Genomic DNA, 57,671 nt, shown 5'->3' on the forward strand with positions numbered 1-57,671 from the left:
ACGGCGTGCCTATTGAAGAATGAACCGGCGAGTTGATTTATACTGCGAGGTTAAGCGGGAGACGCGGAGCCGCAGCGAAAGCGAGTCTTAAGAGGGCGGAAGTAGTATGGATCAGACCCGAAACCACAGTGATCTATGCATGTCCAGGTTGAAGCTCAGGTAAAAATGAGTGGAGGACCGAACCGGTGAGTGTTGAAAAACTTTCGGATGAGGTGTGCATAGGGGTGAAATGCCAATCGAACGTGGAGATAGCTGGTTCTCCCCGAAATAGCTTTAGGGCTAGCCTTAAGCGAATAACCATAAAGACGGTAGAGCACTGATCGGGCAAGGGGGCGTAAAGCCTACCGACCCCAGTCAAACTACGAATGGCTTCTATGGGCAGCTTAGGAGTCAGCGTGCGAGTGATAAGACCCGTACGCAAGAGGGAAACAGCCCAGACCGCCGGCTAAGGTCCCAAATGCTGTGCTAAGTGGAAAAGGATGTAGGACTTCGAAAACAACCAGGATGTTGGCTCAGAAGCAGCCACCATTAAAAGAGTGCGTAATAGCTCACTGGTCGAGAGGCTCTGCGCCGAAAATATCCGGGGCTCAAGCACAGAACCGAAGCCGCGGCAAAGTACTAAGGTACTTTGGGTAGGGGAGCGTTCTTACTTGGAAGAAGGCAGACCGGAAGGACTGCTGGACGAGTAAGAAGTGAGAATGCCGGTATGAGTAGCGAAACGACAGGTGAGAATCCTGTCCACCGAAAGCCTAAGGGATCCTGGGCAACGCTCGTCGCCCCAGGGTAAGTCGGGACCTAAGCCGAGGCGTAAAGCATAGGCGATGGACAACCGGTGAAAATTCCGGTACCGGGTCAGTTTGTTTGAGGATGGAGTGACGCAGGAAGGAAGCTGAGCGCGCGACTGGTTGGGCGCGTCGAAGGCGGTAGGCTAGTACGGAGGCAAATCCCCGTACTATAAGGCCGAGAACCGATAGATAGGAGAGACTACGGTCAATCTGAATTCAGCCGCACTACACTGCCAAGAAAAGCTTCTAACGAGAACTGATCCGCCCGTACCAAAACCGACACAGGTAGGCGGGGAGAGAATCCTAAGGTGCGCGGGAAAACCCTCGTTAAGGAACTCGGCAAAATGCATCCGTAACTTCGGGAAAAGGATGGCCGGAGGTTGTGAAGTTACTAGCTAATGGAGCGACAGCCGGCGGCAGAAAAGAGGCCCAAGCGACTGTTTACCACAAACACAGGTGCCTGCGAAAGCGCAAGCTGAAGTATAGGTGCTGACGCCTGCCCGGTGCAGGAAGGTTAAGGAGAGTTGTTATCCCTAGAGGAGAAGCAGCGAACTGAAGCCCCTGTAAACGGCGGCCGTAACTATAACGGTCCTAAGGTAGCGAAATTCCTTGTCGGGTAAGTTCCGACCCGCACGAAAGGCGTAACGATTTGGGCACTGTCTCAACGAGGGACCCGGTGAAATTGAAATACCTGTGAAGATGCAGGTTACCCGCGACTGGACAGAAAGACCCCATGGAGCTTTACTGCAGCTTGGCATTGGTCTTTGGCATATAACGTACAGGATAGCCGGGAGACTGGGAAAATATCTCGCTAGAGGTATTGGAGTCACCGTTGGGATACCGGCCTTTATATGCTAAGGATCTAACCGAAACATTAACAGTGTTCGGGACAGTACCAGGCGGGCAGTTTGACTGGGGCGGTCGCCTCCGAAAGAGCAACGGAGGCGTCCAAAGGTTCCCTCAGCGCGGACAGAAATCGCGCGCAGAGCATAAAGGCAGAAGGGAGCTTGACTGCGAGACTGACGGGTCGAGCAGGTACGAAAGTAGGGCTTAGTGATCCGGTGGAAAGAGAGTGGAATTGCCATCGCTCAACGGATAAAAGCTACCCTGGGGATAACAGGCTAATCTCTCCCAAGAGTCCATATCGACGGGGAGGTTTGGCACCTCGATGTCGGCTCATCACATCCTGGGGCTGAAGCAGGTCCCAAGGGTTGGGCTGTTCGCCCATTAAAGTGGTACGTGAGCTGGGTTCAGAACGTCGTGAGACAGTTCGGTCCATATCCATCGCGGGCGCAAGATACATGAGGGAGGCTGCTCCTAGTACGAGAGGACCGGAGTGGACGAACCAACGGTGTACCGGTTGTCCTGCCAAGGGCACGGCCGGGTAGCTGCGTTCGGAAGGGATAAACGCTGAAAGCATCTAAGCGTGAAGCCCGTCCCGAGATGAAGTATCTCATCTTATTAAGAGAGTAAGACCCCTTGCAGAAGACGAGGTAGATAGGCTGGGCGTAGAAGTGCGGCAACGCATGCAGCTGACCAGTACTAATCGGTCGAGGGCTTGATTTATTGATGGAAAGTGCGCAGCACTTTCCATGATTACAGGTTATTTCGCAACTAATTTGCTAAAGAGTTTCTTCTGTCTAGTTTTGAGTGAGCAAAAGTTTACTCAAGTATGCGGTGATGATGCCCGGACGGTACCACCTGTTCCCATTCCGAACACAGCAGTTAAGCGTCCGCAGGCCGAGGGTACTTCGTTGGAGACGACGTGGGAGAGTAGGTAGTTGCCGCAAAGATAAGCTCGTGAGAAATTACGGGCTTTTTTGTTTTGTCGTCAGCGGTTTTTCCTTTCAATTGTAGTTTTCCTTTGAAAAACAGGGAAATATGACCTCTTGCAATATTGAGCACACAGGACTATAATAGCAGTCAACTTAGGCAGTGTTTATTTTTGACGGTCTAGGTGTCGGCTTTTATATAGACCTTGAAGGGAGGCCTTCTCTATGATTTTGGATCGTTTGGAATATCTGCCGCTCGGCAGCTTCCAATACAAACTCCTCGGGGTTACGGGGCTTGGCTGGCTGTTCGATGCGATGGATACGGGGCTCATCGCATTTGTTTTGCCCGTGCTCGCGCGAGAATGGTCGCTTTCGCCCGCACAGACCGGATGGATCGGGTCAATTGGACTCATCGGTATGGCGCTTGGTGCCGTGCTTGCAGGGACAATTGCGGATCGTATTGGTCGTAAACAGGTGTTTACGCTCACGGTTTTGCTGTATAGTATTTCGACGGGGCTTTGTGCAGTCGCATGGAATTATGAATCGCTGCTTGTTTTTCGCTTTCTTGTCGGATTTGGGCTCGGCGGGGAGCTGCCGGTCGCGGCAACGCTCATGAGCGAATATGCGCCGGCACATCTGCGCGGTCGTTTCATTGTACTATTGGAGAGCTTTTGGGCGCTCGGATGGCTCGCGGCGGCGTGTATCGCGTATTTGCTGATTCCGGTTTACGGTTGGCAGGCGGCGTTTGTCATTGGCACATTGCCCGCGCTGTACGTATTCGTTCTGCGTCTGCATATGCCGGAGTCAGTTCGCTATCTGCTCTCGAAAGGCCGCGTGGATGAGGCAAAAGAGATCATTCGCGCGATTGAGCGTCAGCTGAAGCTGCCGGAAAAACCCTTCCTCGATCAGCTTGCGCCGCAGACGGTGCAGGCAGAGACAGTCGAGACGCCCGGATTCCCGGCGCTCTGGGCGAAGGGGATGCGGCAGCGGACGATCATGCTGTGGTGCGCGTGGTTCGGCATTGTGTTCAGCTACTACGGCATCTTTATGTGGCTGCCGTCCATCGTCTATGCACAGGGGTTCGAGATTGTCAAGACGTTTGAATATGTTCTCGTGATGACGCTCGCGCAGTTGCCCGGCTACTATGCGGCGGCATGGCTGGTCGATGTCATCGGACGCCGCTATACGCTCGGTCTTTTCCTCTTGATGAGCGGCGTGTGCAGTTTCTTCTTCGGCAACGCGGGCAGCGTCGCGACGCTCCTCATGTGGGGCGCGGCGATGAGTTTCTTCAATCTCGGCGCGTGGGGCGTTATTTATACCTATACGCCGGAGCAATATCCGACGTCGATGCGTGCGCTCGGCAGCGGCTGGGCGGCCGGATTCGGCCGCATCGGCGGCATGATTGCGCCGATGCTTGTCGGCGTCATGATCGCTCAGTCGTTTCCGCTGCAGAATATCTTTTTAATGTTTGCGTCGGTTTTTGTGCTGATTTCCGCCACGGTTGTCCTGCTTGGCAAGGAGAGCAAGCAGCGGACGCTTGAGGAGTTGGAGCATTCGCTCGGTTAATTATCTTGCCTGCCGGCTCTATCCTGCCGCATGAAAAAACTAGCGAAAAATTTCCGTCTGTGCTACAATAGAGCGAATCAACTCTATTGCAGTACAGATTTTTTTTGAGGTGACATTTTGCGAAAGAATTTGAAGCGCTTTCTTGCGGCGTCTCTTTTTGCGTTTTCTTTGAACTTTGCTGCGCCGAGCGTCCATGCGATGCCTCCGATTCTTCCCTATGAGGAGGTGACGGAGGGGATGCACGGAACGGCGTATACGGTGCTCGATACGTCGGGCGAGATTCGTACTTTTCCGATTGAGATCATCGGGCGCATGGAGAGCGGCAAGGGCTCTCAGCGTATGATCATGGCGCGGACGAGCGGTACGTTTATCGAGCATGTCGGCGGCGTGCTCCAAGGGATGAGCGGCAGCCCAATCTATGTGGACGGCCGTCTCATCGGCGCGCTCGCTGCGGGGATCAAAGATCTCAGCCCCTATACGTTTTTTATTACGCCGATCGAAGATATGACCCCGCTGTGGGATATGCCCGACACGAAAAATAAGACGCGTATCCAGACGGTCGATATTGTAAAGGCCGTTGAGGAACGTAAAAAGGCGGAGGAAAAAGAAAAACTGCGCGCACGGGAAAAGGCCTTCGACAAGATGACGCGCGCGGAGCGCGAGGCCGAATGGCGCGATATGATCGCCGCGCTCACGGGTGAGAAGACAGAAGATAAAAGCGGCGCCGCGGCGGAACCGGAGACCTCCGAGGAAAGCGATGAGTCTGCCGAGGCGCAGGAAAAAACCGAAGCCGAGGAGAAGGCATATTTCTTTACGCGCGGATTCAATGAGGCCGGGCTGCGCTATCTGCAGGGGCAGCTCCCGGCGGGAACGACGTTCATTCCGCTCGGAGCCCCCGGGGGGAACGGCCGGCTCCATACGCGCTATGATGCGACACTCGAGGGCGGACAGCCCATCGGCGTTGCGGTTGTTTACGGCGATTTCAGCATCGGCGCGACGGGCACGGTGACCGCCGTTGACGGGAAGAAAATTGTGGCGTTCGGCCACTCCTTTATGCACAAGGGCAATGTCAATTACTTCATGACGGATGCGGATGTCATCGGTACGATCGCGGGGCAGAGCAACGGCGTTAAGATCGCCAATATCGGCAGTGTGATCGGGCGTATCAGTCAAGACCGCGAGACGGGCGTCGCGGGGGTGCTCGGCACATTTCCGACGGCGGTGCCCGTGCGCATCCATGTCAAGGACAATGCGCTTGGCACCGAAGAAACATTTGGCGCGCAAATCGCCTATGACGAGGATTTTCTGCCCGCGCTCTCGAGCAGTATCGCCTATGCGGCGATGAGCAAGGTCTCGGATTCCCTCGGAGCCAGCACGGCGCGCATTCGGTTTGCGATCCGTACCAATGCCTATGAGGATGGAAAATTTGAGCGGCGCAATATGTATTACAGTGCGGCGGATGTGGGACAGATCGCCGTTACCGAACTGATGCAGGCCGTGGCTACAATCGTCACAAACACGGAAAAAGAATCCGATCTCGTGGATGTGGATGTGGACGTCGAACTCAGCGGCGACCGTCAGACGGCGCTGCTTGTCTCGGCGACACCGGATAAGACAACCGTGCACCCGGGGGACACCGTGACGTTCAAGACGAAGATTCGTCCGTATCGGAAGGCGGAGGAGACCCTTTCCATTCCGTATCAAGTGCCGAAGGATCAAGTGCCCGGCACGCTGAACCTCGATATCCGCGGCGGCGGGTTCGTGCCCGTTTCGCCGCTGATGCTGCTCGCACAGGCGGGACTCGAGGTCCCCAATGATGAGGAACGCTTCAAGACGACGGAAGAGAAGCTCCGCGATCTCGCGGAGGCGGGGCAGAACAACGAGATCATCATTGCGCCGGGCGCATCCCCCGCGCCGACATCCGAAAAGGAACTCAAGAAGCGCATCAAGGAAGCGGCCAAGGCTTCGGCGCGTGCCGCGAAGAAAGAACAGGACAAGGGCGGCGTGAAACTTCTCGCAGATGAGAAGAAACGGGAGAAGAAGGAGAGATTCTTTGCGCCGTATGTCATTGAGAACGTCATACATGCAAGTCTCAAGGTAGAGGAATAGCCGCATAGGAGGACGACGGCGAATGGAACAATTGGTCATTCATGGAGGGAGACCCCTGCGCGGACGCGTCAAGATCGGCGGCGCGAAGAATGCCGTACTGCCCATCATCGCAGCGGCGCTGCTCGGCAGCCGCGGCGTTACGGTACTTGACGATGTGCCCGCCCTTGAAGACGTCTATACCATCTCCGCGGTGCTGCGCTCGCTCGGCGTATCCGCGGATTATGCGGCGGGCGAACATCGGCTGAAGATTGACGCCACGCGGATCGCGACCACAGTCGCGCCTTATGAGCTCGTCCGCAAGATGCGCGCGTCCTTCCTTATCATGGGCCCTTTGCTTGCCCGAGAGGGGCGGGCGGAGATATCGCTCCCCGGCGGCTGCGCGATCGGGACCCGTCCCATCGACCTGCATCTCAAGGGCTTTGAGGCGCTCGGCGCCGAGATCGATATCACGCAGGGCGCGATCCATGCGAGCGCGCCGAACGGGCTGAAGGGCGCCAGCATCTATTTCGACTTCCCGAGCGTCGGGGCAACGGAGAACGTCATGATGGCGGCCTCCTGTGCGGAGGGGCAGACGATTCTCGAAAATCCCGCGATGGAGCCGGAGATCGTCGATCTCGCAAACTATCTGAATGTGATGGGGGCGCAGATCCGCGGCGCGGGGACGAACCGTATCAAGATCGACGGCGTCCCCGGGCTCTCTGCGGCCGATTATACGATCATTCCCGACCGGATCGAGGCGGGGACATATATGGTCGCGGCGGCGATGACGCACGGCGACGTCTACATTGAGAATGCCATCAGCGAGCATTTGAAGCCCGTCGTTGCGAAACTCCAAGAGGCGGGCGCCGTGATTGAGGAAAGCATTGAGGGCATCCGCGTCCGGGCGGAGCGGCCCATACAGGCGATCGATCTCAAGACCATGCCGTACCCGGGGTTCCCGACGGATATGCAGGCGCAGTTTATGGCGATGCTTGCCGTCGCCGAGGGCACGAGCGTTGTCACCGAGACGGTTTTTGAGAACCGGTTCATGCATGTCGATGAGCTGGCGCGCATGGGCGCGCAGATCCGTGTGGACGGACGGACCGCGACCGTCGAAGGCGGCAATGCGCTGCGCGGCGCCGCGGTGCGCGCGACCGATCTCCGCGCGGGGGCCGCGATGGTCCTCGCGGGGCTCGTTGCAGAAGGAGAGACGCGTGTCGGTTATATCCATCATATCGACCGCGGCTACGACGATCTCGTTGCGAAACTCGTTGCGCTCGGCGCCGATATCGAACGGCGCGACGCTGAATGGACGGAATAAGAAAAAGTTCTTGCATCAATACAATTTATGCGATAAAATTAAGTGACAATGACCGATTGAGGAGGAATAAGTCATGAAACACATCAAGACGGTCAATAAGCCGACGCTGCAGTCCACGCTCTACACGGGCGGCTGCGGCGAATGCCAGGCATCGTGTCAGTCCGCCTGCAAGACTTCCTGCACCGTAGGCAACCAGCCCTGCGCGAAGTAAGCTGTCGGCATCAGGCCCTTCTCTCCTCTGAGAAGGGTTTTTTCTATGTCGGGGCAGATGAGCAATAAAGGAGAAATAATGAAGGTCCGGACGCATAAGTTCAAACAGAACGGTATGCACATCCTTATCGATATCAACAGCGGCGCGGTCCACGTCATCGACGAGATGATCTACGACATCATGGACGACTTCAACGGGACGAACGACGATGCGGTTGTCGCGCGCCTTGCGGGGTGTTATCCCGCGCCGGAGCTGCGCGAGGCTCTCGGGGAGCTGCACGAACTCATGGACGCGGGCGCGCTTTTTGCGCCCGACATCGACGTGCCGCCGACCTTCAAGTCGCACGGCCTTGTAAAATCCCTCTGCCTCATGGTTGCGCAGGACTGCAATCTGCGCTGCAAGTACTGCTTCGGCGACGGCGGCTGCTACGGCGGACATCGCGCGATCATGCCGCCCGAGGTCGGGCGCGCGGCGGTGGATTTCATCATTAACGGCTGCGGTCCCCGCAAACACTGCGAGATCGATTTCTTCGGCGGGGAGCCGCTGATGAATCTGCGCACCGTCAAGGAAGTAACGGAATATGTGCGGAAACGTGAGCGGGAGACGGGCAAGGAGTTCAAACTGACGCTCACGACGAACGGCATGCTGCTTTCGGACAAAAATATCGCCTGGCTGAACGACAACAATATCTCCGTTGTGCTCTCCTCGGACGGACGGCGCGAGGTACACGATGCGATGCGCCCCGACTCTGCGGGCCGGGGGACGTACGACATCGTGATGCGGAACTTCCGGAGGCTCGTCGAGGCGCGCGGCGGCAGCGACTATTACCTGCGCGGCACCTATACGCGCGAGAACCTTGATTTCACAAAAGATGTGCTCGCGCTGAACGAGGCGGGGTTCGATATCCTCTCGATGGAGCCCGTCGTCCTCAAAGACAGCCCGCTCGGATTTACCGAAGAGGATTTGCCCCGCATCTACGAGGAGTATGACCGCCTCACGGAGACGTATCTGAACCGTGTGCGCGCGGGGAAGGGATTCTTCTTCTTCCACTTCAACATGGACCTCAACCACGGCCCCTGCGTGGCGAAACGGCTTGCGGGCTGCGGTGCGGGGCACGAGTACTACGCCGTCGCGGAGAACGGCGATCTCTATCCCTGCCATCAGTTCGTCGGGCGCGAGGGCTACCGCCTCGGCTCCGTCTTTACGGGCGTCGAGAGCATGGAGCTGCCGACGTATTTCCGCAACTCCCACGTGCTCAACAAGCCGCTCTGCCGCGACTGCTGGGCGCGGTTCTACTGCAGCGGCGGGTGTCACGCGAACGCCGACCTCTTTCACGGCGACATTCGACATCCGTACGAAATCGGCTGCGAGATACAGAAGAAGCGGCTCGAATGCGCGATCCTCGTGCAGGCGGTGCTTGCGCTGGAGAAAGAAGAAGCGGAAGCGGAATCGCCGCGCATGGCATTGCCATAGGCGCGCATCGAGATATGAACTTTTAGGGGCTCGGCGCGCCGCGGGGCCGAACTTTCAAAAAATCCCTTGACAAGATTTTTATCTTCGCCTATAATTCCATATGTTGCCGACCTGTCGGCATCGATAGGGGTATCGCCAAGTTGGTAAGGCACGGGATTCTGAATCCCGCATGCGTTGGTTCGAGTCCAGCTACCCCTGCCATTTGTCAAGTAGGAACCGCAGTCGAACGGCTGCGGTTTTTTGTCGTTTCTCAATACGCCGCTATGGTGTATAATAAGCGGGAAGAGATGTTATATCCGCCGTTTGGCAAAACGCGGAGATTATTATTTTAAATAGACGCGGCACTGCGCGCTCGGCGCGCAGCGTATCGGGCGGGAGGTTCATATGGGAGTGATTCGGGCACTGTGCATCAGCGGGAAGGACGGCACGCAGAAATATACGCCGGTTCGCGTGTTCTTCGTGACGGAGCACGGCATCGACGGCGACGCGTACGCGGGCGATCCGCATCGGCAGGTGCATCTTTTAGGAAGCGGTGAGATCGACGACATTTGCGCGCGCGGGACGGAGGGCGACGGGGGCGCATTCGGCTGGAATCTCGTCGCGGAAGGCTTCCGGTTCCAAGAACTGCCGCCCGGGACGCGGCTGCGTGTGGGACAAGTGTTCCTCGAGATCATGCAAATTGACGGCGGATCCGCCGTGGCGCGCGCGGGCGGTTTTGCCCGCGTGCTTCACGGCGGCTGGGTGACGGTCGGGGACGAACTCGAGATTACGACGGAGCGGATCCCGCTCGACGCGGCGGTTCTCACGGAGAGCGATCAAGAGGGACGCGGCGGATACGAGGATGAAAAGGGCGCCGCGATCCGAGAACTGCTCGCGGAGGAAGGATATACTGTCGCGGGACACGGCGTTCTGCCCGATGCGCGGGAAGAGATCATGCGCGAGATCTCCCTCTGGGCGGATCGCGGCGTGGGTCTCGTCTTGACAACGGGCGGTACGGGGGGCTCTGCGCGCGATGTGACCGCCGAGGAAACAGCGTGCGAGGTGCCGGGCGTTTCCGAGGCGATGCGGGCGCTTTCCATGTCCACACGTGCCGCGGCGGGGATCAAAAAGCGCACCCTTATTGTCAATCTGCCGGGCAGTGAGGAAAAGGTGCGCGAACGCCTCGGATTTATCCTGCCGGAACTGCGGCGCTGCATTGATATCCTGCGCGACGATACGGGAGAATAACGCACAGCAGGAAACCGCCGCAGTACGTTTTCGGACGTGCCGCGGCGGTTTTCTTTTTCCCCTCTTTTATGATATGATACCAATGAAATAATATGTATGGGGGAGCAAAGAAGCGTATGAAAAACATTCGGTCTATGGTGCGGGGGCGCATCGCTTTTGTCGCATTCGGCATGTTTCTCATTCTCCTGATCCTAACGGGGCGCTATGCCTATCTGCAGGTTGTGCAGGGGGACGCGCTCGCACAGCGCATGCGGGACCAGAGCGGCTATGAGTTCCGCATCCAGTCCCTGCGCGGCGCGATCCTCGACCGCAACGGCAAGGAACTTGCCGTCAGCAGTATGACGAAATCTCTCTTCATCGACCCCAACCACGTCTATGACGCGCATAGGCCGGAGGAGATTGCCGCCGACATCGCCCCCCTCGTCGGCCTCAAGGAGCAGGATATCCTCGACGATATCGCCGTCGGGGGCGGATTCGTGTGGGTGAAGCGGCGGCTGGAACACGACGAGTACGAAGCGGTGCGCGCCGTCATCCGTGAAAAAGGCTACAGCGACTGCCTCGGCTTTCAGAACGAAGCGAAGCGCTACTATCCGAACGACGCGCTCGCCGCGAATGTGCTTGGCTTTGTCGGCATCGACGACAAGGGGCTCGACGGCATCGAGCAGGCGCTCGACCCGCTGCTCAAAGGGGAGGTGCGCGAGGAGCGGCTCACTGTCGACGGACAGCGGCGGCCGATCTTCGACTCCATCTTTTTCAGCCGCCGTACCTACCGGGGCGACTACTGCAAGACGGCCGTGCTGACGATTGACAGCACGATTCAGTTCATTGTGGAGCAGGAGCTCGACCGCGCGATGGCGGAGAACAATCCCGCCTCCATCACGGCGATCGTCATGGATCCCAAGACGGGCGAAGTCCTCGCCATGGCGTCGCGCCCCTCCTACAACCCCAATAAGTTTTGGGACTATCCGTCCGAGAACTGGAAAAACCGCGCCGTCTCCTTCATCTACGAGCCGGGCTCGACGTTCAAGGCAATCGTTGCGGGGGCGGCGCTCCAAGAGGGCATCGTCACACCGAACCAGGTGTTCATGGATCCCGGCTACGTCATGGTTTCGGGGCGCCGGATCCAGAACTGGAACAACGAGAGCTACGGTGCGGTCACCTTTACCGATATCGTAAAGAACTCGCTCAACACGGGCTTTGCACAGGTCGGCCTCGCGCTCGGCGCGGAAAAACTCATGCACTACACGCGGCTTTTCGGCTTCGGTGAAATGACGGGCATTGATCTGCCGGGGGAGGAAGAGGGGCTCCTCTTCAAGGCGGAGGACATGCGCGACTCGGATATTGCGACGACCGCCATCGGCCAGAGCATCGCCGTGACGCCGCTTCAGCTCGTTACGGCGATGTCCGCCATCGCCAACGGAGGAACGCTCATGCACCCCTATATCGTGCGTGCCGTCCGCAATCCGGACGGTTCCGTCTACGAAGAACGCGCGCCCCGCGAGATTCGGACGACCCTTCAGTGCACGGTTGACCGTACGCTCATCGGGCTCCTCGAGCAGGTTGTCTCCGCGGGCGGCGGGGCTAAGGCGGCGGTTAAGGGCTATCGCATTGCGGGCAAGACCGGTACGGCGCAGAAGATCCGTCTCGATTCTTCGGGCTATATGGAGGGGCGTTATATCGCGTCGTTCTGCGGCTTTGCCCCCGTCGAGGATCCCATCTTTACCGTGCTCGTCATGATCGATGATCCGCGGGGGGGAAACTTCTACGGCGGGCAGATCGCGGCGCCCGTCGCCTCGCGTATCTTTACTCAGCTCCTGCGCTACGCGCATGTCGAGCCGTCGAGCAACCCCTTTACCGAAGCGGCGGAGGAATCGTCCGCACGTAGCGCCGCCGATGAGAAACGACTCGAGAGTGCCGCGGCGCCGCCCGAGGGCAAAGCGATCGTTCCGGACTTTACGGGCCTTTCTATCCGCGAGGCCGCGCGTCTCGCACAGCAGCGAGGCCTCTCCTTTGAGAGCGAGGGCACCGGTGCGGCCGTGCGCCAGTCGCTCGGCGTGAACGACATCGTAGATCAAGGAGCGCGCATTAAAGTCTACTTCGAACCGACGTAACATATACGATCGGGGACCGGATCGTTCGTTTTTCGGCCGGCCGGCTCGGTTTTATTTTTCATAGGTATTGACAGCGCGTAAAAATCAGTATATGATATAAACATACTTTTTAGATATGTTTAGTTTAATGCAAAATGGGGAATAAAGGAGAATGCATCATGGCAAACGTTTACGGGAGCGTTACGGAACTGATCGGACGGACGCCGCTGCTTGCGGCAAAATCGTTCAGCGCGGCGCATGGACTCAAGGCGAATTTACTCGTCAAGTTGGAGTATTTTAACCCGGCGGGCTCGGTCAAAGACCGCATCGCCATTGCCATGATCGAGCAGGCGGAGAAGGCCGGCAAGATCGCCCCCGGCGCGACCCTCATCGAACCGACGAGCGGCAACACGGGCATCGGCATCGCCTCCGTCGCGGCGGCACGCGGCTATCGTGCCGTCCTCACCATGCCGGAGACGATGAGCATCGAGCGGCGCAACCTCCTCAAGGCATACGGCGCCGAGATCGTCCTGACGGACGGATCACAGGGAATGAAAGGAGCCATTGCAAAGGCCGAGGAACTCCACCGTACGACGCCAAACTCCTTCATCCCCTCGCAGTTTGAAAATCCCGCCAACCCGGCCGTACACGAACGTACGACGGGCCCGGAGATCTGGGCGGACACGGACGGCGCCGTCGATGCGTTCATTGCGGGCGTCGGTACGGGCGGAACCGTTTCGGGTGTCGGCCGCTACCTCAAGAGTCAAAAGCCCTCCGTCTACGTCGTTGCCGTCGAGCCTGTGGATTCGCCCGTCCTCACGGGCGGAAAACCCGGTCCGCACAAGATCCAGGGCATTGGGGCAGGATTTGTGCCGCATACGCTCGATACGAACGTCTACAACGAAGTCATCCGCGTGTCGAACGAGGATGCCTTTACCTACGGGAAAGAGTTCGCCCGACGCGAGGGTGTCCTCATCGGCATTTCCTCGGGTGCGGCGCTTGCCGCGGCCGTCGCCCTCGCCAAGCGTCCCGCGTATGAGAGCAAAAACATCGTCGTCCTCCTCCCCGACGGCGGCGACCGCTACCTCTCGACGGACCTGTTTCAGGACAAATAGCATCGACGGAATAAAATAAGGAAAATAAAAAAACACCCGTGATGCGGGTGTTTTTCTATGCCGGATCAGCATCCGCAGCATTTGCCGCGGAGCCCTTCACACCGTATGTCCTGCGCGGTGCCGTTTTCACAGTAGGCGCCGGCATTCCCATAAGAATATGATTGGTTTTGCTTCTCTGGCAGTTCGCAGGCGCCGTTCTCACAGCTCGCTGCAATCGCCTGTGCTCCAACTCCGAGGATGAATGCCGCGGTGAGTGCGGATAACAATTTCTTCATGAGTGCCCCTCCTTTATCGGTCCATTCTTTTGACTTTATTTTATCACGGCTGTCAAGAAGAAATGTGATAAAGCAGGAGATGCTCTTATAAAAAACGCCTGCGAAATAAATAATTAAAAGCTATTGGAACATATAAGATATATAACGTATAAGATAAAAATTCATTTTGGATAAATGAAGGTAGGAGCGCTTATTTTCGTGAGCCTATATCTTATTACCATTATATATCTTCCGATATAGTTGATAGAGACTATCTATTTATATTAGCCGACGGGTCTGCTGTGAGAATTATGAACATGGTTCATAATTTTTGTTTATGAAAATCGTAAAAACCACTTGATTTTTTAAATACCTTGCGGTATGATACGGGTGAATTAAGAATACAAGATATTCATATTGATTGATATACAGGGAGAATCCATCATGCGAAATCAAGATATTGCAGTCGTCTATTCCTCGCGTACGGGGAACACAAAAAAGGTCGCGGAGCATCTCGCGGAGGCGCTCGGGGCGACCTACCACAGCGTAAAGGATACGGTGGGGATTTCGGACACCGCCGATCTCTGCATCGGCGTATGGATTGACCGCGGCACCGCGGATGCGGCGGCGCGCAAATATATCGAGACGCTGCGCGGACGCAGGGTATTCCTCTACGGCACGCTCGGTGCGGAGCCGGATTCGGAACACGGTGCGAAGTGCATCGAGAATATCAAGGCGCTGTTCGATCCATCGAATGAGATTCTCGGCGCAGTCCTTGTGCAGGGCGCGATCGATCCGATGATCATCGAGATGTTCAAGAGTATGCCGAAGGACAATGTGCACGCCTATACGGAGGAGAACGCGGCCCGCTGGGCGGCGGCGTCGTCTCATCCGGATGCGGCGGATTTTGACAGGGTCATTCATGCGGCAAAGGAGGCGCTCGCATGAACAGTATAGAGACGAAGCTGAGCGCGCTCTCCGCAGAGGCGCGCGGCTGGCTGCTCGGGACAAAGTCGGAGAACCCGCTCGGCCGTGCCTTTACAAAAAAGCGCGTGGTGCACCCGGGTGCGGGCGGCAAGCGCATGATTATGGATAAAGCGGAGCAGGCGCAGGTGTGGAAAGACCTCATGGCGCAGACGCCCGACCCTGCGGATGAGCGCGCGGCGTATATCCACATCCCGTTCTGCGATAAGAAATGCAGCTACTGCGGGTTCTTCCAGAACTATACGAAGGAAGAGGCGGCACACCGGTATGTCGATGTTCTCCTAGAGGAGCTGGACGCGGCGGCTGAGACGCCCTATGTGCAGGGCGCGCCGTTTCAAGCGGTGTTCTTCGGTGGCGGGACGCCGACCGCGCTCTCCGATGCAGATCTTACTCGTCTTGTGCGCGCGGTGCGGGCGCGCCTGCCGCTCACGAGCGACTGCGAAATCACGCTCGAGGGGCGCATCCATGACCTGACGGAGAGCAAGGTCGAGGCGGCGATGAAGGCTGGTATCAACCGTTTTTCCCTTGGCGTACAGTCTTTTGATACGCGCGTGCGGCAGTCGATTGGGCGCATTGACGACCATGACACGGTTGTTGCAACGCTGCGCCGCATGGTCGAGCGGCAGGGTGCGGTCGTCATTGCCGACCTCATCTATGGGCTGCCGTATCAGTCGATGGAGGTCTGGGAGAACGATGTGCGCGCGCAGTTCGAGATCGGCATCGCCGGCGGCGACCTCTATCAGCTGAACGTATTCCCCGCGAGTGAGCTTGCGGCACGCATCAAGTCGGGCGACCTCCCGATGCTCCCGACGACAGAGGAACAGTCCGAATACTTCGCACGCGGCGTTGAGATCCTCAATGCGAACCCGACGGTGCGCCGTATCGATACCACCCATTGGGCGACGGATCACCGCGAGCGCAGCATTTATAACACGCTTGCAAAGCGCGGCAACGACGTCCTCGCATTCGGATCGGGCGCGGGCGGCTTCATCGGCCAAATGATGTGGCGCAACCACGGCGGTCTCGCTCCCTATGAGAAGATGGCCGAAGAGGGAAGGAAGCCCTTTCAGTTTATGGGGGAGCAGGCCGATGAGCACCGCATGCACAGTGAGATCGGCGATCAGATTGAGCACCGATATTTCTACGCACCGTATTTTGAGAAGAAATATGGCGTCGATCTTCTCGCGGAGATGGCGCCGATCTTTGCCGCATGGGCGGAGAACGGTCTTGTCACGCGGACAGAGACGGGATTCCGGCTGACGCTCGCGGGCGAATTCTGGCATGACAACCTCATTCAGGGCTTCCTCGAAGCGTACGCGCTCACGCAGGAGGATGAGGTGAAGCTCCGCAAGGAGAACGTCGCCCTGCAGGATATGATCCCGAAGGACGTCCGCGCCATGCTTGAGGCGATGTTCCCCGACGGCATGCCCCCGCAGATGGCGGCGGCGCTGCAGGGAAAACCGTCGCCGGAGCTGGAGAACCACCCGCATATGCAGATGCTGAAGAATCTCATCGAAAAGAGCAGGGAAAAGGAGCGCGCCGCCGCGGCCGACGGCCCGGATATCAACACCGTTATGCACACGCCCGCGCGCGATATAGGAAAAGCTGTGTAGTGTATTTTATATAGAAACAGCCCGCCGATATTTGTCTACTACAAATATCGGCGGGCTGTTGTTTTTCAAAAGTTGGCGGGAGATGAACGCGAAATGTTTAGAAATAAAAAAAGAGAATGAAAATATATTTCGTTTTTATTTTATCAATGCTATAATGGTGATATCGTTTATTTTAACTTTTAGAAAAGAGGTGCTCTTCTATGGGAAGACATTGTTCCGGCCGTCGCCGCGCGTTGCTGACGGCGGCTGTTCTAGGCGCGCTCACAGCGGCGCCCTTTCACGCGGCGCAGGCGGCCGAGGATGAGAGCATGCCCGTATACGAATTGGACGATGTTATTGTCACGGCTTCGCGCACGGAGCAAAACGTCAAGGACGCGCCCGCTGCGGTTGAGGTCGTCACGCGCGAGGATATCGACCGCCTCGGCGCGGAGACGCTTGCGCAGGCGCTCGCACTCACCGTCGGACTTGATGTGACGGAAAACGGCATGGTCGGGAACCAGGCAGCGCTGCGCGGTATGAGCACCAACCAGACGCTGATCCTCGTCGACGGGCGGCGCATACGCACGGAGGATACGAGCCAGACGGCGAATTACTATGAGCTGCAGCGCGTCAACATGGACGATGTGGAGCGCATTGAGATCGTCCGCGGTTCCGTCAGCTCCCTGTACGGCTCGGAAGCGCTGGGCGGCGTCATCAATATCATCCGCAAACATCCCGAGAAAAAACAGGTCGGCGTTTCCGCCGATTGGACGAGCCGGCAAAAGGACGGCGGCATATCCCTCGACTTCGGCAAGACGGGGAAATGGGCATGGCGCACGAGTTTCAAAGTGGCCGATATCCGTGAACGCGGCAGGGAGACCGTTTCCAATCAATATGGGAAAAAATACTATTTCAATATAGACGGGCGGATGGATATCGCGGCGCGTAAGCATATGGACTTCTTCTTCAGCTACATGAACGAAGATCTGGATCAGAAGTCCGAGGCCGTGACGCAGACGGGCGGCAACTATAGATCCAATCCGGGCACTGTGGACTATAGTCATAAACGGTATTCGACAGGGCTGCGCTATGCGGGGGAGGATCGCAGGGGCACGTACGAGATGCAGGTTTACTATATCCGCTTTGATAAAAAACAAGAGACTCATCTGCGATCGAACGGCGTGCTCTCGGACTTTGACGATATGGTCTTCCATTCCTATATTGCGGACGGTAAGCGCACCTGGAACCTCGGTGAGGATCACAAACTCACTTTCGGCGGCGAGTATCGGAAAGAAGAGAACGAGAGCACCCGTATCGACGTGGGCGGAGGACATACCGTCACGAGGAACGGCATTTCGAAAAACGAGTCGAAGGCGAACCTTAATTACGCCGCGCTGTATCTGCAGGACGAATGGCGTGCGAACAAACGCCTTTACGTCGTGCCGTCCGTGCGTTGGGACCACAATAATAAATTCGGCAGCGAGGTGACGGCGCAGCTTGGTACGACCTACCGTCTCAGCGACCGCAGCCGCGTCAAGATGAATGTCGGCTCGGCATACCGCGCGCCCACGGCAAGCGAACTCTATATGCACTGGGATCATGTGCCCGCAGTTGCGCGCATGGGGGCGAGGCTCGTACCGATGCAGGTTCATATCGACGGGAATCCGAACCTGAAGCCCGAGAAGGCGGTCAACTTTGACCTCAGCTTTGAAGCGGAAGGAAAACGCAACGCGGGGAAAATAACCTACTTCCACAATAAGGTGGACGACCTGATCAATCTAAATACCGTAAGCAGAGTGATTATGTCATTCACACCGCCGCCGCCGCATCCGATCGCAATCCGCAACGTCGGACATTATGAAAATGTCGATAAGGCGACGCTGCAGGGTATCGAGTTCGAGGGCAGGCAGCGGCTTGGGGATAAGTTTACGCTGCGGTCCACCTATACCTATCTCGATGCCAAGAACGATATGACGGGGGATCGGCTGACCGGACGAGCGCGGCACAAACTCTCGCTGCAGCTCATCTACGACGACTTTAAGCACGGGTGGAGCGGCGTCCTCTGGAACGATTGGCTGGGCGACTACTACTACGCGGAGGGGCGCGGAAACACGGCGGTGAAAAAGAATACCTCCGCGACGGTGCTCAACCTGGTCGTCAACAAAAAGATCAACGATCACTTGAGCGCCTACTTCGGCGTGAACAACCTGCTCAACGAGGAAAATACGACGCTCTATTACGACGGCCGCATTTGGCGCGGCGGGGTCAACATGACGTTCTAACGCGGCGTAAAGTACCCGAACGCGGCCGGGATGCCGTAAGTATCCGCGAGCTCTTCGCGGCGCACCCACAGGAGGGCGGACGGCTCGTCTCCCCCAGCGGCGCGGGGCGGCGCGTCGTCTGTGTCGGCGACGCAGATCTCCCAGCCCGTGAGGTTCCACTCGATGTGGGTGAAGACATGGCGGGCGGACGGGAGCGGGGCGATGGAGCGGACGGCGAATCCCTCCGCCGCAAGATATTCCAGCACTTTACGCTTGGACCATTTCCCTTCCGCATTCGGATATTCCCAAAGACCCGCGAGGAGTCCCCGCGCGGGTCTTTTTTGTATGGCGCAGCGATCGCCGCGCCGCAGGAGCAGGACGGTGCGGTGTTCCTTTCGCCGCGCTTTGAGCGCGCTTTTGACGGGATAGTCGAGCTGTGCGCCGCGGTCGTGCGCGAGGCAGAGACGGACGGCGGGGCAGGCTCGGCAGAGCGGCGTGCCGTTCGGCAGGCAGACGGTTGCGCCGAGATCCATGAACGCCTCGTTGAGGAGCCCCGCGTCCGTTCCTCCGGGATAGGAGGGGCGGAGCGCCTCCTCGAGCGCGCGTTTCGCCGCATCCTTGGCGATGTCGATGGGATTGGCCGTCACACGCGCGGCGACGCGGAGGAAGTTGCCGTCGACGGCGGGGCATGGACGGCCGTAGGCAAATGATGAAATCGCGCTTGCGGTATACCGTCCGATACCGGGCAGAGCGAGGAGCGCGTCAAAGTCGTCGGGGAGGTTTCCGCCGTGTTCTTTCACAATGACCTGCGCGGCGCGTTTGAGGTTGCGCGCGCGGCTGTAGTAGCCGAGGCCCTGCCACAGTTTCATCAGCGCGTCGTCATCGACGGCGGCGAGATCGCGTACCGTTGGCAGGGCATCGAGAAAGCGCAGGTAATAACCGCGGACAACGTTTGCCCGCGTCTGCTGGAGCATGATCTCAGAGATCCACACATGGTACGGCGTCGGTTCGTCGCGCCACGGCAGGTCGCGCGTGTCGGGCGCGGACTTTCGCCATGTCAGCAGTATATCGCAGAGGGAGGCGAAGACAGAGCCGCCCGCCCAAAGTTGTATGTTCATTCAAAACTCTCCTTTATTTTATTTTATCATATAGACCTGAAAAATATAGGCGAAAAAGAAAACAATAAAAATATAGTATCGCCGTCGAATCTATGATAAAATCAATTGCGTGAATTACGTTATGCATAGGCGCGAGAGATGATCATATAAGAGCGGAAGGGATGAACGGCCTTGATTAGGGAATTCAATTTCGCGGAGTTTTCACCATATGTGAGAAAACTCCATATGGATGATGAGCAGCGGTATACGGCGATGACGTTTGGCCCAGGTTCCTATATGGTGAATGCGAACTTTGAAGTCGGCGGGATAGAGTGTCATGTGCTGATCGGACGCTATTCTTCCTTGGGACATAGAATTACATTTGAGATTGGACTCAATCACGATACGAATCAAGTCACGACGTATCCATTTGATGATCTCATACGTAGCGATGAGACAAAGCTCAATCATTACGACCATGTCAACCGCAAGCAAATCATTGTCGGCAACGACGTGTGGATCGGCTGCGACGTGACCATCCTCGGCGGCGTCCGCATCGGCAACGGCGCTGTGATCGGGGCGGGAGCTGTTATCGCAAAGGATGTGCCGCCCTATGCCGTTATGGTCGGCAATCCGGCGCGCGTCGTCAAATACCGTTTTGACGAGGAGACCATTCGCGCGCTGCAAGCCATTAAGTGGTGGAACTGGCCGGAGGAAAAGATCAAGGAGAATCTGGCGCTGCTGAAAGATCCGGTGCGCTTTATCGCGGAATTTTCCGTGCCGTCCGAAAATGAACCGACGGATGAGACGGCCGATATGATGCGAGGGCTTCGGGCGGACGGATATAAGATCTATTATTTCGTGCCAGATTTCGCTTCGGGAGAAGCCGTTTGGCAGAATGTGATCCTATCCTATTTGCAGACCTATCATGCGCGGGATCGCGTGGGGCTGCTGCTTGCGCTCCAACAGTCGAAGGACTGCTCTATGCAGACGGCACAGATTGGTGAGGCCCTTGCGGCACGCGGGGGCGATGCGCCGCTTGTTTTTACGCATGAAACAGAGGGGGCCTTTTCGTTTCCCGCACTGCGCCAGGCGGATGTGTTCATTACGACGAAGGAAGACATTTCCTCTCAATGTGTGGACTATGCGGCTGACACGGGGACTGTCATTCGTTATGGAATGGACGATGCGGCGATACTCTTTGCCCGATGCCCCGGAGATATCCTAGGGACGGCGCTGCGAGATGAGGAAAGAGCGCATGGCGAGAGTTCTCGCTCCGCTCTCGTACAAATTCTCTCTACGCCTTCATTTACCGGTAAAGAGGAGCGTCTAGCGCGTGAGATCGCAGAATGTAAGACGTTTATTGGGAATTTGCTGCTGTCTGAAAAGATAGAGGACGCGATGCACCGCATCAGGAATATTGCAGAGGATATCTACTACTACAATCAGTTTTATACGGATGTGCAATTGGAGGGATATCTGCAGCAGATTCTTAGGCGGCTGCCTGAAGGAAAGCCTGCCTATGAAAAGAGCGCGCGAGCGCGTATTGTCTTTTATGATGCTTTTGGTATAGAGACGAGAGGTCTTGCGGCGATATATCTGCGCGCTCTCTCCAAGATGGACGCGGACATTCTTTACGTCACGAACGCTGAGGCACAGGGGCGTCTCAATATGCTCGAGAGCATATTGCTCGGCTGCGATGCGCAGATTTACTGGCTGAAGGCAGAGCCCCATACCGCGCGCTACCGTGATTTGTGCCGCGTGATGGCGGCGTTCCGCCCGACGATCGGTTTTCTCTATACGACGCCGTACGATGTCAGCGGTATCTTGGCATTCATGCGTTTTGAGGGGGCGATGAAACGCTATCAGATCAATCTGACGGATCATGCATTCTGGCTCGGGGTGAATGCTTTCGATGTATGTCTGGAGTTCCGTGATTTCGGCGCCGCTCTCTCGCGGGATCATCGCGGCATCGCACCGGAAAAGCTCCGCAAGCAGCCGTATTATCCCATTATCGACCGCGACGAGCCGTTTGCAGGCTATCCCTTCGAACGTGCGGAGAACGACTTTATCATATTTACAGGCGGGTTCCTGTATAAGAGCATCGATCCGGAGAAAACGTATTATCGGCTGGTCGGCTCCCTTCTTGCCGCGTTCCCGCAGGCGAAGCTGTGGTATGCGGGCTACGGCGACGATACAGATCTAAAGGAACTCATGGCGGCGTATCCGGGGCGCGTGTTCCACACGGCGGAGCGTAAAGATCTGTTTCAGCTGCTCCGGCATGTGGATATGTACCTCAATACGAGCCCGCAGATGGGCGGCTTGATGACGCAGTATGCGGCGCTTGCCGGGCGCCCGCCGTTCCTGCTTGATCCCTATGCGGGGAGTGCAGGACTGCTCTTTCATGAAGAGGACCTCGGCGTATTCTTCACGGATTTCGAGGAGTGCAGGGCGGCGCTGCACCGCTTTGTGGAGGATCCCTCATATCGAAAAGAGTTGGAGGAGCGGCTCAAGAAATATCAACTTATCATAACGGAGGATGAGTTCAATGAAAATCTCGAGGAGATTTTGACGCGGGGGATGTCGCGCTATCCGATTCGTTTCCCAAAGGTTGATATGCGTTTTCAGGAGGATTTGTACCTGTGGCGGTTTATTAAGGATCTTCCGGACTGACACGCGGGAAATATTCCCTGCTTTTCGGCGCTGCCCGGGCTAAAAAAATCATTGACAAACAGCGGCGGCGGCGCGATAATGAAAGAGTTTTCCCGCGGAGGCGTATCTGCGCGGCAGACAGAGAGGAGTCCGGCGTGATGAAGCATATTCTGTCTGTTTTTGTAGAGAATCAGACGGGCGTTCTCGTGCGTGTGGCGAGTATGTTCTCGCGGCGCGAGTTCAACATCGACAGCCTGTCGGTCGGCGTGACGGAGTCGCCGGCGTTCTCGCGCATCACGGTGGTGGTGCACGGGGATGAGAATCTCGTGGAGCAGATGATCAAGCAGCTCGAGAAAATGCCCGTGGTGCGCGCCGTTCAGCGGCTCGATGAAAAGGGCGCGGCGTGCCGCGGCATGACGATGATCAAGGTGCGCGCGGAGGATACGAATCGTCTCGACGTGCTGAAGATGGGCGAGCTGTTCCGCGCGCACGTCGTCGATGTGGACGCGGGGTCGATCATCTTTGAGATCACGGGCGGCGACGACAAGGTGACGGCGTTCCTCAAGGTGCTGCAGCCCTACGGCATCGTCGAGGTCATCCGCACGGGGCTGATTGCGCTCGAGCGCGGGGAACATACAATTTACGAACACTGTGAGGAGCGTGCGTACTATGGCAAAAACTTACTATGATCAGGACGTCGACTGGAGCGTACTCGAGGGAAAAACGGTTGCGGTCATCGGCTACGGCAGCCAGGGGCATGCGCATGCGCTGAACCTCAAGGACAGCGGCGTGAATGTCGTCGTCGGGCTCTATGCCGGTTCGAAGTCGGCGAAAATCGCCGCCGAGGACGGCCTGAAGGTACTCCCCGTGGCGGAGGCAGTCAAAGCTGCGGACGTCACGATGATCCTCATTCCGGATGAAAAGCAGGCGGCGCTCTACCGCAGCGAGATTGCGCCGCATCTGAAGTCCGGCAGCGCACTCGCGTTTGCGCACGGCTTCAATATCCATTTCAATCAGATTGTCCCGGCGGACGATATCGACGTGTTCATGGTCGCACCGAAGGGGCCGGGGCACCTCGTGCGCCGCACGTTCCGCGAGGGCGGCGGCGTGCCGGATGTGTTCGCGATTGGCCGGGATGCGACGGGGCGCTGCTTTGACCTCGCGCTCGCGTATGCGCGCGGCATCGGCGGCACGCGTGCGGGCGTCATCCAGACGACGTTCAAGGAGGAGACGGAGACCGATCTCTTCGGCGAGCAGGTCGTGCTCTGCGGCGGCGTGACGCATCTCATTCAGAAGGGCTTCGAGACGCTCTGCGAGGCGGGCTATCAGCCGGAGATCGCGTATTTCGAGTGCTTCCACGAGATGAAGCTCATCGTCGACCTCATGTATGAGGGCGGCATGGCAAAGATGCGCAAATCCATCTCCGATACGGCGGAGTACGGCGACTACACGCGCGGTCCGCGCATCATCACGGACGAGACGAAGGCGGAGATGAAGCGCGTGCTCGGCGAGATCCAGGACGGCACGTTCGCGCGTCAGTGGCTCACGGAGAACAACGCCGCCGGGCGTGCGAACTTCCTTGCGGAGCGCCGCATCCACGCGGAGCACCCGATCGAGACGGTCGGCAAGGAGCTGCGCGGCATGATGTCGTGGCTGAAGGACGGCGCCGATCTGCGCAAGGACTAAGGAATCCGCACCTCTCGGGGGATGCGATACGGGCAAATCAGAGGGGGAAGCCGCTGTGCGCGGCCTCCTCTTTTGTATTATTTTAGGAGGTTCATCCGTGGGCATGAATATGAGCGAAAAGATTCTTGCGCGCCATGCGGGGCTGGATCATGTGGAGGCGGGGCAGCTCGTTACGTGCCGGCTCGACATGGTGCTCGCGAACGATGTGACGGGACCGCCGTCCATCAAAGAGTTTGAAAAGACGGGCAGACCCGTCTTTGATCGGGAGAAAATCGCGCTGATTCCCGATCATTTCCAGCCCGCAAAGGATATCAAGTCCTCGGAGCTGGCGAAGATTATGCGCGACTTTGCGCGCAAGCACAACATCCTGCACTACTACGAGCAGGGGCGCGTCGGCATCGAGCATGTGCTCCTGCCGGAAAAGGGGATCGTGGGTCCCGGGATGCTCACGATCGGCGCAGATTCGCATACCTGCACCTACGGTGCGGTGAATGGGTTCTCGACGGGCGTCGGCACGACCGATCTCGCGGTCGGCATGGCGACGGGCGAGGCGTGGTTCAAGGTGCCCGAGGCGATCAATGTGCATCTGACGGGCGAAAAACCTGCGGATATCAGCGGCAAGGACGTGATTCTGACGCTCATCGGGATGATCGGTGTGGACGGCGCGCTCTATCGGAGCCTTGAGTTCACGGGCGAGGGGGTCGCCGATCTCACGATGACCGACCGCCTGACGATTGCGAATATGGCGATCGAGGCGGGGGCGAAGAACGGCATCTTCCCCTATGACGATGTGTGCAGGGACTATGTCGCGGGGCGCATGACGGCGGACTACATGCCTGCCGCGGCCGACCCCGACGCATCGTATGTGCAGACGGTGGAGATCGATCTCAGCGCGCTGCGCCCCGTGGTCGCGTTCCCGCATCTGCCGGAGAATACGCGGCGCGTGATGGATCTCACAGAGGAAGTTCCCATTGATCAGGTTGTCATCGGATCGTGCACGAACGGGCGGCTTGAGGATATGGAGATCGCGGCGGAGATTCTGAAGGGGCATACGGTGCATCCGAACGTCCGCTGCATCGTCATCCCCGGGTCACCGTGGGTTTATCAAGAGTCAATGCGGCGCGGCTATCTGGAAATCTTCATGGAGGCGGGCGCGGCGGTCTCAACGCCGACCTGCGGCCCCTGTCTGGGCGGCTACATGGGCATCCTCGCGGCGGGCGAGCGCTGCGTCTCGACGACGAACCGCAATTTCCGCGGGCGCATGGGGCATGTGGACAGCGAGGTCTATCTCGCGGGACCGCACGTCGCGGCGGCGAGCGCGATACTGGGGCGGATTGCCGCGCCCGAGGAGGTGAGATGATGTTTGAGGGAAAGGTCTGGCGCTACGGCGACAACATCGACACGGACGTCATCATCCCCGCGCGCTATCTCAACACGTTTGAACCGAAAGCGCTCGCGGCGCACTGCATGGAGGACATCGACACGACGTTTGCGAAAAACGTCGCGGCGGGGGACATCATGGTCGGCGGGCGGAACTTCGGCTGCGGCTCCTCGCGCGAGCACGCGCCGATTTCGATTGCGGCGTCGGGCGTTCCCGTCGTCATTGCGGCGAGTTTTGCACGCATCTTCTACCGCAACGGCATCAACATCGGACTGCCTCTGCTTGAGATCGGCGACGATGTGGAGAAGATCAGCGCGGGCGACCGTCTGCACGTCGATACGGCGACGGGCGAAATCCTGAATCTCACGACGGGCGACACGTTCCGGGCGCACCCTCTGCCGGGCTTTGTGCAGGAGATCGCGGCGGCGGGCGGGCTTCTCAACTATATCAAGGAGAACGGAGGATTCCGTCATGGCGTATAAAATTGCGGTCGTGCCGGGCGACGGCATCGGCGCCGAGATCACGGCGGCGGCGGTCAAGGTGCTGAAAGCCGTCGATGCGAAATACGCGCTCGGACTCACCTATGAGACGCGCGACGCGGGCGGCACGGCATACGACCGGTATGGGACGCCGCTCCCGGAGGAGACGCTCGCCGCATGTCAGGCGTCGGACGGTGTGCTCTTCGGCGCGGTCGGCGGTCCCAAATGGGACGACGTTTCACCGGAGCTGCGCCCCGAGCGTGCGATCCTCGGGCTGCGCAAGGGACTGGGGCTGTACGCGAACCTGCGCCCCGTGAAGGTGGCGGATGCCCTCGTCGAGCATTCGCCGCTCAGGCCGGAGCTTGTGTGCGGCGTCGATCTCGTGATCGTGCGCGAGCTGATCGGCGGCATCTACTTCGGGGAGAAATGCGAGTCGGAGCAGGTGGACGGCGCAGAGCGCGCGTGGGATATGGAGAATTACTCCGTCCCGGAGGTGGAGCGCATCGCGCGGCTCGCGTTCGAGACGGCGCGACTGCGGCGCGGTGCGGTCACGTCCGTGGACAAGGCGAATGTGCTCGCGACATCGCGTCTCTGGCGGCGCACGGTGACGGCACTCGCGGCGGAATACGGCGATGTGGAACTCTCTCATCTCTATGTGGACAACTGTGCGATGCAGCTCGCCGTGCGTCCGACGCAGTTCGACGTCATCGTGACGGGGAATCTCTTCGGCGATATTTTGTCGGACGAGGCGGCGGTCATCGGCGGATCGATCGGGCTCATGCCGTCGGCGTCCATCGGCACGGGGACGAGCCTCTTTGAACCGATCCACGGCAGCGCGCCTGACATCGCGGGGCGCGGCGTCGCCAACCCGCTCGGCACGATTCTCTCGGCGGCGATGCTCCTGCGCTACGCTCTGCATGAGGAGGCGGCTGCCGCAGCGATTGAGACCGCAGTCGACGCGGCGCTTGCGGACGGCCTGCGCACGGCGGATATATACAATGAGGGCAGGGGGCTCAAAAAAGTCGGCACGGAGGAAATGACAGGCGCGGTCTTATCGCATCTTTAGATATGACATAAATAAAAAGGGAATGTCCGCACGGGACATTCCCTTTTTATTTACGTACTTGGGGCGGGGACTTTCCTCTTGATATACCGCCGCCAAACGAATGCGGCAAGCGTCAGCAGAATCGCGCCCGCCGTCGGGAACAGGAAGTGCATCCCGAGATAGGTCGCGACAATGCCGCCGAGCAGCGGTCCCGTGAATCCGCCGACCTGCTGCGCGGCAAAGAGCATACCGAAGACGCTCCCCTTGAGATGGGCCGGCGTGTGCTGCGCGATGACGGCATTCAAGGACGGCTGCACGCCGGCGGCGCAAAGCCCGATGCCGAACTGCATAACGGCAAAGGGGACGAGCGTCTCGGGAATCCCCTGCAGCGTCAATAGCGTTCCCGCAAGCGTCATTGCCAGACACATGGAGACGAAATAGCTGCGCCGCGCGCCGAAGATGCCCCAAAGCGGCGCCGCAACCGCGCCCGCGATGCCGCCGAGCGAAAAGACGACGCCCGCGGCGAGGACGACGTTCCGGATATCTCCCGCGAGATATTTGATATAGGTCGTCAGAACCGGCTGAAGGATAAAGATGACCATTTGAGCCAGCGTGCTGACGATCATCATTGCGCGCAGGATGGGGATGTGCCAAAGGTGCCACGGGTTCGCTTCCTTGGCCGAGGCGGGCGTATCGTCCGCAGGAGCCGGTGGTTCCTTGATGATGAAGGTAAATGCGAGGAAGTTGATAAAGAGCGCGAGCGAACCGATGTAGAAGCTTGTGCGCATGCCGAACGCCTCCGCGAGTATGCCGCCGAGGAGCGGCCCTACAACGCCGCCCGCGGTCAGCGTTCCCTGCATGATGCCGAGGCAGAGCCCGAGGCGTTCGCGCGGCGCATAGAGCGTTATGATGGCGAGATCCATCGGCCATAGACCCGCGGCAAATCCCTGAAAGAGACGCACGAGGACGAGCTGTTCGGGCGTCTGCACAATGCCGCCGAGAAAGTAACTGACGGCGATGAGGAAACTCGCGCGCATCGCCATGAGGCGCTTGCCCTTGCGGTCGGCAATGCGCCCCCAGATCGGCGCCATCACCGCGGAGACAAGGAAGGTCACGGAGAATGTAATCCCCGCCCACAGATTGACGGACGCCTCGTCCACGCCGAGCTCGAGCGTCAGATACATGGGCAGGAACGGGATGAGCATCGTGTAGCTGGCGGACATGAAGAGAACATTGCAGGTGAGCAGCGCCAGCGCGGCTTTCCAGTTCATAGGAGGCACACCCTTTCCTAAAATAATGCTGCCGCTATTCTAGCACTTTTTACAGAAAAAGAAATAGGGGAAAGGACCTTTTTCCTATTTCTTGATTTTCCGTAGGCATTGTGCTATGATAACGAAAACGAACCAAATCCGGTCCTTAAAATGCAGATTCGTCTGCATTAAGAATTCTCTAAAAAGCGCCTGCCCGGAGGCGCCAAAGAATACTGCAACACCCCCTGCCGTGCACCGTTTGCGGCAGTTTTTTCGAAAGTAAGGAATGTCCATGAAACACATCGTCGTAGATTTGGAGATGAACCCGGTCGGCAAGGAATACAAAGAAATACGCAGGAAACTGAACGGCGAGATCATCGAGATCGGCGCTGTGCGTCTGAATGAAAAATTTGTGCAGGAGGATAAATTCCAGTGCTATGTCTGCCCCGAGTACGGGCCGGTGAAGAAACATATCACGGAGCTGACGGGCATCACGCAGGACAAGGTCAACGGCCAGCATGTGTTTGCCGAGAGTTTTCGGAACTTCGTGGACTGGATCGGCGCCTCGGAGACGAAGATCTATTCGTGGAGCATGTCGGATATCAAGCAGCTGCATAAGGAATGCCGGCTGAAGGTTCCGGACTTCGATGTGGACTGGCTTGACACGCGTTGGGTGGATCTCCAGCAGGCGTTTGACGACCGGCTGGGGCTGCACAACAGTCTCGCGCTGAAGCATGCGCTCGGCGCGATGGGACGGAGCTTCGAGGGCGCGCAGCACTCCGCGCTTGCCGACGCGATCAATACGAGCGCCGTACTCGCGCTCATGCAGGACGACGAGAAGTTCCGCGAGACCATGCGTCCCGTGCTCGAAATCCTCGCGCCGAGCGCGGCCCTCTCCGATTCGATCGGCGACCTCTTCCCGGATCTGGAAAAACTGAAGAACAACCTCTAGCTTTTGCATTGAAACCAAAAAGCACCTTGCCGTTATCGGCAGGGTGCTTTTCTATGCGCATCAATCGTGCCGCGTGGGCGGCTCGATCGAGACGGCGCCGCTGGGCTGAGCCGCTTCCGTTGGATCTTCGGTTGACGCCGCCTGTGTGCGCCGTGCCTTGGACTCTGCGGGCGTTTCCTCGTCGAAGAGCGGACGCGCGGCGGGGCCGCCGTCCGGCGTCGGTTGTGTCAGTTCCGCGCGGGCGGCAATCGAACCGAGAATGGCGCTGGCCGCAGGCGCATTTGTATGATTGGCCGGGACTGCGGCGGCACTCGTCGGGACGATCGGTTTGAGTTCGACGGCGAGGGTGTCGCCGTTCTTAATGGGACTTGTGAAGTCCGCCTTGGCTCCGTTGACGAGGATGGCGAATGTGACGCGGCTCGTTGCGGGCGGCGGGGTAAAACCGACGGCAAGGAGCGCTTCGCTGACGTTGGCGCTGCCCGAGCCCTTTTGATAGACGATGACGGCGCCGTCTTCGACGATGCTGTCCGGGGCCGCTTTCCGGCCGTTGAGGGTGAGGGTAAATCCGGATGCGGGAACCGCATGCTCTTTTCCCTCATAGGTGATCGTCGCATGCGGGGCGGCGGAGAGGCCGAGCACGGACGAGAGGGTCGGAACGGCGGCCTCCTCATACGCGATCGCATCTCCTTCCCGGAGCGCGGTTGAAGGCGCCGCAGGGGCGCCGTTCAGCGTGATCTTCGGCTGTATGGAAAAACGGCGCGCCTCGCCGTTCAGCGTATAGGAAATATATCTGCCCTCGGGCGGCAGATTCTCTCCGCGGAGAACTTCGCCGAGCGTGCGCTCACGGGATGATGTAATCACGTCGCCGTCATGCAGGAGCGGATTGTCTTCGGCGGGGACGCCGTTGACGAGAATGCTTGCCGCAACGCGGAGTTCTGCATTGTTCAGCGTGACTACGTAGTCGTCGGCATTGTCGACGGCATCGCCGAGGCGCACCTCGGGCTGCGCGCCGTCCTCGCCCGCAACGAGCTTGATGCGGCAGTCGTCGTGAATGGGGGAGTCGAGCCCCGCGGTTTTGCCGTCGATCGTAATCTGCGCAAGCGTTCCCATCGTGCCCGGGAAACTGCGCCGTTCGCCGTCGATCGTGACCACGAGTCCCATGCCGGGGCGGCCGTTGTACTTGCGCAGGCTGATGCCCGCCGCGAGCAGGGCGTCGGAGACGTTGAGCTCACGGAAATTGAACAGGCTGTACTCGATGTCGTTGATCCAAACCGCGAGGAAGTGCAGCGTGTTGATCGAGGCGATCTTGAGGATACCGAGCGGCGTTACCGCATCGGGGGCGTGCAGTTCCTCGGGGAGCTCCTCCACGCCGTCGACGACATCGGGCTGACGCACAGCAACGCGGCCCGCGGGGATGCCCAGCGCCTCTGCGACGAGTTCCGGTATCATGGGCGTGAGGGAACCTCCGCCGACGAGCATGACTGCCTGCGGCGGTTCGCTGTTGAGTTCCAGAACCTGCTTTGCAATCGCATCCGCGAGATGCGCCACACTCGGCCGCACGGCGGCGACCACTTGATCGGCCGTGAGTTCGAGTTTCATGCCGAGGATATCGGTAAAGGAGACGTTCCGGCCGGCCGAGATCTTACGTTTGATGTCCTCGGCGATGTTGAAGTCGAGGAGGTATTCGCGCGAGATGGCCTCGGTGATCTCGTCGCCTGCCATCGGCACCATGCCGTAGGCGATGACGGATCCGCCACGCGTAATCGCGACGTCGGAGGTGCCCGCCCCGATGTCGACGAGGACGAGGTTCAGATGACGCATCGTGGGAGGGATGAGGACGTTGATGCCCGCGATCGGCTCGAGGGTGAGCGCGCGCATCTCGAGATGCGTCTCGCGCAGCGCCGACTGCATAGAGTCGACGACTTGGCGCGGGAGAAAGGTCGCGATGACGGTCGCCTGCGCGCGTCGGCCGCGCTGCCCGACGAGCGTCTTGAGGTCGTTGCCGTCGAGCGTATAGCGGACCGTACTGTAGCCGACGCAGTAGTAACGCGTCGGATCGTCCACTGTGTGCGAGTGGGCGAGTTTTTTCTGCGCCTCCTGCACGCCGGCGAAGTCGAGATCGCGCTGCTGCGCGGCTGTGATCGTGCCCGCGACTTCCTGCTCGGCCTCTGCGGTCATCGTGTAGAGCGCGCGTCCCGCGGCCGCGACTGCGACACTATGCAGCGGCCCCGTACGCGCGGTGAGACGCCGCTTGACCTCACGGATGATCGCGGCGACCTGCGGCACATCGTGGATCTGACCGTCGAGCATGGCGCGCGTCTTATGCTCCATACGCTCGGTTGCGAGGATATGCAGGGCGCCTTCTCGCTGCTCGGCGACGATGCCGATGACGCTGCGCGTGCCGATGTCAAGGGCAAAGACGAGCTCCGCCTGCCGCTCCCCGCGCGGCGTGCGGGCGGCGGGCGCCGCCTCGTCCTTTTTGGGACGGCCGCGTTTTTTTGCGGCGGATGCGCCGCGCTCCTCCTCTATGCGTTTTTTCGGGCGGCCGCGCCGTTTTGCCGGCTGCTTCGCCGTAGGAACCGTTTCGTTTATATTCTCCAAATCCGGCATTTCTGTCTCCCCCGACCAATCGATCTAAAGCAATGTATACTATCTATAGTTAATTCGTGTCCCGTTGAAAAAATCCTGCCGGGTTATGCATCCGGCGTATGCAAAAAGGTCAGAACGCAACCGCCGCGCGGGCAGATCCGTTCTGACCACAAGAGAGGGGTCTGAAATGCCGTATCCCTTATATGTCTATACCTGCGTAAAGCAGGTGGGTACCCTAAGTCCGGCTTCCGCCTGTGCCGAAGCGCTTCGCGTCCACCGGAATCAATTCGGGTTCCCTAAAAGATCTGTAGGTTAGACATTGCTAAGACATACGCACATCGAAGGCGCACCTTTCTTTTATATTATGATAGCATAAAAAAAAATAAGCCGCAAGACTTGACAAATGAGGAATAAGAATTTGCGATAACAATATGAAATCTGTGTTTTCGGAAAATATATTCAGAAATTATACCGCCCTCTTTTCCTGTGCGGGTTCCCGTGCTATAATAGGGAACGGTAATATAGAATGTTCTCAATTTCCCGAGAAAGATGGTGTGACGGAGATGGCAAATGTTCGCGATGCGGTGGATGCGGTCGTCGCTGCGATTATGGCGCAGAAGGACTACCTGACGGCGGTGGATGCGAGATCCGGGGACGGGGATCATGGACTGAACATGGCGCGCGGGGTGACCGAGGCGGAGGAACGGATGAGGGAACTCCCGCCGGATGCGCCGCTCGGAGATGTGCTCCATCAGATGGGGCGCGCCTTCATCGAGAATGTCGGCGGGGCGGCCGGGCCCCTCTACGGTATTGCCTTTGTGCGTGCCGGCGAGGCGGTGAACGCGCAGACGCGGCTCGATGTAAAGAGTTTCGAGAAACTCTTTACGTGCGGCATCGAGGCGATTCGGCGCCGCGGGCATGCCGAGCGCGGCGACAAGACCATGCTCGACACGCTCATCCCGATCCGCGACGCGTTTCTGCCCGAGAATGCGGAGGGCAAGAGCCTGCGCGAGTGCCTCGAGGATGCCTTGAGCGCGGGCCGTGAGGGCGCGGAGTATACGAAGACCATCGTCGCGCGGCGCGGCCGCGCGGCACTCATCGGCGAGCGCAGCATCGGCATTGAGGATCCGGGCGCGATGAGTTCGCTCATTATGTTCCGCGCGCTGTGCAGCTATCTCCGCGGCTGAAGGGGACGAAATTGAGATCGAAGTGAGAGGAAATGATTTGATGAACACCGGAATTCGCACCCGTTTTGCACCGAGCCCCACGGGGTACATGCACATCGGCAACCTGCGCACGGCGCTCTATGCGTATCTCTTCGCGCGCGCGAATGACGGGACGTTCATCCTGCGTATTGAGGACACCGACCGCAGCCGTTATGTGGCGGATGCGGTGTCCTTTATCCGCCGCACGCTCGACGCGGCCGGCATCATCCCCGATGAGGGGCCCGACGATATCGGCGGCGCATACGGCCCTTACGTCCAGAGCGAGCGCATGGACATCTATAAAAAATACGCGGAGCAGCTCGTCGAGACGGGACATGCCTATCGCTGTTTCTGCAGCCATGCGGAAGAGGCGCCCGGCACCGGGGAGGGCAAGGGGTTCGGCGGCTATCCGCGTACCTGCCGCGACCTCCCGCCGGAGGAGGTCGCGGCGCGTCTCGCGCGGGGCGAGGCGTACGTCGTCCGGCAAAAGATGCCGCTCACGGGGGAGACGACGTTTTACGACGTTCTGCACGGCAACGTCACGATCTCGAATACGGAGCTCGAGGATCAGGTGCTCCTCAAGCGCGACGGCATGCCGACCTATAACTTTGCCAACGTCGTCGACGATCGTCTGATGATGATTTCGCATGTCATCCGCGGCACGGAGTTCATCACGTCGACGCCGAAGCACGTGCTGCTCTACGAGGCGTTCGGTTGGACGCCGCCCGTGTTCGTCCACCTCGCGCCCGTGATGGGGCGGGACGAGACGGGCAAGACGAGCAAGCTGTCGAAGCGGCACGGCGCGACGAGTTTCAACGACCTTGTCGAAATGGGATATCCCGCCGCCGCCATCGTCAATTATGTGGTCCTGCTCGGCTGGAGCCCGAAGACGACGAATCGGGAAGTCTTTTCGATGGACGAATTGATCGAGAAGTTTTCGCTCGAAGGGCTTTCAAAATCACCGGCCGTATTCGACTACGACAAGCTCGGCTGGATGAGCGGAGAGTATTTCAAGGCGATGACGGACGAGGACTTTGCGGCGGCGGCGCGTCCCTTCGCGGGGGAACTGCCCGCGCGCATGGAAGAGCGGTGGCCGCAGATTGCGGCGCTCCTCAAAACGCGCGTAACAAAGCTCGGCGACGTACGTCCGGAGATTGCATTCCTCATTGAGGCGCCCGCCTTTGATGCGGACCTGTATGAGAATAAGCGGAACAAAGTGACGCCCGCGGCGGCGGCAGAGCTTCTGCCCGCGCTCATCGAGATCCTCGCGGCGCTCCCCGCCCCGCATTGGGAGAACGAGCTCCTCTATGCGCTCCTCGAGGAGTGTATCGAGCGTGAAGGATGGCGCAAGGGCACCGTTATGTGGGTGCTGCGCATTGCGGCCGCAGGACGGCGGGTGACACCAGGCGGCGCGACGGAGATCCTTGCGATTCTCGGGCGGGAGGAAGGGCTTTCTCGTCTGCGGGCCGCACACGCTCATCTGAGCGCCTTGCACTGAGTCGCCGCGCGGGATGCACGGCGAAAAAACGCTTGATTTTTACCGGACCCTATGCTATAGTATCTCCTGTTGACATATGTGGCGCCTTCGTCAAGCGGTTAAGACACCGCCCTCTCACGGCGGGGTCATGGGGTCGAATCCCATAGGCGTCACCATCGAACGTCCGGGAGCTGCTTTGCGGCTCCTTTTTGTTTTGGAGTAGGATCGTTATGCTCTTTCTGTCCATGCTTATCCTCGGCGGGATCATCGGCTTCGTCGGGGCGGGGGGCGGCGGAGTCGTCATCACGCTGCTCGTCGTAGGATTCGGCGTACCGATTCACCAAGCGCTCGCCGTCGCCCTCGGCTCGATGGCCTTTACGACGCTTTCGGGGGCGTTCAGCCACTATCGTGAGGGCGAGGTCGTGCCGCGCACGGGGGCTGTGATCGGTGCAGGGGGGCTCGTCGGGGCGCTCATCGGCGCGATGATATCGAACCATATCGAATCCGGGAATCTTAGCTTCTTCACCGGAATGATGCTCGAGTCAAGCGCTCTGCTCCTCTATCTGCGCATCTATCGTGCCGCGTGGCTGGAGCGCCGGATCCGGGTGCGTGAGGAACTGCTCACAGGGCGCAGGCTTTATATCTATGGAACCGCCACGGGCCTGATCTGCGGCATCCTCGCGGGGGCGTTCGGCATCGGATCGGCGGCCTACATTCAGATCGCGCTTATGGTCGTGTTCGGCGTGCCGCTTCTGCAGGCGATCGGGACGACGATGATGATCATTGTGCCGATCTCGATCAGCGGCGGCATCGGCTATCTCCTTTACGGACAGTTTGAGTTGATGATATTCCTGCAAACGCTCACGGCGCTTTCCGTCGGCTCATGGTTCGGGGCAAAACTCACGCATCTTGCGCCGCGCTCGGTGCTGCGGTTTTTCATTGTCGCCCTCCCTGCGGCGGGCGGGGCGATCATGATTGTATTTTGATAGACGGCGGCTCTGCCGCATTTATATTCTGCGAGGGGGAATTTCGTATGAAAAAAATATTTACGGCGGTTCTGCTGGCAGCCGCCGCATTGACTGCGTTCGGGTGCGGAGAGGGCGCCGCGGAGGGAGAGGGCGGCGAGAAAACAATCCCGTTTCGCCGCGTGACGGGCGACGAGGCGCAGGCAATGATGAAAAAAGAGACTGGCTATCTGATCGTCGATGTGCGAACGCCGCAGGAATATGCCGAGGGGCATATCCCCCATGCGGTCAATATCCCGCTCGATACCGTCGGCACAACTCCGCCGTCCGAACTGCCCGACAAGCGGCAGATGATCTTCGTTTACTGCCGCAGCGGAGCGCGCAGTATGCAGGCCGCCGACAAACTTGCTCGGATGGGTTATACGAATATTGTGGAGATGGGGGGCATTCAGGACTGGCACGGCGAAGTCGTACGGTGACCGGGATTTTGGCGCATCGCTGTGTCACTGCTAAAAATCCTGCGGTCGACGTAGGCGATGGACTACGCCTTCCCTTGGATTTTTCTTGTTCCTTGCTCTGCATCCAAACTTCCGCGTCACTGAGGTCGCGGTTGCGTCTATGCATCGGGGCTTTCGCTTCACCGCGATTTCCTACATAAGGAGACGCAGGATTTTAGCGCATAGCTGCGTCACGGCGAAAAGTCCTGCGGTCGATGCGGTTCTTAAATTGTTGGCTTTTAGATTAAAATGCATCTTGCCAAATAAAAACAAGACTTGTTTATTTTTTCGGATATGCTATAATATTCTCATCTTAGTTATAGGGAGCGTGTGCGCGTGTGAGAGGTGCGGAGGCGATTCTGGCCTGTCTGCGGGAGCAGGGTGTGGATACGTTGTTCGGCTACCCGGGCGGAATGATCCTGCCGCTGTACGACGCGCTCTATGCGCAGAACGATATACGGCAGGTGCTCGTGACGCATGAGCAGAATGCGGCGCATGCGGCGGACGGTTATGCGCGGGCGACGGGACGCGTCGGCGTCTGTATCGCCACCTCGGGACCGGGGGCGACCAACCTTGTGACGGGGCTTGCGACGGCCTATATGGACTCGATTCCGGTGGTCGCCGTCACGGGACAAGTGGATATGGCGATGCTCGGGCGCGATGCGTTCCAAGAGACGGATATCCTCGACGTGACGATGCCCATTACAAAGCACAATTATAAGATCAAACAGGCGGCAGACCTCGTGCCGACCGTTCGCAAGGCGTTCGAGCTTGCGCGGAGCGGCCGTCCAGGGCCTGTCCTTTTGGATGTGCCGCGCAATCTCTTCTGCGAGGAGGTCGCGTACGAGGCGCGGGAGCCTTGTGTGCAAAGCCCCGGGACGCCCGACGCGGATTTTATCATCTGTGCGGCGGAGGCGGCGGAGGAGATTGTGCGGGCGAAGCGGCCGCTCGTCATCGTGGGCGGCGGGGTCATCTCGGCGGGCACCTCCGCGGAGGTTGCCGCGTTTATCGAAAAATATCGGCTCCCCGTCGTGCATACGCTCATGGGCATGGGCGCCGTGCCGAGTACGCACCCGCAGATGCTCGGCTTTGCCGGGATGCACGGTGAAAAGGCGGCGAATTATGCCATCGGCGCGGCGGATCTTATCGTTGCGGTCGGGAGCCGGTTCGCCGACCGGCAGACGGGCAATCTCAGCAAGTATACGGCAGACCGAAAGTTCATCCATATCGACATCGATCCCGCCGAGATCGATAAGAATATCGCGGGCAGTCTCGGCCTTGCCGGGGATATGCGCACGATCCTCAAGCTGCTCATGAGGCAGGCTCCGCGGAGCGATCACGCCGCATGGTGGAAGCAGATCCGGGGATGGCGTGAGACGTACGACTACGACTACCATGTGGGGCGTTTGACGGTGCCGTGGGCGCTCCATCAAATTGTGCAGAGCACGGCGGGCAGGCCTTACGCCTATGTGACGGATGTGGGGCAGCACCAGATGTGGGCGGCGCTCCATCTGCGCGTGGAGGAGCCGCGGACGTGGCTCACCTCGGGCGGACTCGGCACGATGGGCTACGGACTTCCCGCAGCGATGGGAGCGCAGATCGCGTGGGGCAAGGACCGCCGTGTGGTCCACATCGCGGGCGACGGCGGCATTAAGATGACGGGCAATGAATACTATACGATTGCGCGGATGAATCTCCCAATTATTTCCATCATCGTCAACAACCGCGGGCTCGGGATGATCCGTCAGCTGCAGAAGGTACTGTACGACGAGCGCTACATTGCGTGCGATCTGGATCATGAGATGGACTATGTGAAATACGCGGAGAGTTTCGGCATCCGAGCGGCGGGCGTTTCGACACAGGAGGAATTTGCCGCGGCGCTCCGCAGCGCGTTGGAGGATACGGAACATCCGCGCGTCATTGTGGCGGATGTCAGGCGCAGTTTTGTAGAGCCGATGGCGAAGGGCGGTGCGCGTATTGATGAATTTGTCGACTTTAAATAGCGCGGCGGGGGCACGGGAAAAGGACAAGCGGGGGCAGGCGGGATTTTCCCTGCTCTCGACGCTGCTTGCCGTGATGATTCTCGGCATCGTCCTTGCGATTGCGGTGCCGCGGTTCTCGTCGGCAATCGCGGCGGCGAACACGGTGAAGGTGCAGGCCGATCTCACGGCTCTTGATACGGCGATTGTGCTCTATCAGACGGCGAAGGGCAAGGATCCGACGGCGATCAAAGATCTCGCGGATTACGTGACGGAGATCGAGCATCTGAAACCGCCTTCCGGTAAAGCGCACGCGGGCGGTACGGAGGTTGCGCTGGACGGCGCCTCCTATACGATCAAGACTGTGGACGGCGTTTGCCGGGCCGTATGCGTCGACAAGACGGCGGAGGAATTCGGCAGGAAAGAGTGAGATGGGAGGCCATAGGCATGCGGGAGGAGGCGGGGCGACTTTTTCCTGAGCGGCGGCAGGGTGTGCCGCTCGCGGTTTTATGGAGCCTTTGCGCGTTCGTCCTCTGTGCATTTTGCGGGCCGACCGTACGTACCGGCTGCGGCACGCTGTTTACGGCGGCGCTTATTTGGCTCGCCTTTCTCGATGTGCGGGACGGTTTTCTGTATGACTGTATTACGCTGCCGTTTGCCCTGCTGGGGGCGGCGCTTTCGGCGGCGGGATTTTTGGCGCCTTTTGCTGAGGCGCTGATTGGCGGGACGCTGCGGCGTCTTATTTTATTGCCTGCATATTGTCTCGCATGGAGGGATGGGCGGCGGCGATGTCAAACTCGCGGCCGGGCTTGGACTCTGGCTGGGTTGGCAGGCGGCGGTTATCGCCGTCTGGACCGCCTTTATGCTGGGCGGCATTACGGCTGCCGCGCTGCTCCTCACGAAACGGCGGAAACGGCATGACGCCATCCCGTTCGGCCCCTGCCTCGCCGTGGGCGGCTATGTCGGATTTGCCGCGGGGGATATGCTGTGGCGGTTCTATTGGGGAGCGCTCTAATGCGGCGCGCAATGCGCGGTATGGCGCTGCTCGAGATGCTCGTCGGACTCTCCGTCGCCGCGGTGATCCTTAGCGCCGCGCTCCCGATCGGGATCTCGATCTATGCGCGTGCGGCCGTGACGTATGAGGCGGCGTATCTTGTCAGTGAGCTGCGCCGCGTGCAGGCGGTCAGCCGTACGACGGCGATGCCCCTCTATGTGCTTGAGCAGCACAGAGCAGGCACGCGCAATCCGAGCCTCCACATCTGTGCGGACGGCTACGATATCCGTCATCCCGTTGAGGGGATTGCCCGCAGACACGATCTGCTCCCGCTCATCCGCCTGCACCGCCACAATCTCACGAATCGGCCCGCGGCGTTTGGCGGCAACGGCGACGTTGCATGGAGCCAAAGCGCAAATATGACGATCCGTATCTATGCCCGCGGGCATGAGGAGGATTTCGTGAGCGTTGTGATCGACCGCGCGGCGCGCATCCGGATCGAACGGGGGGCGCTTTGATGCGGCGCGGCGTACGGGAACGGGAGGCGGGGTATCTCCTCCTCGAGACCGTTGCGCTCGGGCTCATCGTACTGGCTGCGGCGGCAGTGCTCGGTCTCTTTGCACGGACGGCGCTGCTCGACGCCGAGGGGCGCGCGCGTACGGATGCGGCGCTGCTTGCGCGGGAACGCTTCTCTGCGAGTGCGGCGGAACTCGATGCCGGGGGGACCGTGTCCGGCGGTGTGACTGAGGTGCGGCGCAGCGATACGGTCTATACGGTATCGGCAGATGTTGCACGGAAAGATGTATTTTACGATGTGACGCTCCATATCTCATGGACGGTGTGCGGGCGCGCGCGGTCGGCGGATTATGTGCGGAGGATGAGGGGGCGTCATGCGGCCGGAAACTAGCGGGCGTCGGGGGGAATCCGGCATCATTTTAACCGAGCTGGCCGTCAGCCTGCCGATCTTCGTCCTCCTCCTGACCTTTCTTGCATTTGCCTCCGCGTGGGGGTGGAGGACCTATCGGCAGCAGGCCGCGGATGCGGAACTGCATCAGGAGATGCAGATTGTCTTTGCCCGCGTTGTCGAGTCCGCGCTCCTCTCGGACCGCATCGGGAAAAGTTGGCAAAACGGCTATGAAATGCGCCGGAATCTCTTGACCGGCCGCCCATTGGACCGTTATTGGGTGGACGAGGGACAGCTTGTCCTGAACCACGGATCGTTTCCCCTGACCGGCGCGTTTGCAGGCGCGGGCGTGCATATCTCGGAATTTGTCGTGGAGGAGGATGCCGTGCTTCCGCGTCTCTATCACATCCGTATGACGGGGGAGAGCACGGTCACGGGGCATACGTGTACGCTCGCGACGGCGGTATATCTACGGGAGGGCAAAGATGCGCGCCCGTGATTTCATCGGGGATGAGCGGGGCGCGGTGTCGGTCCTCGGGCTCTGCGTGCTCACGGTATTGGTTTTGCTTGCGCTTGCCTGCGTTCATTTTATGCGCGGCGGCAATGTGCTCGCGGCGGAATACGAGCGCGAGACGCAGCTGCGTCTGGCTGCCGAGAGCGGCGTCGAGACGGCGGCCGCGGCCCTTGAGGCTTCTGCCGATGCCTACGACGGGCTGCCGGCGCCGGGGGAACGGATAGAGCTTGCGTGCGCGGATATCCCCGTGACGGGGGACATCGAGGTACGCGTCTTTGCGGAGGCACCCGCACCGGGACAGCTTTACCTGATCGCCGCGGCTGTGGATCATGCGGCGCCGCACATCGACGACGGCGAAGGATGGGTGCGCGGGAAAATCGTACGCGCGTACATGGAGGAGAAGGATCATCGCTATGTTTGGCGGCGCTTTTTTTAAAATCCTGCGGCCCGTGCGCGAGACGGTCGGGATCTATCCGTCCGCGCATGGGATCGCCTTTGCGTATCTGTGTGCGCCGGAGGACGGTGCCGGCACATGGACGGTGACGGAACTGCGCAGGGCGCCGGCCGTATGGATGGACGGAGACGGTGCGGCCCGGCTTGCGGCGCTTGTTCGGGAAGAACTCTCGCGCATGGGGCGGACGCACCTGCCGCTGGCGCTCGCGCTGCCGGCCGCAGAAGCGGAGGTGAGGACCGTGGAACTGCCCGCGGCGCTGACCGGCGGGGAACTGCACAAGGCGTTATTGTGGGCGCTGCGTGCATCGGCGGACGAGCGTGACGCCGCATTGCCCGAGGAGATGTGCCTCTGCTATACGGTGCTGCCGGAGGCGTCCGTACATCGCTGCCGAGCGGCGGCGCTTCCGGCTGCGCGCGTCCGGGAGATTTTTTCGGCCTTTGCGCAGGAGGGCCTTTCTTTGCGCCGTCTGACCGTCTGTCCGGCCGACGGCGGAGAACTGGCGGAGCGGATCTCTGCGGCGCGTATGTTGGGACTGCCGTGGGAACGTACGGATCCCGTAGAGGAGGCGGCGGTCCTGCCGGCCGTCTACGCGGGGCTGCTCTTTTGCAAAGATACGCCCGGCAGACTCTATTTGACCGGCGGCATGCGCCCGAAGACATGCCTGCGCCGGTATGCGGCCGCCGCGCTTGCCGTGCTGTCGGCGGCTGCGTTCCTTGGCGCGATTGCGGCGGAGGCGGGCGCCTATATGACGGTTCTGCGGGAACGGGATCGTGCGCGCGAGGAACTTGCGCTCCACGCGGCGGACCGCCGCCGTATGGAGGAACATATGACGCTGCGCGCGGATACGGTGCGGCGGGAGCGTCTCTTGACGGCGTTCTTGGCGGACAGTCTGCCGTGGCGCGCCGTCCTCGTCCATCTCGGGAGCGTCACGGAGGACGGGATCCGGTTTCTTTCCGTCGCGTCGGAAGGGCATACGCTCCGCATGGAGGGGGAAGCCGCGCATTACGAGGCGCTCGCCTCTATGATGAGCCGGCTGCAGGCGGGAGCGTTCTTCACGGGCGGCGTCAGGCTGGAGCGTGCGGCACAGGAGCGCGGCGCTGCGGAAGCGCCGGCACGGATCCGCTTTGTGCTGCGCGCGGATTGGTAGGGAGGCGGCATGCGTTATTTTTCGGAGGCGGAGCGCGTTCAAATCGTTGCGGTCGGCGCGGTGCTGCTCGGCTTGATCTACTTTTTCCTAATCGCACCGTTTATAGAAGCGGAATGTCGTGCGGCCCGGGCGGAACTCGAGGCCGCGCGTGCGGCGTCGGCGGAGCTCGCGCGTTACCGCGCGGGCGCGGGCGACGATGCGGAGGCCGTGCGTACGCGGGGGAATACGGGTGCGGAAGCGCTGCCCGCGTCGCTCGGGCAGGGCGCGTTTATTCAGGCGGCAGAGCGCACGGCGTCCGCGGCGGGAGTGACCCTCGACGCCGTTGTCCCTCAGGCGGTTGAAACGTCGGATGAACTGACGGTGCAGCCGATCGAAATCTCTTTTCACGGCGGCTATTTCGAAATTTTGGACTTTATGAAAAGTCTTGCGGAGGGGCCGCGCGCCGTTCAGTTCGGCGATATGGAGCTGAAGGAGGAAGAGCGCGGTCTGCATTGTGCGCTTACGGTAAGAATCGCTTCCACGGCGGAAAATACGAAAGAACCGCCGCGGAATGGAAAGTAAAGTCTTGTCTTTGGGGCGTAAATGGCATATATTATAATTACGATCATGAATCTGCACGGAAAGGGGACGGCATGAGCGGACTGCGGTTTATCACGGCGGGCGAGTCGCACGGCGCGGCGCTCACCGCGATACTGGAAGGATTGCCTGCGGGGCTTGCGGTCGCGCGGGAGGCGATTGACGGACAGCTCGCGCGGCGCCGGCGCGGCTACGGGCGCGGCGGCCGCATGAAGATCGAGACGGACCGCATTCAGGTGCTCTCGGGACTCCGGTTCGGCGAGACGCTCGGATCGCCCCTCACGCTGCAAGTGGTCAATCGCGATTTTAAAAACTGGACGGAGCGCATGGATCCCTTCGGTGCGCCCGTGGGGCCGAAGGTCACGGCAGTGCGGCCGGGACATGCGGATCTCGCGGGCGCGCTCAAATATGACTGTGACGATGCGCGCGATATCCTCGAGCGATCGAGCGCGCGCGAGACGACGATGCGCGTCGCCGTCGGCGCGGTCTGCCGGCAGCTGCTCGCTGCGCTCGGCGTTACGGTGGTTTCTCATGTGACGGAGATCGGCGGCGTTTCGGCGGACCGCGCGGCGATCCGCGAAGCGGATATCGGCGTGACGAACGGCGCGGCGCTTTCCTGCTGTGATCCCGCCGCCGAGATACGCATGAAGGAGCGGATTGATGAGGCAAAGGCGGCGGGCGATACGCTCGGGGGAATCTTTGAGATCCTCGTGCGCGGCCTTCCCGTCGGCTTAGGCTCCCATGTGCAGTGGGACCGTCGGCTCGACGGACGTCTCGCGGGCGCGCTCATGTCCATTCAGGCGGTCAAGGGCGTGGAGATCGGCGCGGGCTTTGCCTGCGCACATGCGCCCGGCAGTGAGATCCATGATGAAATCTATATGGGCGACGACGGCCGCCCCTGCCGCCGCACAAATCGTGCGGGCGGTCTCGAGGGGGGCATGACGAACGGCGAAACCCTTGTCGTGCGCGCCGTGATGAAGCCGATCCCGACGCTCATGGCGCCGCTGCGGACGATCGATCTCGTTGCGAAGAAAGAAGTATCGGCGGCGAAGGAACGCAGCGACTGCTGCGCCGTGCCCGCAGCCTCCGTCGTCGGCGAGGCCGCGGTCTCCTTTGTCCTTGCAGATGCCGTCTGTGAGATGTTCCATGCGGACACCATGACAGACCTTGCCGCGTCCGTTGCGGCGTATCGCTCTCGTATAGACGGCAGGTGGCAGAACGCATGAAGAACGTCGTCCTGATCGGCTTTATGGGGACGGGCAAGACCACGATTGGCCGCCTGCTCGCCGGGCGTCTCGGCTGCGCCTTTCACGATCTCGATAGGAAAATTGAAGAAACGGGCGGCATGTCCATTCCGGAGATGTTCGCCCGGTACGGCGAGCCGTATTTCCGCGCACGGGAAAAGGAAGCGGTGCGGGCCGCTGCCGCGCGCGGCAATCTCGTCGTCGCGACGGGCGGCGGCGTGGTGAAGGATGCGGAGAATATCGCCGCGCTGCGCAGGAGCGGCATCATCGTCGCTCTGACGGCGGATGTCGACACCATCCTTGCGCGCACCGCCCGGTGCGGGGAGCGTCCCGTGCTGGACGGCGCGGACGCGGGAGATCGGCGCGCGGCGATCGAGAGCCTCCTCGCAGACCGACGGCATCTCTATGAAGGCGCCGATATCACGGTGGACACGACGGGGCGCGCGCCGCTCGAGATCGCGGAACACATTATGCAGTCCATACGAATCTGGAGAAAATAAAATATGCGTAGGGTAGAAGTCGCACTCAAAGAGCGCAGCTATCACATTTATATCGGCTGCGGGATCGGAGACGAACTCGCGGCATTTGTCCGTGCGGCGGACTTCTCGCATCGAGGCATGATTGTCACGGACGCCGAGGTCGGTCCGCACTGTGCGGATGGGATCGCCGGGATTCTCGCGGAGGCGGGGGTCGCGGCGGATATCGTGACGGTTCCCGCGGGGGAGCCTTCGAAGTCGCTGGATGAGGCGAACCGCATCTACACGCGGGCCATCGAGCTGGGCCTGGATCGGAAATCGCCGATCTTTGCGCTCGGCGGCGGCGTGGTGGGAGATCTTGCGGGCTTTGTTGCCGCGACGTATATGCGCGGCGTACCGTTTGTACAGCTGCCGACCAGCCTGCTTGCACAGGTGGATTCAAGCGTCGGCGGCAAGGTCGGCGTCAACCATCCGATGGGCAAGAACCTCATCGGCGCGTTCTATCAACCCGCAGCGGTCTTTATGGAACTGCGGTTCCTCGAGACGCTGCCGCCGCGTGAAGTTGCGGCGGGGCTCGGGGAGATCATCAAATACGGCGTCATCTACGATGCGGATTTTTTCGCATGGATTGCCGCACACCGCGATGAGATACTCGCGCTTGAGCGTGAGGCGGCCGTTCATATGATTGCGCGTTCCTGCGAGATCAAGGCGGACGTTGTGCGCCGGGACGAGCGTGAGAACGGACTGCGGCGCATCCTCAACTTCGGCCATACGATCGCCCATGCGGTCGAGACGGAGACCGGCTATACGCGCTACCGGCACGGTGAAGCGGTCGCGATTGGCATGATCGGGGCGGCTTATATCAGCGAAGAGATGGGGCTGCTCCCCCCTGCGGACCGTGCGCGCATCGAGCGGATCGTTGCGCAGATGGGCCTGCCGCTGCGTGCCGCGGGTGTGACGCCGGATGCGATGTATGCGGATCTCTTTCACGATAAAAAGACCGTGGACGGACGTATCCACTGGGTTCTGGCGCAGGGAATCGGCAGCGTGCGGGTGTGCGCGGATGTGCCCGAGGATGTTGTGCGCCGCGCATTGATCAAAGTTTGCACGGTACATTGAAGGGCGCTTAAGGGAAGCCTATTTTTTGACGAATGATCATGATATAAACGGGGAGGCGAGCGTATGCATGCGTATCTGTGTTCGTTGTTCGGCCTTCTGCTCGTTACCGTTTTGTTATGCGCCGGGCACCCCGTTTCGGCATCCGGAACCCCCTTGGAATGGGAGTATTGGACGGAGCGCACGCCGATACCGCAGACGCCCGCAAAAAGGCCGCCGAATTTCTCGCCGAACGACGGGCAGTGGCGGCAATTCAATCCGCAGTACGGCGTTCCCGTTCCCGACGGCGCGCGTTACGTTTGGGTACGGGTCCTCATTCCGCTCGATACGGCGGTGGACGAAAGCCTTTTCTTTTCGACGACGGATCAGTCCGTGCAGGTGTTTTTGGATGGGATCGCGATCTATCGCTATGGGGATCTCGACTACCGCCCGTATTCCTACGGCCGCAAGTGGCACCTCGTCAACCTCCCCACATGGGCGGCGGGGCAGCATCTCATCATGCAGGTGTACTCCGATAACCCCCGGGTGCTGGGGCAGTTCGACCGCATTCGGATGGACAGGACGTCGCGTCTGATCGAGCATCTTTTTATCTGCGATTTTCCATATGTCAGCGGTGTTACGGCGCTTTTGATCTTCATGATGCTGATCGGCGTATACTTTTTTACGGAAAAGAAACTGCGTGACATTTATGTGCGCCTGATCGCCTTTCTTGCGGTATTTTTCTTTTGGATGATCAGTTCGTCCAGTCTCATGCTGCTCTGGCTCGATTTTCCGATATTCTGGTGGTACGTGGAGACGGCGTCCGCCTACCTTATTATTCTGGCGGGACAGATCCTCATCTACCGCATCATCGATGCGGAATATAAACCGCGCATTCTGCGTGTTTCATGCGTTTATGTCGTGATTCTTCTCCTCGCCGGAGGGCTCGAATTAGCGGGGCTGCACGGCATGTATGCGATGCGGTTTTTCTTCTTCCCGGCGCTGGCGGCGTGCGGCATTCCGATGGGATATTGGCTTTGGCATGCGCATAAGAACGGCAACGCGCACTGCCGGTCGATCCTTATCGCATTCGCCGTGCTCTCCGTGCTTGCCGTGATTGACGGGCTGTCCTTCCAGTTCCGCCTATTTTCATGGAATACGTACTTGCTGCCGTTCGGCATCTATACGATCGCGTTCTTCATCGTGCGGCTCATCCTGGACCGTGCGGAAAACGAACGCTATCTCTCGAACCTTTCCGCGTCGCTCGAGAGCCAGGTGGACGCCGTGACGAAGCGCATGGAGGTCGATCCTCTGACGGGATGTTACAACCGCAATAAATTCGGTTCGGCGGTCAAGGAGTTCATGCGGATCGCCCGCGACACGAGGGAGCCGTTCTCTCTCATCATGTTCGATATCGACCATTTTAAGAGGATCAACGATACCTATGGGCACGATGCCGGCGACGCCGTCCTCATGAACTTTGCCCGTACGATCCGTACGTTCCTCGATCGGCGCCATGTGTTCATCCGTTGGGGCGGCGAGGAGTTCATCCTCCTCTGCCTGCACTATGACGGCGCGCAGGCGACGGCATTTGCCAACATCATTCGCGAAGCCGTCTCCGAGGAACCTCTCCACCCGCAGGATCGGATCACGTGCAGCGGCGGCGTCGGCGTATGGTACGGCAGCGACGAGGACACGGCGGAGCGTATGGTCAAGCGCGCGGACACCGCTCTCTACGCGGCGAAACAGAACGGGCGCAACCGCGTTGCCTGCGAGCCGGACTGGGAGACTTATGCCCCGAAACGCACGTCGAAGCCGCCGAAGCGGGAGTAGGCGCCGCCTCGTGCCGGGCGTTGAGCAGCGCTCAAACGCATCGTCGTGTTGAAAAATTTTTCTTGCGTCAAATTCTATCTTATGCTATAGTCACTAGGTATGTGTGTGGATGGTCCGCCGGGCGCAGAGGGCGTCCGTGAACGTCCGATCGAAGGAGGAAAACAATGAATATCATCGAGATCCTGGAGAAGGAACAGCTTCGCTCAGACATTCCGCAGTTTGCACCGGGCGACACCGTCCGCGTTCATGCCCGTATCGTCGAGGGCACGCGCGAACGCATTCAGGTATTCGAGGGCGTCGTGATCGGACGCCAGGGCATGGGTGTCCGCGAGACCTTCACCGTGCGCCGGATCGCATCGGGCGTCGGCGTCGAGCGTCTCTTCCCCGTGCACTCCCCGCGTATCGCAAAGATCGAGGTGACGCGCCGCGGCATCGTTCGCCGGGCGAAACTTTACTACCTGCGCGGTCTCACGGGTAAAGCTGCCCGCATTCGGGAAAAGCGCTGATCGTAAGAGCGATGGGGACTGCTTCGGCAGTCCCTATTTTTGCTGTTATGAGAGGAGGATGTTATGGAAAAGGAAAATAAGACCGTCTCCGAAATCAAAGACTGGGCGATTTCCATCGTCTTCGCCGTCGCGCTCGCGATGTTCATTCGCACCTTCATCGTCGAACTCTACGTTGTGGACGGCCCCTCGATGCGCCCGACGCTCGAGTCGGCGGAGCGCCTTGTCGTCAATAAATTCATCTATCGGTTCCGCGCGCCCGAAAAGGGCGAGGTGCTCGTCTTCCAGTACCCGCGCGATCCGAGCCGGGACTTCATCAAACGCGTGATCGCGACCCCCGGCGATACCGTCGAGATCCGCGAGGGGCGCGTGCTCGTCAACGATCAGCTCCTCGTCGAGGACTATATCCTCGAAAAGACGCGGAGCGAATATCCCAAGACAACCGTCCCCGCGGGGCATATCTTCGTCATGGGCGACAACCGCAACAACTCCGAGGACAGCCGCTTTGCGGACGTCGGCTTTGTTCCGTACGACCTGATTAAGGGTAAGGCCGTACTCGTCTTCTGGCCGCTGTCCTCCTATAAGACGCTCTAACCGGGAGGACTCTCATGCGTTTTGTATCATGGAACGTCAACGGCCTGCGCGCCGCGCTCAAGAAGGGCTTTATGGAGTCGTTCAAGGCGCTGGACGCGGACGCCTTCTGCCTGCAGGAGACGAAAATGCAGGAGGGGCAGGCGATTCTCGACCTGCCGGGCTACGAGCAGTATTTTTACAGCGCGGAGAAAAAGGGGTACTCGGGCACCGCGATCTTTACGCGCGTGCAGCCGCTGTCTGTCGCGTATGGTATCGGCGCCCCCGAACATGACGATGAGGGCCGCGTCATTACGATGGAGTTTGAGGAACTCTACCTCGTGACCGTCTACACGCCGAACGCAAAGCGCGCGCTCGAACGCCTCGACTACCGCATGGCGTGGGAGGACGCGTTTCGCGCGTTCCTGCTCAACCTGCGCGCGAAAAAGCCCGTCGTCGTCTGCGGCGACCTGAACGTCGCGCATAAGGAAATCGACCTCAAGAACCCCAAGAGCAACCGGCACAATGCGGGCTTTACCGACGAGGAGCGCGGCAAATTCGGCGAACTCCTCGCGGCGGGCTTCGTCGACACCTTCCGCGCGCTCTACCCTGATAGACGCGGCGCCTATACGTGGTGGTCGTACCTGCGCCACGCGCGAGAGACGAACGCGGGATGGCGCATCGACTACTTCCTCGTCTCCGAAGAACTGCGCGGGCGCGTCGCCGCCGCGGAGATTCACGCGGACATATTCGGGAGCGATCACTGCCCCGTCTCGCTGACATTATCCTAAATCCGAAGGAAGATTCATGGCTACGTTAAAAGAAGAGCTCGCGGCGGAGATCGCAAAGCGGCGCACGTTCGCGATCATCTCGCATCCGGACGCGGGCAAGACCACGCTCACCGAAAAACTCCTCCTCTACGGTGGCGCCATCCATCTCGCGGGCTCCATCAAGTCGCGCAAAACGCAGCGGCACGCCGTCTCCGACTGGATGGAGATCGAGAAGCAGCGCGGCATCTCCGTGACCTCATCCGTCCTCCAGTTCGATTACGACGGCTATCGCATCAACATCCTCGATACGCCGGGACATCAGGATTTCAGCGAGGACACCTACCGCACGCTCATGGCGGTCGACAGCGCCGTCATGATTCTCGATGCGGCGAAGGGCGTCGAAGCGCAGACGCGGAAACTCTTCCGCGTCTGCCGCCAGCGCGGCATTCCCATCTTTACCTTCATCAACAAACTCGACCGTTTCGGCAAGGCGCCGCTCGACCTCATGGACGAACTCGAAAGCGTGCTCGGCATTCGCTCCTATCCGATGAACTGGCCGATCGGCACCGACGGCACCTACCGCGGCGTCTACGACCGCGAGAAGAACCGCATCGAACTCTTCGCCGAGGACAGCACGCACGGACAGGAGACGCGTTCTTCCGAGATATTCGCCCCCGATGATCCCGCGTGGAAGGAGCGCGTCGGCGCAGACGCAGCCGCTGCACTCACAGACGACATCGAGCTGCTGCGCGCGGCGGGCGAGACGTTCGACGCGGCGGCGGTCGCCGCGGGAAAATTAACGCCGATGTTCTTCGGCTCCGCCATGACGAACTTCGGCGTGCAGAACTTTCTCGAAGCGTATATCCGCCTCGCGCCGCCGCCCGCGCCGCGCATGTCCTCGGACGGCGTGATCGAACCCGACGACGAGCGGTTCTCAGGATTCGTGTTCAAAATACAGGCGAACATGAATCCCGCGCACCGCGACCGCCTCGCGTTCATCCGCATTTCCTCAGGGAAGTTCGACCGGAATATGACCGTTTGGCACGCGCCGAGCGGCAAACTCGTCAAACTCGCGCAGCCGCAGCAGTTCCTCGCGCAGGATCGGCAGATCATCGACACGGCGTATCCGGGCGACATCGTCGGACTCTTTGACCCCGGCGTGTTCGGCATCGGCGACACCCTCTGCGACCCCGCGCACAAGTTCAAATTCGAGGACTTCCCCGTGTTCCCGCCCGAGCGGTTCGCGCGCGTCGCCGCAAAGGACACGATGAAGCGCAAGCAGTTCGTCAAAGGCATCGAACAGCTCACGCAGGAGGGGGCAATTCAGCTCTTTGAACAGGTCGGCGCGGGACTCGACAGCTACATCGTCGGCACCGTCGGCACGCTCCAGTTCGAGGTGCTCGAATATCGGCTCAAGAACGAATACAACGTCGACATCACCATGCAGATGCAGCCGTTCGAAACCGCGCGCTGGCTCGCGTTCCCCGACGGACGCGCCGTTAGGCCCTCCGACCTGCGCGGCGCCGACCGCGGCATGTTCGTTCATGACAGGAACGGCAACCCCGTCCTCCTCGTGAATAACGAGTGGGCGCTCGGGTGGATTCGCGAAAATAATCCGGAGTTGGAATTAGGTCAAGTGCCTTTCGATAGGAATAAGGCGTGACACGGGATTTTCGCGCCTAGCTGTGTCATTTCGTCGAATACTTCGGTCGACGTAGGTCTAAAACTACGCCTTCCCTCGCCTTCTCCTCATTCCTTGCTATGCATCGAAACTTCCGCGTCACTTAGGTGGCGGCGCAAGGCGGGATTTTCGTGCCTAGCCCGTTTTATAGCAGCGTACTCTGCCGTACCCGCGCGAACGTCGCGTTTGGTACGGTTTTTTCATGTCCCGGGGAATGGTAAGTATTGACAATGGTTCTTGGCATAAGCTATACTGCAATCAGATAAAATTCATAGAGAGGACGGCGGCATGATATGCCGACCGTTCGCAGAGCATCCGATTTGTGTATCGGCATCATCCCGCCGAACACAGCCTATACTGTATGAATAGGAGTTGTATACACGTCGATATCGGCCGGTGTGCCGGGGCTTTTGCGCGGGGGGTATCTCCCCGGACGACGCAAGGGCATCGCTGCTGCCGGAGACTTACGTCTGTATTCGCGTGCAGCCGGGAAGGGATGAGGACGCTCTGTTCGCTTGTTTGACAGGCCCTTCTGCGTTTGCAGAGGGGCTTTTATATTGCCGCGGTCAGGGGGGCGGCGATATGGGGACTATGGGGAAAGGAAAAAAATATGTGGCGTATGATTTTACGGCGTTTTCTCATGATGCTCGTGATTCTGTTCCTGCTCTCTGTGATCACGTTCATTCTCATGCACACGTCGTCGTCGGACCCTGTGAAGCTCTACATGATCCGGTCGGGGATTGTGCCGACGCCGGAACTGATCGCGGAGGTGCGCGCGCACTACGGGCTGGACGAGCCGCTGTGGGTGCAGTATTTCGCGTGGATGCGCGATATCCTCGCGGGGGATCTCGGATACTCGCTGCTCTTTAGCATGCCGGTGTCGTCGCTGCTGGCCGACGCGATTCCCAACAGTGTCCTCCTCACGGTATGCGCGATGATATTGTCGATCGTGATTTCCGTGCCGCTCGCGATCGCGGCGTTTCGCTTTCACGGGCGCCCGCTCGACTTGATCATCCGCTTCGGCTCGTTCATCGGCATCACGATACCGACATTCTGGCTGGCGCTCATTCTCATCTATGTCTTTTCGGTGCAGTTATCCCTGCTGCCCATCCATACGACGGGCCTGCAGGGGCTGATCCTTCCGTCGGCTGCGCTCGCGGTCTACTATGTGGGGCTCTATGTCCGCCGTCTGCGCGGGGCGCTGCTCGAAGAGCATATGAAGGACTATATCACGGGCGCGCGTGCGCTTGGGCTGTCCGACCGCGTGATCCTTTGGCGGTATCTCATGCCGAACGCGCTGCCGAATGTGCTCACGATGCTGGGCATCTCCCTCGGCAATTTGCTGGGCGGCACCGTGGTCATCGAGTCGATCTTCGGCTGGCGGGGCATGGGCTTCCTCATGGTGGAGGCGATCAAGAACAATGATTTTACGCTGATGCAGGCGTATGTGCTCTGGGGGGCGGGCATTTTCATCCTCGTGAATATGGCGGCGGATATGCTCTGTCTATGGCTGAACCCGCAGGTGCGTGAACAGGAGGTGCGGGGATGAGTCTCTTTTTTGCGCGCATGCGGCGCGATCCGGCATTTGTCGCGCTGGTCGTCCTCTTGATCCTGTGGGTTCTCTCGATGTTCGCTGCGCCGTCGTTTCTCTCCTACGACGCCTATGCGACGAATACGGGGACACGGCTCCTGCCGCCGTCGGCCCAGCATTTCATGGGCACGGATCAGCTCGGCCGCGATCTCCTCGCACGGGTGCTCGTCGGCGGACAGGCGAGCCTCATGGTCTCGATTGTGAGCGGCGTGCTCTCGGCGGCTTTCGGCATCGGCGTCGGGGCTGCGATGGCGATGACGCGGGGGCGTGCGCAGCTCGTCTGTACGGGGATCATCGATTTCTTCCTCGCGTTTCCGAGCCGGGTCTTTCTCGTCGCTCTGGTCGGCTTTCTTGGACCGAGCGTGTTCAACATCATCGCTGCGATCCTCATCACGACGTGGGCGGAGTATGCGCGCATCACACGGACGATCGTCCGCACGGAACGGGAGAAGTGGTATGTGCGCTATGCGGATGTTTCTGGCATTCCCTTTTCGTGCAGGCTGCGCAGCTATGTGCTGCCGAATGTCATCCCGCAGATGCTGGTGTTTTTCTTTCAGCATCTGAGCGATATCATTCTTACCGTCGCGGGCCTTTCCCTCATCGGCATTGGGATCCAGCCGCCGACGCCGGAATGGGGGATGCTCCTCATGGGCGCGAAGGACTATATGCAGACGGCGCCGTGGCTGCTCATGTTCCCGGGGCTTGCCATCTTTGTGACGGTGGTCATTTTCAGCCTGATGGGGGACATCCTGCGCGACATCTTTGAGCCGCGCTGGGAGCGCGGCGGAAAGGAGGCGCAGGAGGCATGAACGAACGGCATCAAGCGCCGCTGCTTTCCGTGTCGCATCTCTTTATCGAGGTAGCGCACGAATCCGTGCTGAGCGATGTCTGCGTCGAACTTGCGGCGGGGGAGTCTCTCTCTGTCATCGGCGCGAGCGGCTCTGGGAAGTCGACGCTCCTGCGTGCGATTCTGGGCATCCTTCCGCACGAGGGCCGTGTGCTCGGCGGCGAGATACGCTACCGCGGGACGGATCTCCTGGGCGACGACGCGGCGCGCAAAAAGGTGCTCGGCAGCGAGATTGCGATGGTGTTTCAAAACCCCGGCAATTTTCTAAGCTGTCACCTGCGCGTGCGGCGCCAGTATGAGGACTTCCTGCAGGCCCACGATGTGCCGCGGGCGCAGTGGATGCCGCTCATGACGGAACGGCTGCAGCGCGTGGCCTTTCCGGCGCCGGAGCGCGTGCTTGCGGCCTATCCGTTCCAGCTCTCGGGCGGGGAACGGCAGCGCGTGGCGATCGCCATGACGCTCTCGCTTTCGCCGCGGCTCATCCTGCTCGACGAGCCCCGACCAGCGCGCTCGACCCGATCGCTTCGCTCGATTTTCTGAATCGGATGAAGACCTATCAAGAGGCGGGGGCCGCGCTGATCTTCGTTACGCACAATATCCGTGCGGGCGCCTATCTCGGGGACCGGCTGCTGATTCTGCGCGGCGGGCGCGTGGTGGAGACGGGGAAAACGGCGGATGTCACGGCGCATCCCGCCGATGCCTATACAAAGGAACTGCTGTCTGCGGTATTGGAGGTGCGGCCGTGAACGGGAAGGAGATGAAGGATCGGGAGCGGACCGCCGCCGTGCTTACGGTACAGGATGTGCGCAAATCCTTTCGGACGCGCGAGGGGATGCTCGACGTGCTGCGGGGGGTGTCGCTCTCGGTGGTGCGCGACGAGATGGTCGGCATCGTGGGGGCCAGCGGCTCCGGCAAGTCGACGCTCTTTCGCGTGATCGCGGGGATCGAGCGCCCGGACAGCGGATCGGTCTCCTACTGGGGCGTCGTCCGGCTGGTGTTTCAGGATCCGCGCGAGGCATTTTCCCCGCGCATGCAGATGCGGGAATTTTTCCGCAGCGCGCTGGCATACGATAAGGAGGCGGCGCGGGGGGATCTGGAGGAGCGCGTCGCCGCGATGCTCGGTGAGGTGCAGCTTCCGCCGCGCGTGCTGGATGCGCTCCCGCATCAGCTGTCGGGCGGCGAGCTGCAGCGCGTCATCATCGCGCGGGCGCTGCTCCAGCAGCCCGACATCCTGCTCTTTGACGAGCCGACGAGCGCGCTCGATGTGATCACGCAGCGCCAGATCCTCGATCTCATCGCCGATCTGCGGAAGCGGTTCCGTTTTGCGGGGCTGTTCGTCAGTCACGATCTCGGCGCGGTGCAGCGGGTTGCGCAGCGCGTCTGCGTGCTCTATGAGGGGAAGTTTGCCGAGACGCTTGATGCGGCGCGGCTCACGCAGGCGCAGCATGCGGCGACGCGGGCGCTTCTGCACGCGCAGCATGCGGCGACGCGGGCGCTTCTGCACGCGCAGCAGCTTTTATGAAGGGGTTTATTTGGTTCAGGAGGTTTTTTGATGAAACGAATACTGTCCATGTTTCTGCTCGGCGTGAGCCTTTTGGCGCTCGCCGGCTGCGGCGGAAACGCGATGAAGACGACGGCGGGCCACCTCAATCTTGCGATTTGGTGGTTCGGCGAGACGCTCGATCCCGCGCACGCGTGGGACAGCTGGACGCTGACGCGCATCGGCGCGGGCGAGACGCTCGTTGCGGTCAACGAGCATATGGAGTTTATTCCGCAGCTCGCGGACAAATGGGAGAATGTCGATCCCGTGACGTGGCGGTTCCATATCCGTCAGGGCGTGAAGTTCCAGAATGGCGATCCGATGACGCCGGAACTGGTCAAGGCCTCCATTGAGCGCAGCATGAATGAAAACGAGCGGGCGAAGAAGATCGCACGCATCAAGGAAATGCGCGTGGAGGGGGAAGACCTCGTCTTTGTGACGACGACGCCCTATGCTTCGTTCGTCTCCAGTCTTTCGGATCCCGTATTCATCATCGTGAACACGCAGGCGGATCTGTCGAAGGTTGCCTCTACGCCTGTGCTCACGGGTCCCTATACGATCACGGACTGGACCAAGGGGGTAGAGATCCAGCTGAAGCGCAACGAGCACTATTGGGACGGCACGCCCGGCCTCGAAACCGTCACCGTCAAGAATGTCGAGGACGACGCGTCGCGCGCGATGGCGCTCCAGTCGGGAGAGTTCGATCTCATCCAGCGCCTTTCGGCGGCGAACCGCTCCCTTTTCGAGAATAATGCGAACTACGGGATCTATGAGACGACCGGCGTGCGCGTGCAGATGCTGACGACGAACGAGGAGGGCGTGCTCGGCGACAAGAATCTGCGCACGGCGCTCGCCTATCTCTTTGACAGCGAGGCCCTCGCGGAGGTGTACGGCAATGCGGTCGCGGCGGGCGAGCCGTTCCCGCCGAGCATTCCGTACGGTCATCCCGGGGAGAAGATCACGCACGATCCTGCCAAAGCGGATGCGGCCTTTGCTGCGGCTGGCTATACCAAAAATGCGCAGGGGATGTATGAGAAAAACGGACAGCCGCTGACGCTGAAGTTTGCGACGTGGGGCGACAAGACCACCCTCTACGAGGCGATTGAGTCGCAGCTGCGCGAGGGCGGCGTCGATGTCAAGATGATCCATGTGCAGGAGCCGGATAAGGTGGACTCCGTCGGCGGCTTCGATCTGCTGGAGGAGGACTGGGCGGTCGCGGCGACGAACGATCCGTATTCGTGGCTGCGCGGCATGTTCTACTCCGACAGCACGTCCAACCGCGGGCACTATAAGAGCGCCGCGTTCGACGCGATCCTTGACGAGATGGCGACGGCGATGGATCCCGCGCGCAAGGACGAGCTCGTGAAGGCCGCGGCGCGGCAGCTGATCGAGGACCAGCCGACGCTGTTCCTCACGGCGCCGATGACAATCCTGGCGGGCAAATCAAATGTCAAGAACGTCAAGATTTTCCCCTTGGATTACTATCTGCTGACCAAAGATGTCACGGTCGAGTAGGCATTGCATAGAGCTTTTGATTTGAGAAAGGGAAGGCCGGATTTTATGAAAAAACATGTTCTCAGCGCGCTCGTCGGCGCGGCGCTCATCGGCGCGTTTGCTTCCTCTGCCGCGGCCGCGGCGAACCCGTTCAGCGATGTCCCGCGCGACCATTGGGCGTACGACGCCGTGACGCAGCTCGCGGCGGACGGCGTCGTCGAAGGCTACGGCGACGGCACTTACCGCGGCGACCGCTCCATCACGCGCTACGAGATGGCGCAGATGACGGCGCGCGCGATGGCGAAGGGCGACCTGTCCGCATCGGACCGCGCGCTGGTCGACCGCCTTGCGGCGGAGTTCGCGGACGAGCTGAACAATCTCGGCGTCCGCGTCTCGAACCTCGAGCGCAACGCCGATATGGTGAAGTGGGAAGGCGAGCTGCGCTACGTCTACCTGAGTTACCGCGACGAGCGCACGGACGGCGTGAAGGATAAGCACAATACGAATATGCTCCAGATCCGTATTCTGCCGAATGCGGAAATCAATAAAAACTGGCGCGTCAAGGCGCGTCTGACGGGGACCACCGCCCTCGCCAAGGACCAGGCGGGCAATGTGGCGCTCAGCTATCTCTACGCAGACGGCAATTATGACAAGCTGCGCATTCAGCTCGGCAAGATGTCCCATTTCTGGTCGTACTCCGACGACGGCCTTGTCGCCGATTCGTGGTTCTCGGGCGGCATCGTCACCTACGGCTCGAAGATCAAGGTCATGGCGGAGGCGGGGCGCTGGAACATGAAGAGCGCGCACGTCGGGATCTCCGGCTATGTGCCGGCGGGCGGCGACACGTCGAACCATCAGGGGATCGGCATCGACTATGCGAACGGTAAGCTGCAGGCGGGCGTCGCGTATCGCCGCTGGGAGGCGGAGACGTTCCGGCTGCTGCCGCAGTACCGCAGGAACGGGACGAGCAATCGGGCGTCTATCTGGTCGGTCGGCGCCAAGTACAGCTTTACGAAGAACGTCGCCCTTGCCGCACGCTTTGCGGAAAATACCGAGGCGGACAATTACAATCGGTCGTATAACTTCCAGCTGAACTACAAGGGATCCAATACGAAGGATCCGGGCTCGTGGGGCGCGTATGTCGCCTACCGCCGCCTCGGCGGCTACAGCACGCTCATGCCGACCTATGAGATCCACCGGCAGACGTATAAGACGCCCGTACATGACGGGGAGTTCGGAACGAAGGGCTGGGTCGTCGGCGGCAGCTTCGCGCCGATGATGAACACGAACATCGACGTCGGATATTTCCACGGCAAGTCGCTGAACACCGGAAAATCCGCCGAGACGCTCTATACGCGTGTGCAGATGTTCTGGTAAATAACTGAAGACTGCCTGATATACGGCGGAGACCGCGCGAAACGCATGCGTTTCGCGCGGTTTCCGTT

General features: G+C 59.9%; 50 protein-coding genes, 2 tRNA genes, 1 rRNA gene and 1 other annotated feature (1 of these 54 only partly in view). Of the genes, 49 read left to right on the forward strand and 4 right to left on the reverse strand.

The annotated features are described in order from the left end of the window. Positions 1–2,352: a sequence feature (mutual gap in cmsearch alignment for this rRNA model is longer than 100), on the forward strand (it extends 693 nt beyond the left edge of the window). 106 nt (positions 2,353–2,458) lie between these two features. The 10 genes from rrf (at position 2,459) to cysK (ending at position 13,648) form a co-directional block, all read left to right on the forward strand. Then, a 5S ribosomal RNA gene (rrf, locus tag HMPREF9161_RS07645) occupies positions 2,459–2,575 on the forward strand. Positions 2,576–2,782: 207 nt separating this feature from the next. Continuing rightward, complete coding sequence (locus HMPREF9161_RS07650) at positions 2,783–4,123, forward strand: MFS transporter (RefSeq protein ID WP_009729100.1); 1,341 nt, start codon at positions 2,783–2,785, stop codon at positions 4,121–4,123. A 117-nt stretch (positions 4,124–4,240) separates the two neighbouring features. Beyond that, a complete protein-coding gene (locus HMPREF9161_RS07655) occupies positions 4,241–6,232 on the forward strand; it encodes a SpoIVB peptidase S55 domain-containing protein (protein WP_009729101.1) in 1,992 nt (663 codons plus the stop codon). A 22-nt stretch (positions 6,233–6,254) separates the two neighbouring features. Further along, positions 6,255–7,532, forward strand: a complete 1,278-nt coding sequence (gene murA / locus HMPREF9161_RS07660; protein ID WP_009729102.1) for a UDP-N-acetylglucosamine 1-carboxyvinyltransferase — start codon at positions 6,255–6,257, stop codon at positions 7,530–7,532. A 73-nt stretch (positions 7,533–7,605) separates the two neighbouring features. Further along, positions 7,606–7,743: a six-cysteine ranthipeptide SCIFF gene (scfA, locus tag HMPREF9161_RS09830; protein WP_009729103.1), complete on the forward strand. Its 138-nt coding sequence runs from the start codon at positions 7,606–7,608 to the stop codon at positions 7,741–7,743. Between the two features lie 78 nt (positions 7,744–7,821). Further along, entirely contained in the window at positions 7,822–9,216 is a 1,395-nt protein-coding gene (scfB, locus tag HMPREF9161_RS07665; RefSeq protein WP_009729104.1) for a thioether cross-link-forming SCIFF peptide maturase, read from the forward strand. A 125-nt stretch (positions 9,217–9,341) separates the two neighbouring features. Beyond that, positions 9,342–9,417: transfer RNA gene (locus tag HMPREF9161_RS07670), tRNA-Gln, on the forward strand. Positions 9,418–9,600: 183 nt separating this feature from the next. Further along, a complete protein-coding gene (locus HMPREF9161_RS07675) occupies positions 9,601–10,443 on the forward strand; it encodes an MOSC domain-containing protein (RefSeq protein ID WP_009729105.1) in 843 nt (280 codons plus the stop codon). Positions 10,444–10,559: 116 nt separating this feature from the next. Next, the gene (locus HMPREF9161_RS07680) at positions 10,560–12,554 is read left to right on the forward strand and encodes a penicillin-binding protein (RefSeq protein WP_009729106.1); all 1,995 of its coding nucleotides are present in this window, start codon (positions 10,560–10,562) and stop codon (positions 12,552–12,554) included. Between the two features lie 158 nt (positions 12,555–12,712). After that, complete coding sequence (gene cysK / locus HMPREF9161_RS07685; protein WP_009729107.1) at positions 12,713–13,648, forward strand: cysteine synthase A; 936 nt, start codon at positions 12,713–12,715, stop codon at positions 13,646–13,648. A 65-nt stretch (positions 13,649–13,713) separates the two neighbouring features. Here cysK and HMPREF9161_RS07690 read toward each other — a convergent pair whose 3' ends face one another. After that, the gene (locus HMPREF9161_RS07690; protein ID WP_009729108.1) at positions 13,714–13,923 is read right to left on the reverse strand and encodes a hypothetical protein; all 210 of its coding nucleotides are present in this window, start codon (positions 13,921–13,923) and stop codon (positions 13,714–13,716) included. A 423-nt stretch (positions 13,924–14,346) separates the two neighbouring features. Here HMPREF9161_RS07690 and HMPREF9161_RS07695 point away from each other — a divergent pair, with 423 nt between their 5' ends. From HMPREF9161_RS07695 to HMPREF9161_RS07705, 3 genes are all read left to right on the forward strand, one after another. After that, on the forward strand, positions 14,347–14,850 hold the full coding sequence (locus tag HMPREF9161_RS07695) for a flavodoxin family protein (RefSeq protein WP_009729109.1): 504 nt from the start codon (positions 14,347–14,349) through the stop codon (positions 14,848–14,850). Next, entirely contained in the window at positions 14,847–16,499 is a 1,653-nt protein-coding gene (hutW, locus tag HMPREF9161_RS07700; RefSeq protein WP_009729110.1) for a heme anaerobic degradation radical SAM methyltransferase ChuW/HutW, read from the forward strand. Before HMPREF9161_RS07695 ends, hutW begins: the two co-directional genes overlap by 4 nt. A 200-nt stretch (positions 16,500–16,699) precedes the next feature. Next, the gene (locus tag HMPREF9161_RS07705) at positions 16,700–18,760 is read left to right on the forward strand and encodes a TonB-dependent siderophore receptor (protein ID WP_009729111.1); all 2,061 of its coding nucleotides are present in this window, start codon (positions 16,700–16,702) and stop codon (positions 18,758–18,760) included. Here HMPREF9161_RS07705 and HMPREF9161_RS07710 read toward each other — a convergent pair. After that, complete coding sequence (locus HMPREF9161_RS07710; RefSeq protein WP_009729112.1) at positions 18,757–19,857, reverse strand: A/G-specific adenine glycosylase; 1,101 nt, start codon at positions 19,855–19,857, stop codon at positions 18,757–18,759. The two genes, HMPREF9161_RS07705 and HMPREF9161_RS07710, sit on opposite strands and share 4 nt — an antisense overlap. A 225-nt stretch (positions 19,858–20,082) precedes the next feature. On the opposite strand from HMPREF9161_RS07710, the gene HMPREF9161_RS09900 reads away from it, so the two are divergent. The 6 genes from HMPREF9161_RS09900 to leuB all read left to right on the forward strand — a co-directional run bounded on the left by HMPREF9161_RS09900 (position 20,083) and on the right by leuB (position 27,100). Further along, positions 20,083–22,509, forward strand: a complete 2,427-nt coding sequence (locus tag HMPREF9161_RS09900; RefSeq protein WP_009729113.1) for a hypothetical protein — start codon at positions 20,083–20,085, stop codon at positions 22,507–22,509. Between the two features lie 137 nt (positions 22,510–22,646). After that, entirely contained in the window at positions 22,647–23,177 is a 531-nt protein-coding gene (ilvN, locus tag HMPREF9161_RS07720) for an acetolactate synthase small subunit (RefSeq protein WP_009729114.1), read from the forward strand. Beyond that, positions 23,158–24,174: a ketol-acid reductoisomerase gene (ilvC, locus tag HMPREF9161_RS07725; RefSeq protein WP_009729115.1), complete on the forward strand. Its 1,017-nt coding sequence runs from the start codon at positions 23,158–23,160 to the stop codon at positions 24,172–24,174. Before ilvN ends, ilvC begins: the two co-directional genes overlap by 20 nt. A gap of 97 nt (positions 24,175–24,271) precedes the next feature. Next, on the forward strand, positions 24,272–25,534 hold the full coding sequence (gene leuC, locus HMPREF9161_RS07730; protein ID WP_009729116.1) for a 3-isopropylmalate dehydratase large subunit: 1,263 nt from the start codon (positions 24,272–24,274) through the stop codon (positions 25,532–25,534). After that, on the forward strand, positions 25,534–26,037 hold the full coding sequence (locus tag HMPREF9161_RS07735; protein WP_037348677.1) for a 3-isopropylmalate dehydratase small subunit: 504 nt from the start codon (positions 25,534–25,536) through the stop codon (positions 26,035–26,037). Before leuC ends, HMPREF9161_RS07735 begins: the two co-directional genes overlap by 1 nt. Further along, on the forward strand, positions 26,027–27,100 hold the full coding sequence (leuB, locus tag HMPREF9161_RS07740; RefSeq protein ID WP_009729118.1) for a 3-isopropylmalate dehydrogenase: 1,074 nt from the start codon (positions 26,027–26,029) through the stop codon (positions 27,098–27,100). The genes HMPREF9161_RS07735 and leuB overlap by 11 nt, the downstream gene beginning before the upstream one ends. A 50-nt stretch (positions 27,101–27,150) precedes the next feature. On the opposite strand, the gene HMPREF9161_RS07745 is transcribed toward leuB, so the two are convergent. Continuing rightward, positions 27,151–28,350: an MFS transporter gene (locus HMPREF9161_RS07745; RefSeq protein ID WP_037348679.1), complete on the reverse strand. Its 1,200-nt coding sequence runs from the start codon at positions 28,348–28,350 to the stop codon at positions 27,151–27,153. A 271-nt stretch (positions 28,351–28,621) separates the two neighbouring features. On the opposite strand from HMPREF9161_RS07745, the gene HMPREF9161_RS07750 reads away from it, so the two are divergent. Further along, entirely contained in the window at positions 28,622–29,281 is a 660-nt protein-coding gene (locus HMPREF9161_RS07750) for a 3'-5' exonuclease (RefSeq protein WP_009729120.1), read from the forward strand. 60 nt (positions 29,282–29,341) lie between these two features. Here the strand turns inward: HMPREF9161_RS07750 and HMPREF9161_RS07755 are convergent, their stop codons facing one another. After that, the gene (locus HMPREF9161_RS07755; RefSeq protein ID WP_009729121.1) at positions 29,342–31,891 is read right to left on the reverse strand and encodes a cell division FtsA domain-containing protein; all 2,550 of its coding nucleotides are present in this window, start codon (positions 31,889–31,891) and stop codon (positions 29,342–29,344) included. 542 nt (positions 31,892–32,433) lie between these two features. On the opposite strand from HMPREF9161_RS07755, the gene dhaL reads away from it, so the two are divergent. From dhaL to HMPREF9161_RS07895, 29 genes are all read left to right on the forward strand, one after another. Next, positions 32,434–33,057, forward strand: coding sequence for a dihydroxyacetone kinase subunit DhaL (gene dhaL, locus HMPREF9161_RS07760; protein ID WP_051010581.1), 624 nt, complete (start codon positions 32,434–32,436; stop codon positions 33,055–33,057). Between the two features lie 40 nt (positions 33,058–33,097). Then, entirely contained in the window at positions 33,098–34,573 is a 1,476-nt protein-coding gene (gltX, locus tag HMPREF9161_RS07765; RefSeq protein ID WP_009729123.1) for a glutamate--tRNA ligase, read from the forward strand. Between the two features lie 80 nt (positions 34,574–34,653). Next, positions 34,654–34,728, forward strand: a tRNA-Glu gene (locus HMPREF9161_RS07770). A 54-nt stretch (positions 34,729–34,782) separates the two neighbouring features. Beyond that, positions 34,783–35,538, forward strand: a complete 756-nt coding sequence (locus tag HMPREF9161_RS07775; RefSeq protein WP_009729124.1) for a sulfite exporter TauE/SafE family protein — start codon at positions 34,783–34,785, stop codon at positions 35,536–35,538. A 47-nt stretch (positions 35,539–35,585) separates the two neighbouring features. Next, the gene (locus HMPREF9161_RS07780) at positions 35,586–35,996 is read left to right on the forward strand and encodes a rhodanese-like domain-containing protein (protein ID WP_009729125.1); all 411 of its coding nucleotides are present in this window, start codon (positions 35,586–35,588) and stop codon (positions 35,994–35,996) included. Between the two features lie 356 nt (positions 35,997–36,352). Continuing rightward, positions 36,353–38,017, forward strand: a complete 1,665-nt coding sequence (ilvB, locus tag HMPREF9161_RS07785) for a biosynthetic-type acetolactate synthase large subunit (RefSeq protein WP_009729126.1) — start codon at positions 36,353–36,355, stop codon at positions 38,015–38,017. Next, positions 37,995–38,423: a competence type IV pilus major pilin ComGC gene (locus tag HMPREF9161_RS07790; protein ID WP_037348680.1), complete on the forward strand. Its 429-nt coding sequence runs from the start codon at positions 37,995–37,997 to the stop codon at positions 38,421–38,423. Before ilvB ends, HMPREF9161_RS07790 begins: the two co-directional genes overlap by 23 nt. Positions 38,424–38,768: 345 nt before the next feature. Continuing rightward, entirely contained in the window at positions 38,769–39,008 is a 240-nt protein-coding gene (locus tag HMPREF9161_RS10215; RefSeq protein ID WP_369791785.1) for a prepilin peptidase, read from the forward strand. Further along, positions 39,008–39,505 (forward strand): Tfp pilus assembly protein FimT/FimU, encoded by a 498-nt coding sequence (locus tag HMPREF9161_RS07800; protein ID WP_009729129.1) that lies wholly within the window; start codon positions 39,008–39,010, stop codon positions 39,503–39,505. Before HMPREF9161_RS10215 ends, HMPREF9161_RS07800 begins: the two co-directional genes overlap by 1 nt. Next, positions 39,505–39,894, forward strand: coding sequence for a hypothetical protein (locus HMPREF9161_RS07805; protein WP_009729130.1), 390 nt, complete (start codon positions 39,505–39,507; stop codon positions 39,892–39,894). The genes HMPREF9161_RS07800 and HMPREF9161_RS07805 overlap by 1 nt, the downstream gene beginning before the upstream one ends. Continuing rightward, positions 39,878–40,390 carry a hypothetical protein gene (locus tag HMPREF9161_RS07810; protein ID WP_009729131.1) on the forward strand — a complete coding sequence of 171 codons (513 nt, stop codon included), beginning with the start codon at positions 39,878–39,880 and terminating at the stop codon, positions 40,388–40,390. Before HMPREF9161_RS07805 ends, HMPREF9161_RS07810 begins: the two co-directional genes overlap by 17 nt. Then, a complete protein-coding gene (locus HMPREF9161_RS07815) occupies positions 40,377–40,841 on the forward strand; it encodes a hypothetical protein (protein WP_009729132.1) in 465 nt (154 codons plus the stop codon). Before HMPREF9161_RS07810 ends, HMPREF9161_RS07815 begins: the two co-directional genes overlap by 14 nt. Next, positions 40,819–42,006: a PilN domain-containing protein gene (locus HMPREF9161_RS07820; protein ID WP_009729133.1), complete on the forward strand. Its 1,188-nt coding sequence runs from the start codon at positions 40,819–40,821 to the stop codon at positions 42,004–42,006. The genes HMPREF9161_RS07815 and HMPREF9161_RS07820 overlap by 23 nt, the downstream gene beginning before the upstream one ends. 9 nt (positions 42,007–42,015) lie before the next feature. Next, entirely contained in the window at positions 42,016–42,567 is a 552-nt protein-coding gene (gene pilO / locus HMPREF9161_RS07825) for a type 4a pilus biogenesis protein PilO (protein WP_009729134.1), read from the forward strand. Between the two features lie 71 nt (positions 42,568–42,638). Further along, positions 42,639–43,808, forward strand: a complete 1,170-nt coding sequence (aroC, locus tag HMPREF9161_RS07830) for a chorismate synthase (protein WP_009729135.1) — start codon at positions 42,639–42,641, stop codon at positions 43,806–43,808. Beyond that, positions 43,805–44,326 carry a shikimate kinase gene (locus HMPREF9161_RS07835; RefSeq protein WP_009729136.1) on the forward strand — a complete coding sequence of 174 codons (522 nt, stop codon included), beginning with the start codon at positions 43,805–43,807 and terminating at the stop codon, positions 44,324–44,326. The genes aroC and HMPREF9161_RS07835 overlap by 4 nt, the downstream gene beginning before the upstream one ends. Before the next feature lie 3 nt (positions 44,327–44,329). After that, positions 44,330–45,421 (forward strand): 3-dehydroquinate synthase, encoded by a 1,092-nt coding sequence (aroB, locus tag HMPREF9161_RS07840; RefSeq protein ID WP_009729137.1) that lies wholly within the window; start codon positions 44,330–44,332, stop codon positions 45,419–45,421. Between the two features lie 63 nt (positions 45,422–45,484). After that, on the forward strand, positions 45,485–47,230 hold the full coding sequence (locus HMPREF9161_RS07845) for a diguanylate cyclase (RefSeq protein ID WP_009729138.1): 1,746 nt from the start codon (positions 45,485–45,487) through the stop codon (positions 47,228–47,230). A gap of 164 nt (positions 47,231–47,394) precedes the next feature. Further along, positions 47,395–47,736: a 50S ribosomal protein L19 gene (gene rplS / locus HMPREF9161_RS07850; RefSeq protein WP_009729139.1), complete on the forward strand. Its 342-nt coding sequence runs from the start codon at positions 47,395–47,397 to the stop codon at positions 47,734–47,736. A gap of 63 nt (positions 47,737–47,799) precedes the next feature. Next, positions 47,800–48,327, forward strand: a complete 528-nt coding sequence (gene lepB, locus HMPREF9161_RS07855) for a signal peptidase I (protein ID WP_009729140.1) — start codon at positions 47,800–47,802, stop codon at positions 48,325–48,327. A gap of 14 nt (positions 48,328–48,341) precedes the next feature. Further along, positions 48,342–49,094, forward strand: coding sequence for an exodeoxyribonuclease III (locus HMPREF9161_RS07860; protein ID WP_009729141.1), 753 nt, complete (start codon positions 48,342–48,344; stop codon positions 49,092–49,094). A 16-nt stretch (positions 49,095–49,110) separates the two neighbouring features. Next, positions 49,111–50,736, forward strand: a complete 1,626-nt coding sequence (locus HMPREF9161_RS07865) for a peptide chain release factor 3 (protein WP_009729142.1) — start codon at positions 49,111–49,113, stop codon at positions 50,734–50,736. A 628-nt stretch (positions 50,737–51,364) separates the two neighbouring features. Continuing rightward, on the forward strand, positions 51,365–52,303 hold the full coding sequence (locus HMPREF9161_RS07870) for an ABC transporter permease (RefSeq protein WP_009729143.1): 939 nt from the start codon (positions 51,365–51,367) through the stop codon (positions 52,301–52,303). Continuing rightward, complete coding sequence (locus HMPREF9161_RS07875) at positions 52,300–53,154, forward strand: ABC transporter permease (protein WP_009729144.1); 855 nt, start codon at positions 52,300–52,302, stop codon at positions 53,152–53,154. Before HMPREF9161_RS07870 ends, HMPREF9161_RS07875 begins: the two co-directional genes overlap by 4 nt. After that, entirely contained in the window at positions 53,151–53,732 is a 582-nt protein-coding gene (locus tag HMPREF9161_RS07880; protein ID WP_009729145.1) for an ATP-binding cassette domain-containing protein, read from the forward strand. Before HMPREF9161_RS07875 ends, HMPREF9161_RS07880 begins: the two co-directional genes overlap by 4 nt. 5 nt (positions 53,733–53,737) lie before the next feature. Continuing rightward, a complete protein-coding gene (locus tag HMPREF9161_RS10090; RefSeq protein WP_009729146.1) occupies positions 53,738–53,938 on the forward strand; it encodes a hypothetical protein in 201 nt (66 codons plus the stop codon). Continuing rightward, a complete protein-coding gene (locus HMPREF9161_RS07885) occupies positions 53,935–54,714 on the forward strand; it encodes an ABC transporter ATP-binding protein (protein WP_009729147.1) in 780 nt (259 codons plus the stop codon). Before HMPREF9161_RS10090 ends, HMPREF9161_RS07885 begins: the two co-directional genes overlap by 4 nt. 30 nt (positions 54,715–54,744) lie before the next feature. After that, the gene (locus tag HMPREF9161_RS07890; protein ID WP_009729148.1) at positions 54,745–56,247 is read left to right on the forward strand and encodes an ABC transporter substrate-binding protein; all 1,503 of its coding nucleotides are present in this window, start codon (positions 54,745–54,747) and stop codon (positions 56,245–56,247) included. Between the two features lie 45 nt (positions 56,248–56,292). Then, positions 56,293–57,603: a porin gene (locus HMPREF9161_RS07895; protein WP_009729149.1), complete on the forward strand. Its 1,311-nt coding sequence runs from the start codon at positions 56,293–56,295 to the stop codon at positions 57,601–57,603. The last annotated feature ends 68 nt before the right edge of the window (positions 57,604–57,671 follow it).

Source organism: Selenomonas sp. F0473 (genome assembly GCF_000315545.1).
In the GTDB taxonomy this organism is placed as follows: domain Bacteria; phylum Bacillota; class Negativicutes; order Selenomonadales; family Selenomonadaceae; genus Centipeda.

Bases quoted from the DNA above. Each gene is read 5' to 3' on its own strand.
- HMPREF9161_RS07650 (WP_009729100.1), top strand. From the start codon at position 2,783: ATGATTTTGGATCGTTTGGAATATCTGCCGCTCGGCAGCTTCCAATAC.
- murA (WP_009729102.1), top strand. From the start codon at position 6,255: ATGGAACAATTGGTCATTCATGGAGGGAGACCCCTGCGCGGACGCGTC.
- scfA (WP_009729103.1), top strand. From the start codon at position 7,606: ATGAAACACATCAAGACGGTCAATAAGCCGACGCTGCAGTCCACGCTC.
- scfB (WP_009729104.1), top strand. From the start codon at position 7,822: ATGAAGGTCCGGACGCATAAGTTCAAACAGAACGGTATGCACATCCTT.
- HMPREF9161_RS07675 (WP_009729105.1), top strand. From the start codon at position 9,601: ATGGGAGTGATTCGGGCACTGTGCATCAGCGGGAAGGACGGCACGCAG.
- HMPREF9161_RS07680 (WP_009729106.1), top strand. From the start codon at position 10,560: ATGAAAAACATTCGGTCTATGGTGCGGGGGCGCATCGCTTTTGTCGCA.
- cysK (WP_009729107.1), top strand. From the start codon at position 12,713: ATGGCAAACGTTTACGGGAGCGTTACGGAACTGATCGGACGGACGCCG.
- HMPREF9161_RS07690 (WP_009729108.1), bottom strand. From the start codon at position 13,923: ATGAAGAAATTGTTATCCGCACTCACCGCGGCATTCATCCTCGGAGTT.
- HMPREF9161_RS07695 (WP_009729109.1), top strand. From the start codon at position 14,347: ATGCGAAATCAAGATATTGCAGTCGTCTATTCCTCGCGTACGGGGAAC.
- hutW (WP_009729110.1), top strand. From the start codon at position 14,847: ATGAACAGTATAGAGACGAAGCTGAGCGCGCTCTCCGCAGAGGCGCGC.
- HMPREF9161_RS07705 (WP_009729111.1), top strand. From the start codon at position 16,700: ATGGGAAGACATTGTTCCGGCCGTCGCCGCGCGTTGCTGACGGCGGCT.
- HMPREF9161_RS07710 (WP_009729112.1), bottom strand. From the start codon at position 19,857: ATGAACATACAACTTTGGGCGGGCGGCTCTGTCTTCGCCTCCCTCTGC.
- HMPREF9161_RS09900 (WP_009729113.1), top strand. From the start codon at position 20,083: ATGGATGATGAGCAGCGGTATACGGCGATGACGTTTGGCCCAGGTTCC.
- ilvN (WP_009729114.1), top strand. From the start codon at position 22,647: ATGAAGCATATTCTGTCTGTTTTTGTAGAGAATCAGACGGGCGTTCTC.
- ilvC (WP_009729115.1), top strand. From the start codon at position 23,158: ATGGCAAAAACTTACTATGATCAGGACGTCGACTGGAGCGTACTCGAG.
- HMPREF9161_RS07735 (WP_037348677.1), top strand. From the start codon at position 25,534: ATGTTTGAGGGAAAGGTCTGGCGCTACGGCGACAACATCGACACGGAC.
- leuB (WP_009729118.1), top strand. From the start codon at position 26,027: ATGGCGTATAAAATTGCGGTCGTGCCGGGCGACGGCATCGGCGCCGAG.
- HMPREF9161_RS07745 (WP_037348679.1), bottom strand. From the start codon at position 28,350: ATGAACTGGAAAGCCGCGCTGGCGCTGCTCACCTGCAATGTTCTCTTC.
- HMPREF9161_RS07750 (WP_009729120.1), top strand. From the start codon at position 28,622: ATGAAACACATCGTCGTAGATTTGGAGATGAACCCGGTCGGCAAGGAA.
- HMPREF9161_RS07755 (WP_009729121.1), bottom strand. From the start codon at position 31,891: ATGCCGGATTTGGAGAATATAAACGAAACGGTTCCTACGGCGAAGCAG.
- dhaL (WP_051010581.1), top strand. From the start codon at position 32,434: ATGGCAAATGTTCGCGATGCGGTGGATGCGGTCGTCGCTGCGATTATG.
- gltX (WP_009729123.1), top strand. From the start codon at position 33,098: ATGAACACCGGAATTCGCACCCGTTTTGCACCGAGCCCCACGGGGTAC.
- HMPREF9161_RS07775 (WP_009729124.1), top strand. From the start codon at position 34,783: ATGCTCTTTCTGTCCATGCTTATCCTCGGCGGGATCATCGGCTTCGTC.
- HMPREF9161_RS07780 (WP_009729125.1), top strand. From the start codon at position 35,586: ATGAAAAAAATATTTACGGCGGTTCTGCTGGCAGCCGCCGCATTGACT.
- HMPREF9161_RS07790 (WP_037348680.1), top strand. From the start codon at position 37,995: ATGAATTTGTCGACTTTAAATAGCGCGGCGGGGGCACGGGAAAAGGAC.
- HMPREF9161_RS10215 (WP_369791785.1), top strand. From the start codon at position 38,769: ATGGGCGGCGGCGATGTCAAACTCGCGGCCGGGCTTGGACTCTGGCTG.
- HMPREF9161_RS07800 (WP_009729129.1), top strand. From the start codon at position 39,008: ATGCGGCGCGCAATGCGCGGTATGGCGCTGCTCGAGATGCTCGTCGGA.
- HMPREF9161_RS07805 (WP_009729130.1), top strand. From the start codon at position 39,505: ATGCGGCGCGGCGTACGGGAACGGGAGGCGGGGTATCTCCTCCTCGAG.
- HMPREF9161_RS07810 (WP_009729131.1), top strand. From the start codon at position 39,878: ATGCGGCCGGAAACTAGCGGGCGTCGGGGGGAATCCGGCATCATTTTA.
- HMPREF9161_RS07815 (WP_009729132.1), top strand. From the start codon at position 40,377: ATGCGCGCCCGTGATTTCATCGGGGATGAGCGGGGCGCGGTGTCGGTC.
- HMPREF9161_RS07820 (WP_009729133.1), top strand. From the start codon at position 40,819: ATGTTTGGCGGCGCTTTTTTTAAAATCCTGCGGCCCGTGCGCGAGACG.
- pilO (WP_009729134.1), top strand. From the start codon at position 42,016: ATGCGTTATTTTTCGGAGGCGGAGCGCGTTCAAATCGTTGCGGTCGGC.
- aroC (WP_009729135.1), top strand. From the start codon at position 42,639: ATGAGCGGACTGCGGTTTATCACGGCGGGCGAGTCGCACGGCGCGGCG.
- HMPREF9161_RS07835 (WP_009729136.1), top strand. From the start codon at position 43,805: ATGAAGAACGTCGTCCTGATCGGCTTTATGGGGACGGGCAAGACCACG.
- aroB (WP_009729137.1), top strand. From the start codon at position 44,330: ATGCGTAGGGTAGAAGTCGCACTCAAAGAGCGCAGCTATCACATTTAT.
- HMPREF9161_RS07845 (WP_009729138.1), top strand. From the start codon at position 45,485: ATGCATGCGTATCTGTGTTCGTTGTTCGGCCTTCTGCTCGTTACCGTT.
- rplS (WP_009729139.1), top strand. From the start codon at position 47,395: ATGAATATCATCGAGATCCTGGAGAAGGAACAGCTTCGCTCAGACATT.
- lepB (WP_009729140.1), top strand. From the start codon at position 47,800: ATGGAAAAGGAAAATAAGACCGTCTCCGAAATCAAAGACTGGGCGATT.
- HMPREF9161_RS07860 (WP_009729141.1), top strand. From the start codon at position 48,342: ATGCGTTTTGTATCATGGAACGTCAACGGCCTGCGCGCCGCGCTCAAG.
- HMPREF9161_RS07865 (WP_009729142.1), top strand. From the start codon at position 49,111: ATGGCTACGTTAAAAGAAGAGCTCGCGGCGGAGATCGCAAAGCGGCGC.
- HMPREF9161_RS07870 (WP_009729143.1), top strand. From the start codon at position 51,365: ATGTGGCGTATGATTTTACGGCGTTTTCTCATGATGCTCGTGATTCTG.
- HMPREF9161_RS07875 (WP_009729144.1), top strand. From the start codon at position 52,300: ATGAGTCTCTTTTTTGCGCGCATGCGGCGCGATCCGGCATTTGTCGCG.
- HMPREF9161_RS07880 (WP_009729145.1), top strand. From the start codon at position 53,151: ATGAACGAACGGCATCAAGCGCCGCTGCTTTCCGTGTCGCATCTCTTT.
- HMPREF9161_RS10090 (WP_009729146.1), top strand. From the start codon at position 53,738: ATGAAGACCTATCAAGAGGCGGGGGCCGCGCTGATCTTCGTTACGCAC.
- HMPREF9161_RS07890 (WP_009729148.1), top strand. From the start codon at position 54,745: ATGAAACGAATACTGTCCATGTTTCTGCTCGGCGTGAGCCTTTTGGCG.
- HMPREF9161_RS07895 (WP_009729149.1), top strand. From the start codon at position 56,293: ATGAAAAAACATGTTCTCAGCGCGCTCGTCGGCGCGGCGCTCATCGGC.